The sequence below is a fragment of the Rheinheimera aquimaris genome (assembly GCF_020531985.1).
In the GTDB taxonomy this organism is placed as follows: Bacteria; Pseudomonadota; Gammaproteobacteria; order Enterobacterales; family Alteromonadaceae; genus Alishewanella; species Alishewanella aquimaris.
In genome coordinates, this window is record NZ_JAJAVQ010000003.1 from 634,386 (window position 1) to 692,056 (window position 57,671).

A 57,671-nucleotide genomic window follows, 5' to 3' on the forward strand; every position below is an offset into this window, starting at 1 on the left:
AGCGCCTTGACACTATCCAGATTATTAAATTCTGCATGTAGCACAGCACCGGGTTTAGGGCCAAAACCGTCTGAATACGCGGCTTGCCCGCCGACTGTGACGGTGAAAAATGTACGACCATGGAAACTTTTACCAAACGAAATGATCTGGTCTTTTTCTGCACTATATTGTTCCAGCGCCCAACGCCGGGCCAGTTTAAATGCAGCTTCATTGGCCTCTGCACCCGAGTTGGCGAAATAGACCTTTTCAGCAAACGTTGCATCAACCAGCTTTTTTGCCAGGCGAAGCGCTGGCTCATTCGTCATGACGTTACTTAAATGCCACAGCTTGCCGGCCTGAGACGTTAATGCACCGACAAGAGCCGGATGGCAATGCCCAAGGCTGCTCACTGCAATGCCACCGGCAAAATCAACATATTCACGGCCTTGCTGATCCCAAACACGGGAGCCTTTACCTTTAACCGGGATAACCCCTGCAGGGGCGTAATTAGGAACCATTACCTCATCAAATAAAGCGCGATTTACCTGTAACTCACCGGTCATTTTTCACTCCTTTTCCCTGCCTGGGATATTGTTCTGAACTGAATCATCAGCTGTTTATTAAACCTAAGTGAACAGCATTATTGCAGATTAAATTGATGTTGTCTTGCGGATACAAAGTGCCCAAAGCCTGAAAAAACAAGGGCTACAGATAGATTTGCATGTGAACTGAATAAGTACGCAGCAACAATACACTCCAGCTTTTTGCCAAGCCTCTCTGAAGTGATACCTCACCCGACATTTAGCCGTAAAATGATGATTAACTGGTTAACACTGACAGTTGCATGTTTATGGCACAGATTTTTTTATTAAATTTCAACGCCCAGCCGTTTAAGATTAGTCTGTCTGAGTATCTGAATACTGTCGGAACTAAGCTGCACACTCGCAAACCAGGCTTTAGCTTCATCCTCACTGACTTGCTGGCGCTGTTTTAACTCACGGCATTGCACGTAAACCTGAGCCTGTTGCACCAAGCGCGCCAGCGGACTACTACCGGCAAAACCAGCCCCTTCTGCAAGCTGGTCCAGGGTCTGGCAAAGCGGCAACGTGTCGAGCTGCCAACGCGAAGTGATGTCAGCGCTCAGTACCGCAGCAAACTCATTGAAGCTTTCAGACAAAAAGCTGCCATCCGGTTCGAGACTGTCAAGGGCATCGGTCAGCTGCACATCCCGACTTTCACGGGCTTGCAATAACTGCTGCTGCCTGACCTGCTGGTAGGTGCGTAGGTAATTACGCGTAACAACCGCATGCCCCAGCGTGTGAAATAACCCAACGCAAAACGCGTTGTAAGGATGCTCCGGGCTGTCTTCTGCCAGCCGCTTAGCAGCAATCGCTACCGCCAGTGAATAGTCCCATAACCGGCTTTTCAGGCCAGTAAAAGGGTCAGTAGAGTGCGGCATCATCCGTTTCATGGCATACACCGGTAGAATAAGCTGCAAACTTTCAACACCTAGAAACCGCAACGCCGTTTTAATATCCTTCACCATTGCGCCTGACGATGTGCGGTTACGGTACTGAGGCTGATTAACCAAGCGCAGCAAATCTTCAACTAACCATGGCACCCGGCTAACCAAAGGGTCCAGTTTATTTACTGTAACAGTTCTACCGCTTAGTACATCCAACACCCGATAATATGCGTCTGTGGGGTCAAACAACGATGCCATCACATGTTCAATATTATGTAAACGGCGCACCAGCTCGTCTGATACTTCATCGTGTAAATGCGCTTGCGCAAATTCAGTAAACTGTGCTTTTGCCTGAGCACCCGCCATTCGCTGCTTTTGCGCCTGAGCTTCAATGTCCAATAAGGTGCGCTCAGATTGCGGCTGGCCGGCCCGGATCTGATACCCCAGCCGTTTTTTATCAGGGTTCACGCCAATTAACTGATCAAAAAAGCGTTGCACAAGGCTATCAGTGACTGGCATCGAAGAAGTTATCACGTTCAGTTGGTTCCATTAGTTTATTGCCATATACAGCGTCATACTGCGGTGCCTTGTACACGCAGTCAACAACAGCGTGATGTCAGTTGGCACAGTGCAGGAAATTTGCCAGCAATTGCTTACCCTGTTGGCTGAGAATAGCTTCCGGGTGAAATTGCACACCATGCAACGCCATAGCCCGGTGCTGCAGCCCCATCACTTCGTCAGGGTTATCGTCCACAACCGTCCAGGCCGTTAGCTCTAGCTCCGCAGGTATAGAGTGTCGCTCGGCAACCAAAGAGTGATAACGAGTTACATCCAGCGGGTTGGCAAGCCCCTGAAACACCGAAGTATTATTGTGCTGTATCAGGCTATTCTTACCGTGCATAACCTGTCTGGCAGGCACAACTTTTGCGCCAAACACTTGTGCAATAGCCTGATGCCCCAGACAAACACCTAAAATAGGTAATTTACCGGCAAACTGTTCAATCGCATCTAGAGATATACCGGCGTCATCCGGCGTTTTGGGGCCCGGAGAAATAACCAGATATTGCGGTGCCAACGCTTTGATCTGCGTAATGCTGATATCGTCATTGCGCCGCACCATAACCTGCTGACCTAATGCAGCAAAGTACTGCATCAGGTTATAGGTAAAAGAATCATAATTATCAATCAATAACAACATGATATCTGATCAAGGCAGAACAAAACCCACGGCTTCATTAACACGTGCTAAAGTGACTGCCGCCCGGCTACGGGCTTTATCGGCTCCAGCGCGCATAACATTGGTTAAGGTCGTCTGATCGGCACGCAATTCTGCGAAGGTTTTTTGCACCGGCTCCAGTAAAGCAATTACTGCATCGGCGACATCACCTTTTAAATGGCCGTACATCTTTCCTTCGTACTCCGCTTCCAATGCCGCAATAGTTTTACCGGTCACACCGCTTAAAATGCTAAGCAGATTGGCTACACCCGGTTTAGCGTCCAGGTCAAAACGCACTCTTGGTGGATCTTCAGAATCTGTCATCGCCTTTTTAAACTTTTTACTGATCATCTTCGGATCTTCCAACAAGCCGACGAAGTTCCACGGGTTTTCGTCCGACTTTGACATTTTCTTGGTCGGATCCTGCAGGCTCATCACTCGCGCGGCTACTGGCGGAATAAACGGCTCAGGCACGGTGAAAATATCACCATGTAAAGCGTTAAACCGCATAGCAACGTCCCTCGCCAGCTCCAAATGCTGTTTCTGATCATGCCCCACAGGGATCTGATTAGCCTGATACAGTAAAATATCTGCCGCCATTAACACCGGATAAGTGAACAAACCCGCATTAACATTATGCGTATGACGCTCGGACTTATCTTTAAATTGGGTCATCCGGCTGAGTTCACCAAACTGGGTGTAGCAGTTAAGCACCCAGGCCAATTGGCTGTGTTCCGGCACATGAGACTGCATAAATACCGCCGAGCGGTTAGGATCGATACCACAAGCTAAATACAGTGCCAGACTGTCCAGCGACGCGTTGCGTAGTGCTGCAGGTTCTTGCCGGACAGTTATAGCGTGCAGATCAACAATACAATATAAGCAATCATAGTCGTCCTGCATTTTGTCCCACTGCCGCAAAGCGCCCAGATAATTTCCTATCGTCAGTTGGCCAGACGGCTGTGCGCCACTTAGTACAATTGGCTTATTGCTCATAGTTGTATCCATTTAAGACTGTATTTATAACGTTAACCGGCAACTACCGGAAAGAAGTGCTGCATTATAACCGTATCAACTTTTTGCAACAGTAAAAAAGCGGCTCAGCGCGCTACTTTTGCCAGTTGTTGCCGCATCGTTTCGATTGCGTCTTTATAATCTTCTGCATTGAATATGGCCGAACCTGCAACGAACATATCGGCGCCTGCTGTCGCAATATCTGCGATATTATCTGCAGTCACTCCACCATCGACTTCCAGCTTTATCGACAGACCGCTGTCGTCAATCAGTTTGCGGGCAGCTGCAATTTTATTAAGGGTCTGTGGAATAAATTTCTGACCACCGAACCCTGGGTTTACTGACATCAACAGCACAACATCAATTTTATCTAACACATAATCCAGATAGCTTAGTGGCGTAGCCGGGTTAAACACCAGACCAGCCTGACAGCCCTGCTGCCTGATAAGCTGTAAAGTTCGATCAATGTGGCGGGAAGCTTCCGGATGGAAGGTGATAATACTGGCCCCTGCTGCAGCAAACTGAGGCACCAAAGCATCTACCGGCTCCACCATCAAGTGCACATCTATTGGCGCTGATATGCCATAGTTTCGCAGTGCCTGACATACCATAGGTCCCATGGTCAGGTTAGGCACATAGTGGTTGTCCATAACATCGAAGTGCACTACATCGCCACCAGCCTGTATAACTGCGGCAACCTCTTCTCCCAGCCGGGCAAAATCAGCAGACAGAATCGAAGGGGCAATTAAATACGGTTGCATAGCGTTTTTCCTAAAGTTAGCCAGCTGCAGACTGTACTGAATTTGCCATAAAAAAGCACGAAGACACTAACAACCCACCCTGCACAAAAAACGAGCAAAACCGCACCAACTCAGCCCAAGCTATTTACAACAAGTGTAGTCAATAATCATAAGTAAATGATTAATCTATAGTATTTCAGCTGGCATATATCTTGGAACAAGATCGGCAGGGAACAGAGAAAAAGGCAAATAAAATGAAAACATCAACAAAAATGAAAACGTTAGTAAGTAGTATGTTTTTACTTGGACTGTCAGTCAGCAGTTTTACTGCTAGTGCCATTGAACTGGGCGGCGACATAACGATTACCTCAGATTATGCATTCCGCGGTATTTCTCAGACAGAAGAAGCACCTGCGCTGCAAGGCGGTTTGTCATTGACTGATGAGTCAGGCTTTTATCTGTCGGTATGGGGTTCTAACGTAGATTTTCTCGCAGAAGGTACACTGGAGCTGGATGTTCTGCTGGGTTGGAGCGGTTCTATCAATGAAGATTGGTCAACCGATGTCGGTATTATGCGTTATGGCTACCCCAACACGGAAATCGATGGCTCAAACTTCTGGGAAGTGTATGGTTCTTTATCATACAAAGACCTCACTTTCGGCCTGGCATACAGCGACGATTACTATGCCAACAGCGGAGATTTTTTTTACATTTATGCAAACTACAGCTATGCATTGATGGATAATCTGAGCCTTGATCTGCATGTCGGTCAGAATGAATATGATGACAGCAGCGCCAGTTATCTGGACTGGAGTGTAGGCGTCAGCACTGAAGTTCTGGGTGCCGGTTTAAGCCTTGCCTATGTAGACACCGATATCGACGGTTCTTATCTGGCAGATAGCCGCGTTATCTTTTCTATTTCAAAAAGTTTCTGATCTAAAGAGCTTTTGTACCGGCCAGAACATTTTTATCTGTTTAATAAACAATCAGCTTGTATCAACAGGCTGATTGTTTTACTATTTGAGCGTTTTAAAAAACAAATGGATTTAACATGAAATTTACCAAGCTATTAAAAGCAGTATTTATTTCAGCTGGCATCACCGCCAGTACCATTTGTTTTGTCATACCCTCTGCATTGCACGGCGGTCAGTGTCATGCAGAAGCGGCATCAATACAGGAATGTATAAGTTCTGGCCAGCAAAGTTGGTACAGTTGGTTCCAGGGCAAAAGCCGCTCTACCCAGTTCCATTTTATTGACCTGCTTGAATTACTAAGCAGACTCTCTCCAACACAAAAAAGCTAATGGCTGAACATAAGCCTGGTCTGATACAAATCATTAAGGCAGTGTTAGGTGCTATGGTGGGTGTGCAGTCAGAGCAACAACGTCAGCGCGACTTTTCTGCCACTTCGCCATTACCATTTATAATAGCCGGTGTAATATTTACCCTGCTTTTTGTGGCGTTACTGCTAGCTGTTGTAACCTGGGCACTGGCATAGCCTGGTATACCGCGAACAGCTCAGCAACCTTACCTCTGCTTGACCCTTTCTGGCTGATAGACCGGCCAACCTGCACGCTATGTAGTACCGCTTGCTGATATATTTTTCGGGTCCAGGTTGTATCATGATTACTAACAACGACGGCCACACCGCGGTTTTGTGCCTGCTCTGCCAGATTTGCCAACTGAGCCTGATCATTCAAATCAAACCCCTGGCTGGCATAACTGGTAAAACTAGCTGTTTTGCTAAGTGGCACATAAGGCGGATCGCAATAAATTACATCGCCTGCTTTCGCTTGCAACATAACGTCCTGGTAGCTAACACAACTAAACTCAGCTTTTTGTGCTTTTTCAGCAAAAAATAATAACTCCGCTTCCGGGAAATATGGCTTTTTATAACTGCCAAACGGAACATTAAATTTTCCCGACAGATTGTAGCGACACAGACCGTTATAGCCATGCCGATTCAAATACAGGAACAATAAAGCCCGTTCATAATTGTCGGAACTCTGGTTAAACTGCTGACGCAACTGCAGATACGCGTCACGTTGATTAGTCTGTGCCGAAAATAAACTTCTGGCGTCAGCAATAAAACGACTGTGCTCTGTTTTCAACAACTGATACAGGCCAATCAGATCTGCATTGATGTCGTTCAAATGATAACGGGGGTAATCAGTGTTTAGAAACACTGAGCCAGCGCCAACAAAAGGCTCTATTAATACAGAACTATCCGGCAGGTGAGCAGATATTGCTTGTACCAGATTATATTTGCCGCCTGCCCACTTCAAAAAGGCACGACACTTCTGTCCAGTTGCCATCCTAAGCAATCAATCCTGTTGACCTGATTGCAAACTTAACTGCCTGGCGTTAATTTCACTTTGAATAGCTTTAACTGTTTTCGTAAAAGGACCTGATGCACGCAGTGCAGCAGGCAACTCCGACATTGCGGCCTTGGCATCTGACGCATTATCAAAAGGCGCTAATACCAGTACAAGTTGCATCTTACCTTGCCAGCTACGCTGGTAACTTAATGCTTCCACTGTAGGATATGCACGTTTAAAGCGCGCTAATGCTGCATCACTGGACAGCACCGCTAATTGAACCGCAACTTGCGATTTTTGTAACAACAGTAATTTACTTTCATCGTATCCAAATGTTGTGCTGTCAGACTCGGCAGTGTCCGTTACAGCTGGCGAAGAAACCGCTTCTTCTGAGGCTATTGCTGTGTCCGTAGTCTCGCTCTGTACTGTATTGACCACAGGCTCCGGCAACGCTGATGCTTCAGAGTCACCTCCATGCTCAGTTGCAGTTTCAGCAGAAACTTCGGCTTCAGCTTGCTCTGTGCTTGGGTTAACAGTGCTATTTATAGCAGTATCTTCAATATTCGCTTCTGAATCGGGGACTTCAACCGGTAATGCTGGAGCCGGCGCACGTTCTACCGGTATCCGTACCGGCGGCGCAGGTTGCTTCTGCGATGGCCAGAAAACAATTAGCAGTAACACCAGCAACACGGCAATTGACGATGCCAAAAGGGCCGGCTTTTTAAGCAGTGCATGCTTTTCTGCCGCAACAGCCGTTGTTTCATCGCGATGGTCTGGCTCAACAGGCTGCAACAGCTGATGCATATCGCCGTCTGCTCTTGCCAGACGCTCAGCTATTTCAATGCTGTTTAACCCATCATGGCGCAATAACTGCTCAGCATCATCTGCGGTAATACGATTCAATGTTAACGTCAGCCCGGCGGCATCTAAACTCTGGGCAGAGAAACACAACACCAGGCTAGGTAATGAGCTTAGCTGCTGAATAAGTTCCGGTGGGAAACGCTCTGCATCGTCGATGATCACAGCCAGTGGCAATTGATCTTCAGTAACAGCAACCTGCTCAGTAATAGGAATTGAAGCATCACCAGGCTGCCCAAACCACTGTTGCATTAGCTGCTGAGTTGCTGACGCTTTATTAACCGAGGTATCGAGTAACGCAATGTTGTACTGTCCAGACAGTAGCTCAGCGATAGCGAGTGCTAAGGTTGACTTTCCACTGCCGGAAGCCCCCAGTATATTGATCTGCTGATTATCATTAAACGCCAGCTGGAACAGTAACCTATCCAACCATTCACGCTGTGACGGTAATAAATGATCCAATTGCGCCAGACGAGCCTGTAAATCAGTTATGTCCATCGGCAAACACCCTTATTAATTCAGCTTCAGATACATCATCTACTACCGCCGTGCTACCGAAAGCGGTTGGTAGCACAAATCGCATACTGCCGTTACGCACCTTTTTGTCTGTTTTCATAAAAGGCATAAAATCATCAATGTTCATATTGGCTGGCGGGGCTATCGGTAAATCAAATGCGGTTAATAAAGCACAGATTCTCTGCAGCTGCTGCTCACTAATGGCGTCGCGGGATAATGCTAATTTTGCAGCCATCACCATACCTGCCGATACGGCTTCTCCGTGTAGCCATTCACCGTAGCCCAGCCATGCTTCGATAGCATGGCCGAAAGTATGTCCGAGATTAAGCAGCGCCCTATCCCCCTGCTCAGTCTCATCCCGACTGACGATGTCAGCTTTCATCTGACAGCAATGCTGTATCATCTGTGCCAGCGTCTCTGGTTTCAATCCGACTATGTCTTTCTGATGTTGTTCCAGCCAGTCAAAAAAGGCTGCGTCACTGATTAGGGCATACTTAATGACTTCTGCCATGCCTGCTGCAAACTCGCGGGCTGGCAGCGTAGATAACGCTGCAGTATTAATCAGCACCTGTGCCGGCTGCTTGAATGCACCAATCATGTTCTTGCCAAGCGGATGGTTTACAGCGGTTTTGCCACCTACTGAAGAATCAACCTGAGACAGTAATGTCGTTGGAATTTGCAGAAAAGCTACGCCTCTCTGGTAACACGCAGCTACAAAGCCGGTCAGATCACCGATTACACCGCCACCCAGTGCAACCAACAGCACGTCACGTGACATCCGCTGTTCAAGCAGAAAACCTAACACCTGTTCAAAAGAACTTAGCGTTTTGTAAGCTTCGCCATCGGGCAGCAGAAAGTGTTGTACAGAACCAGACTGAAACAACGCCTCAACTTTGGATAAATAAAGAGGGGCGACAGTTGGGTTAGAAATAATGACAACTTGCTGCTTCGCTGCCAACGCAGGATCAAGGCCGAGAAAGTTGTCATCTATAGAGATGGTGTAGCTGCGTTCGCCAAGTTGTACTTCAACTTTTTGCATCGGCAGCCCCCTGTCGAAATGAAATTAAAAACCCAGTTGATCAATAATCTGGCTGGCTACCGCACGTGCACTTTGCTCATCAGTGCGTACAGTAAAATCAGCTATCTCAGCATACAGTGGGTTGCGCTCTGCAGCCAATCTTTCCAGTACTTCTTTCGGTGCTTCTTCAGTCTGCAACAAAGGCCGTCTTTTATCGCGCTGTGTACGTGCTACCTGTTTCTCTATCGGTGTTTCCAGGTAAACCACTATACCTCGGGCAGACAGACGATTTCTGGTTTCCTTGCTCAATACAGAACCACCACCTGTTGCCAGAACTATGCCCTGCAACTCAGTCAGATCCTGGATGACATTTTCTTCACGTACGCGAAAGCCTTCTTCACCTTCCAAATCAAACACCCAAGCAATATCTGCACCAGTGCGGCGTTCAATTTCCTGATCTGAATCGTAGAATTCAAGGTGAAGCATGTCTGCTAAGTGCCGGCCTATTGTGCTTTTACCAGCGCCCATAGGGCCGACGAGGAAGATATTACGTTTTTCTGCCATAAGTTGTATTACTAATCAGCTAACTCAGTGAAAAGTTAAATTCAAGGACCAAAAGGCTCCCACGAAAATTTGAAGCGCTGAATTATGTCAGGAATAGCCTTTTGTTGGCAAGCTAATTCTGAACCAGTGGTTGCTGCAGCCAAAGCAGCAACCACTGTGATAGATGTTAAAGCCCGTCAGAAATAATTCTCGGTGTGACAAAAATTAATAGTTCATTCTTTTCATTCACATCACGGGTAGTTCTGAATAGCGTTCCAACATAAGGAATATCGCCAAAGAAAGGTACTTTAGTCACCGTCGATAGTATCTGCTGCTGGTAAATACCACCAAGTACTATGGTTTCACCGTTATCAACCAGAACCTGAGTTTGGATTTGCTGGGTATCAATTGCTGTAGCTGGCCCCGTAGGGGTTTGCACCGTTTCGCCTTTGGTGTTCTGCGTAATCACCAAGTCCAGAATAATTTTGTTGTCAGGTGTAATCTGTGGCGTTACGGTCAGGCTCAGTACAGCTTTTTTAAACTCAACGGTTGTCGCGCCGCTTGATGCCGCCTGCACATATGGTATCTCTACACCTTGCTCGATACGGGCTTCTTTCTGGTTAGCGGTGGTAATACGCGGGCTGGCAATAATCTCGCCTTTGTTCTCTTGCTCCAATGCTGACAGCTCTAAATCCAGCAAGGTACCATCGGCTAAACGGGCTATATGAAAGGCAATGCTACCTGCTGCCGCACTTGTGGTTGGCAAATTAACATTCCAGCGATCATCCAAAGATGGTATTGAGCCATTAGCAATACTATTGGCGCCGCCAGCGGTACCTGATGTGCCCTGATTTGAGCTGCCGCTACTTTGCTGATCACTAAAGCCCCAGCGAATGCCTAATTCATCCGCAACGCTGTCGCGTACGGTCACCATGCGCGATTCTATAAGTACCTGACGTACAGGAATATCAAGTCTTTCAATCAGTTTACGGACGTTCTCAATATTCGCCGCAGTATCTTTTATCAAAATAGTATTGGTGCGGTCGTCTACGTTAACTGAGCCACGTGATGACAACAAAGTCGCATCTTTATTGCTCAGTAGCTTGGTAATATCGGCTGCCTTAGCATAATTTACCGCTAGGAAGTCTGAATACAGCGGCTCCAGATCAGCGACTGTTTGTTTTGCTTCTAACTCCCGGGCTTCTCTGGCTGCCAGTTCATCTGTTGGCGCGACCATCAGGATATTACCTTCCATCCGCTTATCCAGCCCTTTGACGCGCAGAACAATGTCCAGCGCCTGATCCCAAGGCGTGCCGTCTAACCGCAGAGTAATGTTTCCGGTTACTGAATCACTGGTCACCAGATTAAAACCATTGTAGTCAGCGATAATCTGCAACACTGTCCTGACAGGAATATCCTGGAAGTTCAGCGATATCGCGCGGCCTTTATACTCTTTACCACCGCCCAAAATGCTGCGATTCGTAGTATCGCGTTCTACGTTCAGCGTGAAAATATTATCAATTTGCTGATAGGTAAAAGTGAATTCAGCCGTTGTGTCTATTACAAGCCTGGTTGAAGCCCCCTCTTTAAAAGTTTCAATTCCTTTAACGACAGTACCGAAATCGACAACATCGAGTTGATACAACAACTCATCTAAAATGTCTGTGTTGTGAAACTCAACTTCCAGCTTGCCCAAACGCTCGCTCACATCAACCGCTGCGGTGTTGTCGCGCAGAAACACCAGCACCCGGCCTTCGCCTTTATCTCCGCGACGGAAATCTATCGCATTGACACGGTTGATGTAAGTCGGCTTAACGTCTGCAGCTTGACCTACTGCATCAGACGTAGGGTTATCTGATATGTGGATATAGAACACGTTACCACGAACCCGGGTACGGTAAATCTTCAGATAATCCAAATAAATCACAGTTTTAAAACCATCACCTTCAAACTCTGAAGTCACTCGTTTTACACCGGATTTATCAATCAGAACCTCGCTCAGCTTTTCTTCATAATCAGATTCGTTAAAGAACAGCTCAATCCTTGCAGGTTCATTAAATACCTGAATACTCGGGTCAGCATACAGCTCTTCATCAAAGATGAACTCTATTTCTGTCTCGCCGGTTAGTAGCGGGTTATACCGCACGTCATATAACAGTGGCACTGCTGACGCAGGTATTGAAAATAGCATTAAGGCTGCAAAGCACAGTACTGTGCGCTGGATTGTGCCAGACATTATTTTGATTATTTTATCCATGATTTACTCGCATACCTATCAATTACTTGCAGCAGAAGACGCATCGGCCATCTGCAACATTGTCGTCCGCTCTTTCCAGCAACCCGCGCCGTCCGGAATTAACTCAAGTAACTCTATATGAGTCGGCTCTACGTTAATAACACGGCCATGAAATAACCCAACGTGATTATTCAGCGTTACTCTGTGCAATGTCTTATCTGATGCTTCTATCAGTGCCCAGATATTACCTATATCGCCCAAAGTACCGCGCATCTTTAAATTATCGACGGCGTACTTTTCCAGCGGTTCCTTCCTGCGACGAGGATCAGGGTGTAAACAATCCTGCACCTGTAAAAATTTATCCTGTATCGCTTCTGGCCGCGGAGCTGAAAACGGGCTGCGGGCATCCTGAGAGCGATAAGGTATATGCTCAAACTCCTGAACCTCGGGTAAAGGTTCTACGCGGGCTCTTGTGTTTGCTTTGACTTCAGCGATGTAATTTTGCACATCACTTATATCGTTAAAACAACCGGTCAACATCAACGTCAGTGCAATTACTGTTAAACGCCTGTTCATGGCTGAACCTCCTTGTAGCGGTAGGTTTTGGCCACAACATTGAAACGAAGACGTTCGTCTTTTTCAGTTGTAATAGAAAAATCGTGCAAACTAACAATACGTGGAAGCTTGGCTACCTCACTAACAAAATTGCCGAACTGGTGGTAATCACCAATTACCTCAATTTTTATCGGCAGTTCGGTATAAAATTCCTTTTCGATCTCTGGCTCCCAGTTAATACGAATGAAAGTTAAACCGCTGGTTGTACCTACATAGGTAATATCATCCAGTAACCCCGGGGTTTCATGAGTCGTTGGCAGCTGTTTCAGTAAAAATGAGAACGTCTGCTCCATTTCGACCATTTGCTGCTTATACAAATCCAGATTTACTGCCTGGGCATACTTAGTACGATAAACTTGGCGCAATTCAACTTCTTTACTTTCAGCTACAGTCAGTTCATCAATTTTGCTATCGACCAGCAGAAAATAGCTTAAAACAGAAACCAAAATCGCCAGAATAACTGCGAATATAATCTTCGCGCCCGCCGGCCAAGACCCCATATTCTCGAGGTCAAGATCATTAATATCGATCTCGGACAAATTAATATTCAAGCTCATTTCGCACCTCCGTTTGCAGGTTTAGCCGGAGTATCAGCCCCCTGCACAGCCTCATAGCCTTTAACAGTCAGGTGCATTTTAAAATTACTGAGTAAACTGACAGAATCTTTACCCGCTTCAATAAACTCAAGGTAAGGTTCTGATAACAGTTCAGACTCCTCCGCTTCCCGAAGCATATTCGACAAACGGTTATTCGATTCGCTCTTACCGATTAGCAGCAAAGAAGTACCTTTTTTCTCAAGTTGAGTCAGATACACACCAGCTGGGACAGCACTGGCAATTTCATCCATTATCTGAGTCCCCAGATTCCGGCTGCCTTGTAACTGAGAAATCAGCGCCATGCGCTGTTGCAGACTCTTTTTCGTATCATTTAGCGTGCGGATCTCAGCAATGCGCTGATCGAGAATTTTGATCTCGTTTTGCAGAAAGTTATTACGCTGTAGCTGCCCTTCAACACGGGCGCTGTATACCATATTCACCAGAAAAACCAGTAAAAAGCTCAGCACCGCAGTGGCTGTCAGTATTGTCAGGTACTGTTTCTGCCGTTCTTTGCGCGCAGCATCACGCCACGGCAGTAAGTTTATATATGCCATGACGAAAAACTCCTTAACGCCAAACCACTGGCAACCATCAACTGTGAAGCGTGGCGGTTGAGTTGCTCACGGTCAACCGAGGTAGCCACCTCCATCGACTTGAAAGGATTGGCAACAACAGTGTGGATACCCAACTCGTCAATCAGTAATTTATCTATACCTTCAATCAGCGCAGTACCGCCGGAAATCACCAGATAATCAACTGCGTCTCTACCACTACTGGTCAGATACATCTGAATGCCACGGCGAACCTGTTGTAACAGCATCGTCTGAAAAGGCGCCAATACTTCAAAGGTGTAGTTAGGCGGTAAATCACCATTTACCTTAGCTAACTCCGCTTCTTCATAACTCTTGTTGTAATAAGACAGGATACTGCGGGTATATTGATCGCCACCAAACACCTGGTCACGTGTGTAGAGAGTTTTACCATTCTCGATAATACTAAGCAGCGTCATAGTGGCACCGATATCGACCATCGCTACGACTTTATTTGCTGCATCATCTGGTAACTGTTTCAGGCACAGCTCAGCTGCACGGCTTAATGCATAGCTTTCAATGTCAACGACCTTAGCCGTAAAACCACCATTATCCAACGCTGCGACTCTGGCCTCTATACTTTCAGTCCGGGCGGCACTGAGTAATACATTTACTTTTGAGGGATCAGCATCGTTAACATCGAGCTTCTCAAAATCGAGACTGACTTCATTCAGCGGGTACGGTATCAGCGTATCCGCTTCAACTTCAATCTGACTCTCAAGTTCAGCATCGGTTAAGGACACATCCATGAAAATGACTTTACTGATCACGGTAGATCCGGAAACAGCGGCGGCGGCAAATTTAACTGAGCGGGGGATCTTCTTACGGATCTTACTGAGCACATTACCAACGGCTTCAATGTCCTGGATCTCACGATCTGACATTGCACCTTTAACCATGGGCTCTACGGCGAATGCTTCAACTTTGCATACGCCGCTGTGCTGACTGAGTAATACAGCCTTCACAGAGTGTGCACCGACATCGATCCCCACCATCATCGGTGTTTGTTTACTGAACAGGCGATTTATCATAGCTTCCTGCGGCCATTTTATAGTTATGATTATTGTCTCATTGATAGCTTAGTCGCTAATTTTTGGCAAGAAAAAGCGTTTAATCTAAAGCTAATAAATATATACTAGCAGCGTTGTAAAGGAATTGGGAGTAAAAATTGGGGTTATTCAGTGTCTTGGGTTAAAAAACTTTTAATACTCTGTCTATCCATGATCCTTCTTGGTGTAGTAACGATCTCTGGGATCTATTTTTACCTGAAAGATGATCTCCCGGACGTTACAACCTTGCTGGATGTCAGATTGCAGACGCCAATGCAGGTTTTCACCGCTGATGGAGAGCTTATTTCTCAGTTTGGTGAAAAACGCCGTATTCCTCTAAAATTGGAAGAAATGCCTCCTTTATTAGTTCAGGCATTTTTAGCCGTTGAAGATACTAGATTTTATGAACACCCCGGGATCGATATTATTGGTATTTTCCGGGCGATGACGGTTGTTGCATCATCAGGCGATTTCAGTCAGGGTGCCAGCACCATTACGCAACAGCTGGCCCGTAATTTCTTCTTGAGCCGCGAGAAGAAAATTGTCAGAAAAATCAAAGAAATATTCCTAGCAATTCATATAGAGCAGCTGTTAACGAAAGATCAAATCCTTGAGCTTTATCTAAATAAAATAGAATTGGGGCAACGCTCTTTCGGGGTTGGCGCTGCAGCTCAGGTTTACTTTGGCAAAACAGTTCACGACCTGACAGTCGACGAAATAGCCATTATAGCTGGTTTACCTAAAGCCCCATCGACACTCAACCCTGTTCGCTCAGCAAGCAACGCCCGCGCCCGACGCAATGTCGTACTTGGCCGTATGCTGGATATCGGTGTAATTGATAAAGCGGCTTATCAACAGGCAATAGAAGCCCCTGTTACCAGCCGGTTGCACGGTGCTCAGATAACCGCATCTGCACCCTATATCGCAGAAATGGTGCGGCAGGAAGTTGTTAATCAGTTTGGCGAAGAAACAGCCTATTCAGCCGGGCTGAAAGTCTATACCACAATAAACAGCAAGCAGCAGGCTGCTGCTAAGCGGGCGTTACAGCAAAACCTGTACGATTATGATGAACGCCATGGCTATCGCGGACCGGTTGCACAATTGTGGCAGTCTCAACTCAACGAAGCAGAAGACGCAGAGCCGCTGTTTAACGAAACAGACCCCCTGTCACGTGAAGACATACTCGCCTATCTCGATACACAAAGCAGCCTGGAAGATTTGCGTCCGGCTGTTGTCACCGCTGTTCAGGCTCAAAGTGCCACCTTACTGATGGCAGGTGGTCAGGAAATAACACTGAACTGGGAGGGGCTAAAATGGGCGCGGCGCTTTATCAATGATGAACGTCAGGGTACGGCACCTAAAGCAGCATTTGCCATTTTAGCACCCGGCATGCATGTACTGATCCGTAAACAAGATGGTGACTGCCGCCTGTCCCAGATACCGGAAGCCAGCAGTGCCATTGTTGCTATCGATCCACATAATGGTGCACTACGCTCGCTGGTTGGTGGATACAGCTTCAGTCAGAGTCAGTTTAACCGGGTTACCCAGGCTAAACGTCAGGTTGGGTCTAACATAAAACCTTTTGTTTACTCAGCAGCGCTGGAAAACGGCTACACCCTGGCTTCAATCATGAACGATGCTCCTATCCATCAGTGGGACGACAACGCAGGTATTGCCTGGCGGCCAAAGAACTCACCCGCTGTTTACGATGGTCCGATTCGCATCAGAGAAGCGCTGGCTAAATCTAAAAACGTGGTGTCAATCAGATTGCTGCGCGGAGTTGGTATTGACAATACCATTCAGCATCTGCAGCGCTTCGGTTTTGCGGCCAGCGACTTGCCGCGCAATGAAACCTTAGCTTTAGGATCTGCATCACTGACGCCTCTGGAATTGGTAACAGGCTATGCCACTTTTGCTAACGGTGGCTTCCTGGTGACACCGTACGTGATAGAAAAAGTCGTCGATGACGAGCAAAATGTCCTGTATCAGCATAATCCGGCTACAGTGTGTCAGGATTGCACGCCTCCTGAGCAAACTACTGCTGAACCCGTTAAAGAAGACGCCGAAGCCCAGCTGGGGCAGCTGTTTAATGAGCTGGCACAGGATAAGACTGCTTCTGAGAACAGCATTTCGCTAGCGCAGACCGAACCCCGCCAGGCTGAACGGGTGATTTCACAGCAAAATAGTTTTCTCATAGCCGATGCACTTAAAAGCAGTGTTTGGGGTGGAGGCAGCTGGCAGCACGGTACAGGTTGGAACGGCACTGCATGGCGCCTTCAAAAACTGAAACGACGCGATCTGTCAGCAAAGACCGGTACAACTAATGATTCAAAAGATACCTGGTTTTCCGGCTTTACACCTGATTTAGCGGTAACTGTTTGGGTTGGTTTTGACGATGCTAACCGCAGCCTTGGCCGCGCTCAGTGGCATGCCAATATGGGCCAGCAACAGAGTGCCGGTGCTGAATCCGGTGCCCGCACCGCGTTGCCGGCGTGGCTCGATTATATGCAAACGGCGCTAGAGAGCATTCCAGAGCAGCCAGTGCCGCCACCAGTTGGTCTGGCATCGGTACGGATTGATCTGCAAAGTGGCTTGCTCAGCCGCCGTACTGATTACACCAGCACCTTTGAGTACTTCAAGCCAGGCACTGAGCCCACACAATATGCTGGCACTGATGTTCAGCAGATAAGTTTCGACAAAGCTCAGCAGAAAAAGCCTGAAGAGAAACAACAGGAAGTCGAATTATTCTGATAAAAAAGCCCGCTAAGCGGGCTTTTTTGTTTAAGCATACTCATTGTTTAAACAGATTCGAACCACTGTTTAGCCTGCTGCAACGCAGACAGAACCTGTTGTGGTGCGGTACCACCAAGTGCGGCACGTTTCAGTAAACCCGCATCAAGTTGTAACGCCGGGTAAACATCTTCGCTGATTAGCGAGCTAAACTGTGTAAACTCATCAAGCGTTAAGGCTTCGAGTGCCTGCTGTTGTTTTGCCGCATACACCACCAACTCACCTACCACTTCATGTGCGTCACGAAATGGCATGCCCTTGCTCACCAGATAGTCAGCCAAATCTGTTGCGTTGCTATAACCGAGTTCAGCGGCCTGACGACACTGCTGCACGTTAACACTTAAATGCGGCAGTACAGTTGCCAACACCAGCAACGATTGTTGCCAGGTCTGCATCAGATCGAAAAAGCCCTGTTTATCTTCCTGCATGTCTTTGTTGTACGCTAAGGGTAAGCCTTTCAATACGTGCAAAATCGCTACCAGATGGCCCAGCACACGGCCGGTTTTGCCTCGCAGCAGCTCAAACACATCCGGGTTCTTCTTCTGCGGCATCAGCGACGAGCCAGAGCTTATTGCATCACCCAGTTTGAAAAAGCCTGCCTCGCCGGAGCAGAAAAAAATCACATCTTCTGATAAGCGTGATAAATGTGTCATGCAGATACTGGCCGCAGCCGACAACTCTACTACGTAGTCACGGTCAGACACCGCATCCAGGCTGTTTAACGCCGCGCTGGCAAACCCCAAACTCTGTGCTAACGCCACACGGTCAACCGCGACACCTGTACCGGCTAAGGCACCGCACCCTAATGGACAAACATCCATACGTGCTAGCGCATCGTCCAGCCGACTCACATCGCGCTTAAACATTTCGACGTAAGCTAATGCCCAGTGCGCGACCAGCACCGGCTGCGCCCGCTGCAGGTGGGTATAACCCGGCATGACATCAGTGCCGGCACGTTCGGCAAAACTCAGTAACGCAGCGATAGCGCCAAGTAATGACTGGCGCACGGTTTGAGCATTCAGCTTGCTCCATAAGCGTAAATCTGTTGCAACCAGGTCATTACGGCTACGCCCGGTATGCAGTTTCTTGGCAACCGCCCCGAGCTTCGCTGTCAGCTGAGCCTCAACCCAGCTGTGAATGTCTTCTTCGCTGGTTTGCAGCGGTAGTTTAGGATCAGTATCTATTGCAACTGCTAAATCAGCCAGCGCCGAATCCAGCTGGTCAACTTCACTCTGAGTGATGATGCCGGCCTGTGCCAGTTGCTGCGCCCAGGCACGTGATGCTTGAATATCCTGCTGCGCCAACAGATAGTCAAAGCTAAGTGAGTCGTTAAAATCACGAAACTCTGCCAGTGTTGCTTCCTGAAAACGTCCGCCCCACATCGCCATAACATTAATCCTTTTGTTGCTGATGCAGCGCGCGGATCCGACTGGCCAGACTGTACAACCGGATAAAGCCTGCTGCATCTTTCTGGTTATACACTTCATCACCTTCGAAGGTTGCAAACGCCTCTGAGTACAGAGAGTTAGGTGAGCGACGCTTCGCTACCGTGACATTGCCTTTATACAGCTTGATCACTACATCACCGGTCAGCTGTTCTGCCAACGAGGTGGCAGCTGCCAATAAAGCGTCTTTCAGCGGTGTGAACCAGCGGCCGTCATAGACCAGCTGCGCAAACTCCAGACCGACTTCTTCACGGTATTTCAAAGAAGTGCGGTCATATACCAGCGCTTCCAGCCCTTTCAATGCAGCCATCAGAATAGTGCCGCCAGGTGTTTCATAACAGCCGCGTGATTTCATACCAACCAGACGGTTTTCGACGATATCAATACGGCCAACGCCATGCTCTGAGCCAATCTCATTCAGCAGCTCAATAGCAGCAACAGGCGCTATGGTATTGCCATTGATTTGAGTCAGTTCACCTTTAACAAAACTCAGTTCAACATAGGCCGCGTGATCCGGTGCCTGCTCAGGTGATTTAGTCCACATCCAAACCTGTTCAGATGGCTCGCACCATGGGTTTTCCAACTCGCCACCCTCGTGCGAAATGTGCCACAGGTTAGCATCACGGCTATAAATTTTGGTGGCAGATGCTGTCGTTGGCACTTTCTTCTCCGCCAGATAGTTCAGCAATGACTGACGGGAATTAAACTGCCACTCGCGCCACGGTGCGATCACTTTCAGCTGCGGGGCCAGCGCTGCAAAAGCGCCCTCAAACCGCACCTGATCGTTACCCTTACCAGTACAGCCATGACACAGCGCATCAGCACCTAATTCCAGCGCCAGCTTTACCTGAGCACGGGCAATAACAGGACGCGCCATTGAAGTACCCAGCAGGTACTGGCCTTCATACACAGCACCGGTTTTTAATGTCGGGTAAATAACCTCTTTGACAAACTCTTCGCGTAAATCGACGATATGGCAGCTACTGGCACCAGACTTAATGGCTTTTTCTTCTACCCCTGCCAGCTCTTCATCGCCCTGACCAACGTTGGCAACAAAGGCGATAACTTCACAGTTATAGTTATCTTTTAACCAAGGCACGATAGCCGAAGTATCCAGACCGCCGGAATAGGCTAAAACAACTTTTTTAATACTCATGATATCCTCACGCAAATAAACTGATTAATACGGCATTCTGGGCATGCATGCGGTTTTCCGCCTGCAGTAAAACAAGAGACGCGTCGCTGTCGAGCACTTCACTGGTCACTTCATGCTCACGGTGCGCGGGTAAACAATGCATAAAATACTTCACTGCCAGACGCTGCATAACGGCAGTGTTAATTTGGTATGGTTTGAATATACGTTCTATTTCGGCAGGATCAGCTTTATCGCCCATCGACAGCCAGGTGTCGGTATAAATAGCATCTGCACCGGCGGCTGCAGATAAGTGCGGGCTAAGTTCCAGCACAGCACCGGTCGTTGCCGCTATTTTTTGCACCTGCAGCAGCACCTGCGCATCCGGTGAGAACCCCTGCGGTGTCACCACTGTCATGCGCATACCGCTAAGCGCAGCGCCAATCATTAACGAGTGACATACGTTGTTGCCATCACCGACATAGGCCAGATGCACCTGATTTAACTCACCAAAGCGCTCTTTTAATGCCAGCAGGTCAGCCAGCGCCTGACACGGATGATATAAGTCGCTTAACGCGTTAATCACCGGTTTATGGCTGGCTTGTGTAAGTTGCTCCAGTGTTTGCTGAGAAAACACCCGCGCGACGATAGCGTCAGTCCAGCAGGCCAGATTACGGCCAAAATCAGCCACCGTTTCGCGTTTTCCCATGGCACCATTTTGCTGGTCCAGATAAACACTGTGCCCACCCAATTTATAGATCCCCACATCGAAACTGACACGGGTACGTAGCGAGGGCTTCTCAAAAATCAGCGCTATACTTTTACCCGCCAGGGCCTGAGTGTATTTTTCCGGGTGTTGTTTTACATCCAGCGCTAAATTCAGTAAATCACTCAGCGCTGCCGGGCTTAATTCAGCCAGACTCAATAATTGTTTCAGTTTACTCATTTTTTCGATCGACCTGCCGCCAGTGCGGCATCCTTGTTTAAGGGATTAACAGACGATGCGCGTGCCTACTGCTTGCTGTCGCATCAGATTTAACAAATCCTGCGGGTGTTGCCAGCCCGCTACGGTGATACTTCGTCGCAGCGCCTGTGCGGTGTCCAAAGCGGCATCAAGCTTTACCTTCATACCGCCTTTTATCACGCCTTGCTGCACTAATTCCGCAGCCTGGGCGCTATTTAATTCGTTAATCAGCTTACCTGCACCATCCAGAATGCCAGGAACATCTGTTAACAACACCAGCTGACCTTGCACCAACTGGCAAATCGCAGCGGCGGCTAAATCAGCGTTAACGTTAAGTAATTGCGCCGTTTCGCCATGCCCAATAGAGCAAAACACCGGCGTAAAACCATCTTGCAGCAAACCGTTAAGTAAAGTGCCGTCCTGTGGTTTGGCCACGCCGACAGAACCTAACTTTGTATTAAGTTCAAAACGGCAGCTGTTGCCAGCTGACAATGTCAGGCCAACAGGTTTCAGCGCCTGCAGTGAAGCTCTTGCCACCATATGTGCATTCACTGCACCGGCCAGTGCCCCGGCAATAACCGGCATTTGCTCAGCAGGAGACACGCGCTGGCCGTCAAGTTTTTCGGTATGAAAGCCAAACTTTGCCAGCCATTGATCAACCTGATCACCGCCGCCATGCACTAACACTAAAGGGTATTGCTGCTTAAGCTCGGCACACACTGCCAATAAAGCATCAAGTGCAGCGTCGTCCTGTAACAGACGCCCGCCCATTTTTAACACCAGTGGCGTCTTATTCATGTGCCACCCCACTAAATAAACCAGCCGTTTCAGGTTTGCCAAACCGCACATTGGCCGCTTGCATCGCCTGGGCAGCAGCGCCTTTTAACAGGTTATCAATCGCTGACACGACAACAAGCTGCTCACCATCCTGCTGCCAGTAAATATCACAATACGGTGTACCAGCCACATCAGCGACACTAGGCGAATGTGATACCAGTCTGATCAGGGCTTTGCCGGCATAGGCATCGTTGAAGGCCGCATTCACCTGAGCAGCGTCCACGCCGGCTTTTAACGTCACTACGCTGGTCGCCAGAATGCCGCGTTTAAAATTGCCCAGATGTGGCGTAAATACCACTTTGCGTCCGAGGTTCTGTTCAATTTCCGGCCGGTGGCGGTGCTTAAAAAAACCATAGGCATTTAAGCCAACTTCGCAAAATGAGGTGTTAAGTGCCGCTTTACGGCCTGCGCCTGATACACCGCTGGTGGCATTAATTACCGGAACACAGCAGTCTGCAATTAAGCCTGCTTTAATCAACGGCAGCAGTGCCAGTGAACATGCTGTGGGGTAACAACCTGGTACTGAAATCAACCGCGGCAATGACGTGTGTTGCCACTCCATCAACGAATAAACCGCCTCTTCCAGCAACTCTGGATGCTGATGCTCATAGCCGTAGTATTTTGGATAAAGCTGCGGTTGCTTCAGGCGAAAAGCACCGGATAAATCAACAACATCGATATTCTGCGCCAACAATAACGGCGTAACAGCCTCACTGGCCTCATGTGGCAACGCCAGAAAAGCAACATCTACTTTGTCTTTTAACCCTGATGCGAGCTCATCAGTCCAGGGTTGCACCAGCATATCCAACTGCTGCTTATACCGGGGATATAACGAAGAAAATGGCTCTGCGGCACGGCCAGCCGATGCATAAGCGCCAACCAGTTCAAAATAAGGGTTACGCGCTAAGATTACAGCCAACTCAGCCCCGCTGTAGCCAGCAGCGCCCAATACGATACTACGAACTAAAGATACAGATTTGTCAGTTGATAACATTGAATACGACTCTCAGGAACTAAATAACGTATAGGTATAGCACGAAACAGCCGCTAGTGTAGAACGGCCCTCATGCAGTTTCAAGAATTATTATTCTGTTTTTATGAATTTTTATACAAAATGACTTATTCACTCTGCGATATTTATCCTATTTCTGCCGTCTTGCTTCGCACAGTACAAAGCCGCATCGGAGCGCGACAATAATTTATCGTGATGAATCTCACCGGCGTAGCACGCAATGCCCATGCTGGCGGTAATACGTAAATCGACAGAAAACTCAGAGCAATCTATTTGCATGACTGCCAGCCTTATCCGTTCACAAATCTCAGCTGCCGCTTTTAGATCGGTGTCTGGCAACAAAATTGCGAACTCTTCTCCTCCCCACCTGGCAACAGTATCATTTGCCCGGCAAAGCCCGCATATAACCCGGGCTACCAGTTTTAAGATTTCATCACCAATGCTGTGGCTAAAGGTATCATTAACCAGCTTGAAGTGGTCTATATCCAGCAGCACCAGACACAAAGGCTGGTCGCTTCTGCGTGAGCGGGCACATTCTCTTGTCAGCGCTTCATCAAAAGCCCTGCGGTTTGCTAACCCCGTTAACGCATCCAATCGTGCCTGTTGTTCAAACTCCTCGGCCTGCTGCTTAATTTGCAGCATTAGTTCAGAACGTTGTTTGTCCACAGCGCGCAGATGATCAGTTTGCTGCTGCAGCTCTACAGTTTTTTCTGCCACTTGCCACAGTAGCCTCTGTTCACGCCTGCGCAGAGCCTGCAAGCGCCAGCGCACTAAAAGCCCGGTCAATAATATGACGGCCAGAATAGCAACAGTCCAAAAATCTGCCCGTTGCCAGAAGTGTGGCAGGATCACAAAGCTAAACCTGGCGTCATGTTCGCTCCAGCTGCCTTGTGGATATGCAGCCCTTACGGAAAACCGGTAGTGCCCCGGAGGCAAGTTGGTATACTCAGCTGTATTGTTACTGCCCCGTTCGACCCAGTTGTCATCGAAGCCATTTAGCTTAGTGCTGTATTGTATACGTTGCGGCATGATAAACCCGAGGCCGGCAAACTGCAGCTCAAGCCTGTGGGTACCCGCTGGCAATTGTATTTCCTGCTGCAGTGGTACCGGACTGCCATCGACTTTTATTCCTTCAACCACAACAGGAGGAACATTGACAGCAAAGCGCTTTAAATCATCTGGTTTTATAACGCTGACACCTTTTGATGTCGCGAACACAATGCTGCCATCGGCTGACAACGTAGCAGCCTGCATCGAACCGCCATTTGTTTGGGCACTTTGCATACCATCACTTTCGCCAAACAACTCGTAATCCACCGTCGGTCGCTCACCGGCAAGAAATTGGTCCACTTGCGCCCTTAACAGCCGTATCACGCCCCTATTGCTGCTAAGCCAGATGTTATTATCGCGGTCTACCACAGCCTGAAACACCTTATCAAAGGGTAAGCCTGCTTCACGTCCGATGATTTGCAGCCGTCCGGAGTTAAGATGATAAGCCACCAGCCCTCTGTCTGTTGTCATCCACAAAATATCGCTTAGCGGATCAGAGGCGAAGCCAAAAGCATACTCGGCACCGTCCAGTCCGCTAAAATCGAGCGCGCTGATCGTGCCAGAAGGTTGCATTATTGCGACGCCGCCGCCGGTACCGATAAACAATCTGCCATCGCTGTGTTTATAAAGCGCCATAACAAAAGGGGTGGGTAAGCCATCTTCTGTTGTGAAACTAAGCACCCCACTGTTACTGATGAAGTTTAACCCCTGCCCGGTGCCTACCCAGAGACTGCCATCTGCCTCAGGTAAAACTGCCCGCACCTCATTCGCCAGCAAGCCCGTGTTACGGTCATACTTGTGCGTTACAACACCGTTCTGGTAGCGCAACACACCATCCGTATAAGTACCAATCCAGACTGCTCCATCCTGAGCTTCTGTCAGACTCAGCACAGACTGTCCTTTGCTTGCAGCGGTCAAGTCCAGAGTGGTAAAACCCGTTTCATCACGTACCGTGAGCCCCTGACTAGTGCCAACCCATAAGGTGTTATCAGAGTGCGCCAGCACGGCCCTGACATAATCTCCGGCGAGGCCATTTTCCGCAGTGTAGGTAACAAAAGGGGCATCTCTGAGACGGAACAGACCACCATTGGTGCCAACCCAGATGCTTTTTTCACGATCGAGGAACAACGATAAAATACGATTATTAGGTAAACCACCAGTCATGCTTAACGTTTCAAGCCCCTGATCACCAAAACGTAACAGCCCGCGATCGGTGGTTCCTATCCAGATGAATTTATTTTGTACCAATAGCGCCGATACCGGCATATTTGCTAAAGCAGCAGAGAACAGCCGGGTCGCTCCCTGATTAAGGGTAAACAATCCGCGCTCAGTGCCAATCAACATACTGTCTTCGTATTGACGAAGTGCAAATACCGGTACTGCGGGCAAATCCGCAACTTTATGTATTTGAGGCTCTGCCAGATTAGTATCCAGCCAGAATAATCCCCGGCCGGTTCCTACCCACAGCCGGCCTTGCTCATCAAGCTGAAGGCTGTGTACAACATCACTGCCCAAACCTTGCACTTGAGTATATTGCTGGCGACTGCCATCGACCTGTTGCCGGAACAAGCCCAGGCCTTCACTGGCCAGCCATAAAGCACCGTGCTGATCTTCCGCTATCGCATTTAACAGCACGTTGTAGGGCGCCCAGCTCACCCAACCGGTTTCAGTGCGTTTACTTACGCCACCTCTTGCACCAGTGAGCAACACGTCGCCATGATTGTCGGTGCCAAGAAACCGGATACCAGAGTCAGGCAACCCGGTGACAGGGCCGCGGCCAAACACTTTGAACTCACGGCCATTAAAGCGGACAGCACCTTCCCAGGTTCCAAGCCACAAATAGCCGTCGTTACTTTGGGTAATACTATTGATAGTGTTGTGAGGTAAGCCGTCACGGGTTGTCCAGCTTTCCTGGAAATAATGGCTTAGTTTGGCTTGACCAGCGCCAGCGCTTGACGCCAACAATAATAGAAAAATGCTAAAAGCTGTAGATGTTCGCCTAAGCCTAAGCGCAAAGCTCACGTAACTATGCAGATAAAAGCAGCGTCCAAGCACTTCAAACATCGCAACGCATCCCTGTTGATTAAGCAATTGCTAAAGCAATACCATCGCCCAGATTACCCGAAATATGTTTAAGCGCCAAGTCGACGAAAGTCGCCTTGCTAACAAAAAAGCCCGCAATAAAGCGGGCATTTACTGTTCTGATAAGCCTTAAACGGCGATTTGTGGCCTGACACCAAGCAAATGACAGATAGCGTAGCTTAACTCACTGCGGTTTAACGTATAAAAATGAAAATTGCTTATTCCTTCCCGGCTTAACACTTTCACCATTTCCATCGCGATATTGGCCCCCACCAGATTTCGGGTGGCCGCATCGTTCTCTAACCCTTCATAGGCTTTGTGCATCCATTGCGGTACGGCCACATTGGTCAATGCAGCAAACTTCTGTAACTGCTGAAAATTCGTCACCGGCAAAATGCCCGGAATAATGTCGACATCAATACCAATTGCCGCACAGCGATCGCGATAACGTAAAAACTTTTCTGTGTCGAAGAAAAATTGCGTGATGGCACGTGACGCGCCGGCATCGACCTTGCGCTTTAGGTTAAGCAGATCGAACTGGGCATTCGGCGCTTCCGGATGTATTTCAGGGTAAGCTGCCACTGAGATATCAAAATCAGCGACAGAGCGCAGTATCTCCACCAGATCCGCAGCATAAAGCGCAGGCTTTTCGGTACTGCCCGGTGGCAAGTCGCCACGCAGCGCTACGATATGCCGGATACCGTTCTGCCAGTAATCTTTGGCTATATCGACCAGTGTCTGTTTCGTCGCATCAACGCAAGTTAAATGCGGCGCGGCAATTAAGCCGGTACGCTGCTTTATCGATTTGATAATGTCATGGGTTCTATCCCGCTCACCCGAGTTTGCACCATAGGTTACCGATACAAAAGACGGTGCTAACGGCGCTAAGCGCTCAATAGACTGCCACAATGTTTGTTCCATCTGTGCGGTCTTAGGCGGAAAAAACTCGAAACTGACGTTAACCTTGCCATCGATATCTTGCAGGTTGCGGTTAATTGCTTCTAAATATTGTGCATTTGCAAATGCCATAGTCATTCTCTTTTTACGTCAGTACAGCTGGCAGCTTAGTTTTGCCAGTAAGTTGATTAACCAGCACAGCAAGATCGGTGTGCAAACCGCCTGCTGTCACGACTTTGCCTGCTCCCGGTCCTTTCAGCACTAAAGGATTGTCGTTATACCAGTCAGAGCGGATAACAAAAACGTTGTCACAAGGCGCGATAGCGGCCAGTGCATGCCCGGCTGATACCTGCTGTAACGAAACATCAGCCCGGACGCTGCCGTTGCGGATTGATAAACAAGCTACATAACGCAGCACTTTTCCGCCTGCCTTAGCTTGGGTCAGCAACTGTGCCAGCTCAGCATCGAGTAAGCTGCGTCTGGCCCAAAAGTCCTGCCAGCTGCCGTTTTCAAGTCCTACCGGCAGTAAAGGCTGTAGCCGGATATCATCCAGTTCCAGCGAAATACCAAGCTCGCGGGCCAACACCAGCAATTTACGCTGCACATCTTTGCCGGATAAATCATCGCGCGGATCAGGTTCTGTCAGGCCAGCCTGACGGGCATCCAGCACGAAGTCAGAAAATGGCTTGCTACCATCAAACTGACACAGCAACCAGGACAGCGTACCGGAGAAAATACCACTGACCTCAGTAATGTTATCGCCGGCACTGATAAGTTCCTGCAGCGTGCGCTGCACCGGAATACCTGCACCACAGGTAGTATTGGTTAGCCATTGCTTGTTGTGGAACTGTCCGGCTCGCTTGATTTGCAGGTATTCAGTCTCAGGCAAAGTAACTCCCTGCTTGTTAGCGCTGATAATGTCGCAGCCGGCAGCGATAAAGTCTGGATATAACCTGGCAAAAGCCTGGCTAGGGGTAATATCAACCAGCACTTTGGGTTCTGGCAATGCAGTCAGGTAGGCAGATAGTTGCTGCGGGCAGCAACTATCGCTTTGCGCCAGCAAAAGCTGCCACTGACTGATGTCTAAATTATCTGCCAACAGTGCTTGTCTGGAATTCAGTACACCAGCCAGTTGCAGCTGTACTTTAGTACTCAGACGCTTTTGTTGCACCATCAGCATTGACAGGAACTCTGTGCCGACATTGCCGGTACCTGCTACCACTACCCTCAACGAGGGGGTGTGTGGGATCAGTTGTTGATGTACTTGCTGCAATACGTCGCTGCTTAGTGGTCGTGCCAATAACCAAATCACTTGCTGTTCATTTTCATAGCGGTGCAACACGGCATGTGGCTGCAACACGCTATCAGCCTGAGCAGGTAACACTGGATCGGCACCTTTTAACCATGCTAAAGCGCAGTAGCGCTGCGTATCCCACACCGCATGAATATCAGCGTCGGCTAAGCAAGCAAGCGCTTGCTCGGCACATGCAGTCGGCAGCAGCCAGCACAGGTTATCACCTTGCTGCGGCAGCGAAATCACCGGCTGTTGTAGCTCCAGTGCCAGCCGCTCGGCACTAAGTGCAATATCAGAGTGCAGTGTCAGTAGGGTGACATCGTTGAGTTCAGTTATAAAACTTTGTCTACCAGCAACTTGCTGTACAACACGGCAACCTGGCAATTGTGGCTCGTAACTGCTGCGAACCCTCAAAGCTGTTTGCGTGCCGCTAAGCGGTGCCAAGGTACGGGCATGCAACACCGGATTGCCCAGTTGGGCCAACTGACACGCCTGATGCCAGCTCACCTGTTGGTAGGGTATGGCTGCAACGACTTTACGTGGGTCGGCACTGTAAATTGCCTTCACATCTGTCCAGATGGTGACTTCAGTAGCATTTACCAAAGCACCAACCAGCGTGGCCGAATAATCGCTGCCATTGCGGCCTAGGGTAATACTGCGGCCTTTTTCGTCACGCGCAATATAGCCGGTCACAACATGTATATGCCCAGGCAAAGTTAATGTGCTCAGCAAAGCTGTTGATTGTGTTAAGTCTGGCTGATGTCGCTTTAAACGCAAAAAATCACGAGCATCCAGTGCAGTAGCACTAAGCTGCCGTTGCCGTAAAATAGCACTTAATAACGTGGTAGATACCAGCTCGCCGATCGCCAGTACATCGTTAAAGCGCTTCTGTGTTAGCGCATCCGGTACCTCTGCCAACCAGTGTTTCAGTTTAACGCTGACTTCAGTGGCATCAGCTGCAGGCAATGCCGCAGTAATAAGTTGCTGCAATTGTTTTTGTAAAGCAGTAAGTGCCTGATCACGTGAGACAGTATCATCCGCACAGGCAATAATATGCAGTAAAGTATCTGTCGTATCACCCGGCGCGGAGACAACAACCCACAGTTGGTGTTGCGGATCTTGCTGCTGAATAATATCAGCCACCGCACTAAACCGGGCGGCACTGGCTAAGCTGCTGCCGCCAAATTTATGAACCTGCGTAGTATTTAGCTGCGTTTGCGTTGCATTTTTAAGCATCGTTTTTTACCAGAAAGCACTGAGTGCCGGGTTTAACCGGAACTGCTGTTGTTCATTGGACGTGTTTGCTGTAACGGGTGCTGCCTGGTTAACCGTGTTTTCGACAGCGCCGGCTACTGCATTGAACGCCTGCTGTAGATCCGCCAACAGATCATCGACATTCTCAATACCAACTGACAGGCGGATTAACGTCGGGCCGATACCAGCAGTTTGCTGGGCGGCTGCGTCCATAGAAGCATGCGTCATACTGCCTGGGTGACAAATCAGGCTTTCAATACCGCCCAATGACTGCGCAAGCGTAAAAAGACGTAACGCAGAAAAAAATACCGGCAGTACACTGGCATTCGCAGCAAGATCAAAACTGCACATAGCGCCAAAGCCACGTTGCTGTGATTTAGCAATAGCATGGCCGGGATGATCTTCCAGCCCCGGGTAATACACTTTTGCAACCAGCGGTTGTTTAGTCAAAAAGGCGACGACTTTGGTAGTATTTTCCTGCTGCAAGCGCAAACGCGGCTCCAGCGTGCGCAAACCACGTAACGTCATATAGCAGTCAAACGGCGCTCCGGTGATACCCAGGCAATTGGCCCACCACTTTAGTTCATCCCCCTGTTGCTGGTCTTTGCATATCAGTACCCCGCCAACAATGTCGCTATGGCCATTGATATACTTGGTAGTTGAATGCACAACAATATCCGCACCTAATGCCAGGGGTTGCTGCAGTACCGGAGATAAAAAGGTGTTATCAACCACCACCAGTGCAGCTAGGCTTTTCGCCAGCTCACAGACAGCTTTAATATCGGTAATTTGCAGCAGAGGGTTTGATGGCGTTTCCAGCCAAATCATCTTTGCCCCTGTCGACCGGATTTGCTCTGCCCAGCCAGGCTGCTGAAAGTTAACAATAACTAATTTGAAAGCGTGTTTGCGCTGCGCCAGATTAGTAAACAGGCGATAGCTGCCGCCGTAGCAATCATGCGGGATAACCAGAGTATCGTCCGGTGTCAGCAACTGCAGCGCAAGTAAGCAGGCAGACATACCGGTACTGGTAACAATTGCTTTAGCGCCGCCTTCAAGTTCAGCCAGGGTTTCGGCCAGTAAATCTCTGGTAGGATTATTTGAGCGCGAATAATCGTATTGGCCCGGCTGCTTAAAAGCTTTTAATTCATAGGTTGAGGTTAAATACAGTGGCGGCGTCACTGCGCCAAAGGCAGTGTCCTGAGCTATACCGGCACGGGCAGCAATGGTCGCGGCTTGACGCTTTGACATGGGAAACCTCATTTAGATGTTTAGACGTCTAAAAGTATAATGATAGAAATAAAGATGTCAAACCATTTAGCCGTCTATAATGATTATTTACTGCACACTATTTGACTGAGCGGCATAACAAGATAGAATTTCGGCACTTGCGCAAGCAATACAACATAATGACTAAATACAAGGTAACCATATGGCTAAGTGGAATGGGGAATATATTCACCCGTACGCGGAACACGGTAAAAAATCAGAACTGGTAAAAAAAATCACCGTATCTATTCCGCTGAACGTATTAAAGGTACTGACCGATGAACGTACACGCCGCCAGGTAAATAACCTGCGACACGCGACTAACAGCGAATTGCTGTGTGAGGCTTTTTTACACGCTTTTACCGGCCAGCCACTGCCTGCCGATGAAGATTTACGCAAAGACAACCCACATCAAATCCCGACAGAAGTGCGGCAGATCCTGACCAGTATGGGCAAACCTATTCCGGTCATTATTGAAGCTGACAGCGACGAAGAATAAGCTGAGAAGTAAGCATAAAAAAACCGCCTGCTGGCGGTTTTTTTATTTTGTGAATACGTTTCAGCTCATTGCAGCCTGTAACTTCTTCATGGCATTTTTCTCAAGCTGACGCACACGTTCTGCAGACACATTATAGCGATCTGCCAGCTCTTGCAGAGTCAGCTTGTTGTGATCCAACCAGCGGGCGCGGATAATATCCTGACTGCGGTCATCAAGGGTACGCATAGCCGCCTGTAGTCTGTCTGTGGCAGCGTTGTCCCACTGATCTTCCTCTACCCGGTGTGCCAGGTCTGAGGCTTTGTCTTCTAAATAATATACCGGTGCAGTGTAGGCGGCTTCGTCATCTTCATCCGGCGCATCAAACGGCATATCATAGTTACTCATACGTGCTTCCATCTCACGTACTTCATGCTCTGCCACGCCCAGTGATTCAGCGACGTTTTTCACTTCTTCCTGATTAAACCAGCCTAAATGCTTTTTCGCCTTACGCAGGTTAAAGAACAGTTTGCGCTGCGCTTTGGTCGTCGCAATTTTAACAATGCGCCAGTTCTTCAACACATATTCATGAATTTCAGCTTTGATCCAGTGCACAGCAAACGATACCAGACGCACACCCACGCTGGGGTCGAAGCGTTTAACCGCTTTCATCAGACCGATGTTACCTTCCTGAATCAAATCACTGACCGGCAAACCATAACCAGAATAACTGCGGGCAATATGTACGACAAAACGCAGGTGCGACATAATCAACTGACGGGCGGCCTCTAAGTCACCATTCTGATGCAGGCGTTCGGCCAGGCTACGCTCTTCTTCTGCGCTGAGCATAGCAATGGAACTGACAGCATGAGTGTAAGCTTCCAGACTGCTGCTGGCGGCTACCGGTAACGACATCATTTCTGCTGAATCGCTCATTTTTGTGTCCTGTCCTAAACTAAGTGAACCGATATTAGCACTCTTTGACAGAGAGTGCTAATTTTAGTTGCGGCAGTTTTTAGATCTGCTTATTCTAAAAATTCAGATGTAATAATTAAATGCTATTAAGGGCCGGTAGGTTCAATGGCACTGATATGCCGCCGGACAGAAAGGTAAGAACCGCTAAGGCCAAGCAGTACCGCCAGTAACATCAGGCTGAAAAACTCGCCCATGCTCAGCGACATTAGATTAAACTCACTGTCATACAGCGATGTAACACTGGCGATAGCGCCCTGCAACCACCACAGCATGGCTTCAACAATCAGAAACGCCAGTAAACCGCCAAATACGCCATACCAGATACCGCTGTACAAAAAAGGCCGCTGAATAAAAGCATCGGTTGCACCTACCAGCTTCATCACCTCTATTTCGTCTTTCTTATTCATAATAGATAAGCGAATGGTGTTGCCGATGATTAACAGCACTGCACCTAACAGCAACACTGCTATGACTAATACAGCCTGCCGTAACAGGCTGACAATCGCATCAAGCCTCGTCAGCCAGTCAATATCAAGTTTGCCAAATTCTACAATACGCTCTTTTGATAACCGCTCCAGCAACTGACGTGCGCTGTCTGCACTGGTATTTTTTGGCAGTACCAATAGCACATCAGGTAAAGGGTTTTCAGTCAGGTAATTAAGTGCCGCGCCAAAACCACTGACTGCACCAAATTCCGCCAGTGCTTGCTGCTTACTGATATGAGTTACGCGGGCAATATCACTGTCAGCCTGCAGAATTTTTTGCAGGCTGCTGATTTGAGTAGCATTGGTACCCTCACGGATAAACAGGCTGATTTCAGCTGCCTGCGTAAAACTGTCACTGACCTGCTGCACATTTTTTACCAGCAAATGCAACGTAGCCGGCAAGGTCAGGCTAACACCCAGCACACCTATAGTCAGTATTGACGCCGAGGGCGTACGCCATAGCTCGCCTAAACTGAAGAGTGCCTGGCGCACATGGTTAACCCAGAACATCACAAAACGCCGGCCTAACCCCAGCTTATGATCAGACGCACCACTGCTGACACGGCCGGAAAACAGAATACTCATAGCGGGGCTTCCTCATACTGCAGCAAACCATCATTGATCATTTTTCCCTGCCGCAGTGTCAGCGTACGGTACTTCATGCGGGCAACCAGTCCTAAATCGTGCGTCGCTACCAATACCGACACCCCAACCTGATTAAAGGCTTCAAATACCTGCATAATGTCTTTGGATAAATCCGGGTCCAGGTTACCGGTAGGCTCATCGGCCAGTAATAGTGGTGGTTTATTTACTACTGCACGGGCAATACCAACACGCTGTTGCTCCCCGCCCGATAAAGTATGCGGCAGGCAACGGACTTTATCCAACAGCCCCACTTTATCCAGCGCAGCATGTACCCTTTTCACCATATCCTTACCGCTGAAGCCTTCAATCACCAGCGGCAGTGCAACATTATCAAATACGGTGTGGTTCATTAATAAGCGGTGATTCTGGAAAATAATGCCAATATCCCGACGCACATAAGGGATATGCGCACGGCGGATACGGCTAAGGTCCACATCATTGATTAACACTTTGCCGACACTGGGCCGTTCAATCAGGCTAATCAGTTTAAGTAAGGTACTTTTACCGGCGCCAGAGTGCCCGGTCAGAAAAGCCATTTCGCCTTTCTCCAGCTTGAAACTCACTCTGTCCAGTGCAACAAAGCCACCCGGATAACTTTTACTGACCTGATCGAACTCCAGCATCTTTATACTTCCCTGCTAAACAACGCGCGGATAAAGTCCTGACTGTTGAATACGCGTAAATCATCAATACCTTCGCCCACGCCGATATAGCGCAGTGGCAATTTAAACTGATCGGCTATCGCGAAAATCACACCGCCTTTTGCCGTACCATCCAGCTTGGTTAAACTGATACCGGTCAGTTGCACAGCTTCATTAAACACCTTCGCTTGGTTTAACGCGTTCTGGCCGGTTCCGGCATCTAATGTCAGCATCACCTCATGTGGTGCTGCCGGGTCAATTTTCTGCAGTACCCGGACAATTTTCTTCAGCTCTTCCATCAAATGCGCTTTGTTCTGCAAACGGCCCGCCGTATCAGCAATTAACACATCTACCTTACGCGCTTTAGCCGCCTGATAAGCATCAAAAATCACCGATGCACTGTCAGCTCCAGTGTGCTGGGCAATCACCGGAATATGGTTGCGCTCGCCCCATACCTGCAGTTGCTCGACTGCTGCCGCGCGAAAAGTGTCTCCGGCTGCCAACATGACCGATTTACCCTGCTGCTTAAACTGCTGAGCCATCTTACCGATAGTGGTGGTTTTACCGACGCCATTAACGCCAACCATCAGAATAACAAAGGGGCCAGCCGGGTTCACCGGAGTAAGCGGTTGTTCAACATCTTGCAGCAATGCAGCCATGTCATGCTGCAACTTATCAAACAACAGCGCAGAATCTTTCAGTGCTTTGCGATCAGCATGCTGCTCCAACTGACGGATCAATTTCTGCGTAGTATCGACACCAACGTCAGCCAACAGCAACTGGGTTTCCAGCTCTTCATACAGTTCATCATCTATTTTGCGGCCGCTAAACAAACCAGCCAAACCGGCGCCCAGGCTCTGGCTGGTTTTTGCCAGGCCCTGCTTTAAGCGGGAAAAAAATCCGGCTTTTTTAACCGGTTCAGCCACGGGCATTATTTGCTCTATCGGCTCAGTGGTGACAATCGGGCTTTCAGACGCAGTGACTTCAGGTTCAGCAGCATGCTGCGCGACTTCATCAACCGGGTTGACAACATGCTCATTTTGCTCAGGCGCAGGCGTTTGCTCTGGCTGTTCGTCTTTACCCAGACCAAGCCAGGAAAACAGTTTATTTTTTTTGCTCATAAGTCCAAGTGTATGCAGATAAAAACTCAGGTAAACTTGGCCGTTATACTAACACCTTTGTGTTAAAGGCAAAACGGATTAGATGAAACAGCTAAAATCAGCAGCAAAACGCCCAGGCAAGCGCCAGGCCGCTGTGTCAGGCGCGCCTGGCGAAGTCAGAATTATTAGCGGGCAATGGCGTGGACGAAAGTTAACAGTGTTGGACGCAGAAGGGCTAAGGCCCACAACTGACCGGGTGAAAGAAACCCTGTTTAACTGGTTGATGCATGATATCGACGGCGCAGCGGTACTTGACTGCTTTGCCGGCAGCGGTAGCCTGGCATTTGAAGCACTATCGCGCCATGCAATTAGTGCAACCCTGATTGAACGTGAAGCGGCACAAGCCAGACAACTGCAGCACAACATCAGCAAACTCAATTGCAATAATGCCAGCGTCATTCAGCAGGACAGTTTAAGCTACTTAAACACTGAGGCCTCTGCCCGGTTTGACGTGGTTTTTATCGACCCACCCTTTCGTAAGGATCTGGCCCTGCCGTGCTGCCAGTTACTGGAGCAATATAACTGGCTGGCAGACAATGCGCTGATTTATCTGGAAACAGAAAAAGAACTGCCAATAGCGCAACTGCCTGCTAATTGGCGGTTATTGAAGGAAAAAGTTGCAGGGCAGCTGGCGTACAGGTTGTATCAGCGCGGCTAGCTACCGCGCCGTTTGGGTTAATCCTGCTCGAGCTCCATACCCAAATTAGTCAGTCCCTGCTCTTTTACCCAACCTTGCAGTAATTGTCGTTCTTCACGGCCGAATTGCTTAAGTGGTTTCACCAAGTCTATCAGCTCAGCCAGGCACTCCATTTCGTATTGCATTAGCGGATGCTCACGCACAATTTTCTTTAGCTCTGCCTCGGTTGTAATATCATCATCGATACTTTCGTGCTCGATAAGCCGGGCTACAGAGGCCTGGGAGATTTTTGCCACATTAATAAACTCGCCTGCATCCTGCTGCGAAATGCCACTTAACATCATATCCAGCGCAGTGGCGCAATCAACAGCCGGGTAAACCCCAAAAATATCGTAGTGGCTAATTTCCGGCGTAATAACCTCAAGCTCTTCTGACAACTTGGCAAAGTTTATTTTCGCCTTCTTTACGGTTAACCACTCCCAGATCAACGTCAGAATATGCCGCGGCAGTTCAGCATCACCGCTTTGCGTCACCTCAGCAAACAATTGATAATTAGGCAGCATACGCTCCAGCAAGGTTGCAGCAATCGCGGCCTGTTGATAAAAGCTCAGCTCGCGCATCGTCTGGAAGTTATTCGCTTTTGATTTCATCTTTTTCCTGAAGACATGACCAGCAAATATCAAAACTCTGGTAGTTCACTTCGCCACAACGACAAAGCCACTGCGCAGGTTCATGCTGTAATTGTTGTAGATATTGCGCGATTATACGCTGTGCAGCGCTAAATTGCTGCTGCGGTACCCAAAGTTGTACACCGATATCATTTAACGGTAGTTCGCCGGCGGCACCAGCCAGGTACTCGCCCCGCGTATCAACCAGAATGATTGCGCTTTGCAGTAAACCCCGTACCAAACCGGCTTCAAAACTGTTGGCAGCAAGATACACCCGCTGCCATTGTTGAACGTCAGACGGGTGTAGCAATTCCAATTTAGCTGGTAACCTTCAGTTGCTTTTGCGCATATTCAAACTTCAGTTTGAACTCCATCATACGCTCTTCCATGCTCTGCAACTGCAGCTGATGCGCTTCCTGCTGTTGCTGCAACTCGGTGCGCAGGGTGCGGATTAGCTCCCGGCTGCTGTCAGCTTCCTGTTGTTGCTTCTGCTCGGCAGCAAACTGCCGGTTCTGTGCGTGCTCAAGTTGGGCTTCAAGCTTTTGCTGCCGGCTTTGGCTTTGCTGATACTGCTCGTTCAGATTGACATAATCTGCCTGCAGTTTGGTCAGCTCTGAACCCAAGCCGCCGGTTTCATCCTGCATCGCAGCTAATTGTTGCTGTGCTTCAGTAAGTTGCTGCTCTGATGCAGCAATCTGCTCCTGCCACTGTTGTTGCTGCTCAGCCTGGGCTGCGAGCTCTTGTTGCAGTTGCTGAATTTTTTGCTGCTGTAACTCGTGTGTTTTTTTACGGTCCTGCAATTCCTGCTGTAACTGGGCGATAATTTGCAGTTTTTCCTGCTGTGCTGATTCAACTGCCTGCGTCTGTTGCTGTGCGTCTGTCAGCGCCTGTGTTTGTGCGTCCAGTTGTTGCTGCAGCTGTGTTAATTGTTGTTCGTGGTCGGCTTGCACACCGTTAACTTGCTGTAACAACTTCTGTTGTTGCTCAGTAGCCAGTTTCAGCTCAGTTTTACTTTGCTGCAGCAGCAGTTTCATTTCGTGTACTGCGGCTTTCGCCTGCTCGGCATCGGCTTCAGCTTCAGCTAATTTTTGCTGTAACTGATTAATAGTCTGCGTGGCCTGTTGCAGCTTTGCCTCTGCATCAGGATCTGTGCCTGCGCTTTGCTGAAGCTCAGCCAGTTGCTGCTGCACTTTTGTTAACTGTTCGGATTGCACGCTGGCGTTTTGCTGTGCAGCATTGAGTTTCGCGTTAGCATTTTCCAGCTCAGCACTTATTACACTGTGCTGCTGGCGAAGCTTAGATAACTCCTGGTTATCAGCAGTAGCGACAGGTATTGCCAAATCCAGTTGCTGTTTAGTTTGCTGCCAATCCTTAAACAGCTTCTGATAAGCCTGCTCTTGCTCTATTAAACGCTGCTGCCATTGCTTCTGCGAATCAGACAGCACACTGGTTGCAAACTGTTGCAATTGTTGTTGTTGTAAATTTAATAATTGGCTGGAAAAGTCTACCAGACTCGCTTCCAGTTGCTGCTGTGCCGCCTGTGTTAGATCGGCAATAACTTGCTGCTCGTTTTTATTATTGTTTTTCTTCACTGCATTCATTATCAGCTCTCGCTATACTGCGGCAGCGGCTCTGCTTCGTATACACAGGCGCTACATCGTGATCAGATTAGTACGTCAACAGCCTTACCTTAGCAGTTATTCAGGCTGTCGCATACTATGCCGATGTTTAGTGTAATATGAGTTGTCACTGATAGCTAACGCTATTGATACTTTTGAGCTTTTCGCAATTTAATTTCTCATAACAGGAACTTAAACATGATGAACCTGACCACCCCAGCACTGTTGTTCCCGGCAATATCGTTGCTTCTGCTGGCGTACACCAACCGCTTTCTGGTGTTGGCACAGCTGATTCGTGAATTAAATCAACGCGAAGGCGAAAACGTACGTGAGATGGCCAAAAGGCAGATCTCCAATCTGCGCAAACGTATCGTACTGATAAAAACCATGCAGGCTTTTGGTGTGTTTAGCTTTGTATTGTGTACCGCAGCAATGTTTTGCCTGTTTATGTTATGGCAGACTGCAGGTCAGTTGCTGTTTGTCATCAGCCTGATTAGCTTATTGGTCAGTCTGCTCTATTCTTTATATGAAATTCAGATATCCTGTGATGCGATAAATATAGAACTTGAATCACTACAAAACGGCTGACAGAGTGGCGGGCGGAAGTATGAGTAGTAATGACTTTTTATTCAATGACGAAGCCGCTGACACCAGCAGTCTGCGCCCTAATGATAACGCTGTGCCGTGGCAGGTATTGGTGGTAGATGATGACGAGAGCATTCATCAGATCACCAGCCTGGTACTGAATAACTTTGAGTTTGAACAGCGGCCCTTGCAACTATTGCATGCCAAAAGTGCCCGCGAAGCTCAGCAACTGATAGAGCAACACCCTGACATAGCACTGGCCATTATCGACGTCGTGATGGAAACCCAACATGCCGGCTTAGAATTGGTTAAAACTATTCGCCAACATATTAAAAATCAGCGTATGCGGCTTATTCTGCGCACCGGACAACCCGGAGAAGCGCCGGAAGAACATGTGATCCGCGACTACGATATTAACGACTATAAGAACAAAACTGAAGTTACCGCAATCAAGCTCAAAACCATGCTGTATGCCGGGCTAAGATCGTACCGCGATATTTGTTTTATTGAGCGGCACAGAGCCGGCCTGGAAAAAATCATTGGCTGTACGACCAGTTTTTTGCGCTGCAGCACCTTACGGGAATTTGCGTCATTGATCCTCGGGCAAGTGGCTTTTTTGCTTGGGCTGGAACGGGAACAAATATACTGCTGTGCCGCGATAAATAATGCCCAGCAAGACCAGTTGATGCTGGATATCATCGCCAGCAGTAATCCGGTAAAAGGTGGCACCCTACCAGATGACATAGTGGCAAAAATGCAGCAGGTACAACGGGATAAACAGTCTTACTACGCTGATGATTGTTTTATTGGCTACTTCAGCACCCAAAACGGCAGTGAAAACTTTCTCTATGTCAGCAAAGGCAGCAAACTGGAGCAAACCGATCACCAACTGCTGAGCTACTTCTCGCACAACATCGCCATTGCCTATGAAAACATCCGGTTGCGTGAATTGATGCGGGAGTCTCAGCGCGAACTGGCTTATATACTCGGTGAAGCCGTAGAAAAAAGATCCAAAGAGACCGGCAGCCACGTAAAACGGGTGGCAAACTACAGTTACTTACTAGCGATACATTATGGTTTAACCGAGTATGAAGCCGAGAAAATCAAGCTGGCGTCACCACTGCATGACCTGGGCAAAATTGCTATTCCGGATCATATATTGAATAAACCGGGCAAACATGACGCAGCGGAATGGGCCATCATGCAGCAACATGCTGAGCTGGGTTACCAGATTTTACAACATTCCACTAACGAAATTATGCAGATGGGTGCCATCATTGCACACCAACATCATGAAAAGTGGAATGGCAAAGGCTACCCACAAGGGCTAGCTAAAGACGACATTCATATTGCCGGACGCATTACAGCGCTGGCGGATGTATTTGATGCGCTGGGCAGTGACCGCTGCTACAAAAAAGCCTGGCCTTTGCCAGACATTATCGAACTTATTCGCCAGGAACGTGGTCAACAGTTTGACCCGGCTCTGGCGGATATATTGTTAAACAATCTGGATGATTTTCTCGCTATTCGCGATGCCTATCCGGATTAAACACAGGAAAATCTGTATGTTACGCAAAAATATCAAACAAATACTAATGGTCTGTACTGCTGCTGCGACATTGCTGTTAGCAGGTTGTGCAACAGGGCCTAAAGTACGTTCTGACGCTGCAGCCAATACCAATTTTTCAGCCTATAAAACCTTTTCTTTTATGGCAGAACCAGCAACGGACAAAGCCGGTTATGCCACTTTGGTTACACAGCATTTTAAAGATGCGATTAGTGCAGAGATGACCGCACTGGGGTATCAGTACAGCGAGAATAACGCTGATTTACTGATCAATTTTAATTCTAACGTTGAAACAAGAACGGATGTCCGTACAACCCCCAGTGCTACTTTCCAGTATGGTTATTATGGCTACCGCCGTGGTATTTACGCGGGTTTCCCTTTGTATACCAGTGATGTAGATACCATTCGCTATAAATATGGCACAGTCAATATTGATGTCGTAGATGCCGGTAAAAAACAGCTGATCTGGGAAGGGATTTCTGAGGGTACACTGAAAAAGTCAGATCTGGATAACCCTAAGCAGGCTATCTCAGAAGTGGTCGGGCTGATTTTCCAGCAATACCCTACCCGTAAAGCAACAACTCAGCCCTGATATTAAACGCGTATTGCCTCAGTTTTATTAAGACTGAGGCACCTGCTGCTGAATTTTCTGCTGTAACGCCACACAGCTGGCATTTGTGTCCTGCCGCTGAATTGATAATGTCAGTTCAGCCACCTGCAGGCCAAACTTGTGTAACGTACTGCGGTTAATCAGATTGTCGTCGTCTATAAGGTACATCCAATCCTTTACCGCAACATCAAGCGTATCTCCGTCATAGGGTAGACGTAATGTGTACTGCCAGTACAGCGCATTACCTGCTAACTGGCCTGTTGCCTGCCCAACCACATCACCGGCAGTACCGCTGACACTGCCATCGGATTGCTGCTGCAGCTGCCAGTGGCGCTGCTCTATGCGGCCATCGCTAAAATAAAACAGCTCATATAAATTGCCTTGCCCCCCCTGCCATTCGCCACAAAGTTCAGCACTGAAACGGACACTTTGTTTGCCTTGCCAGTTATGTAATACACCCCAGGCTTTAGCTGTCCCCTGAAAGAACTGATTCAGTTTAAGCTCCGGGGTTTCATTCTGGTATTCTGAGACTGACTGGCTGCAGCCGCTGAGCAGCAATGTCAATAACGCCGCTAAACTGGTTTTTTTCCACATAAATCCTCCGCTTTTCATCAACACTACGCATTTATGTGGTGACCGGCTCAAATAAAATAAAAAATATTCAAATCTGGCAAACTAATTTCTCTACCACTACGACTTAACAGACAAATACCACAGAGAACAACAATATCGTGTTTAAACGAAGTGATGAAAACCTGATAGCCAAAGCGCTACAAGGCGACCAGCACGCCTGGCAACAGTTGGTTAGCCGCCACCAGAGCAGCCTGTACTATTTTGGTTTGCGACTGCTGGGCTCCAAAGAAGATGCCAATGACCTGCTACAGGATGTGCTGATGGTGCTCTGCCGTAACCTTGGCCAGTACCGGGGCGACAGCAGCTTTAAAAGCTGGCTGTTTGGTATCGCCAATTACCGCGCCATGGATATGTTGCGCCGCAGAAAGTACAGCGACGGCGACGAAGCACTGGCAGAAGTCGCAGACGAAACCCCTGCTCTGGCAGAGCAGCTGGTTAATCAGCAGCAACAGCGTCAGGTACAGCTGCAGTTACGCAGCCTGCCGCCGGAGCAACGTCTGGTGCTGGAGCTGAAATTTTATCAGCAGTTTACATTTGACGAAATTGCCAGCCAACTGGCCGTTTCCAGCAATACCGTCAAATCCCGTTTTTATGCCGCGCTGGATAAAATGCGCCTGCAGTTGGAGGTTGACCATGTCGAACAATCAGCAAATTTTTGAAGACTGGCTCGCTGGTAAGATCAGTACCGGTGAATGTGCAGAATTATTACAACACGATGCCACCTGGCTGGCCCGGATGCATAACGCCAGTGCATTGCGTGCAGATGCCGCCAGGCCAGAGTTTGATGCTGTGCCCCAAGTGGATACCAGCAGCATTTTTGCCAACCAGTGGCAAAGATCAAAACCACAGCGTAGCTGGTGGCCACAAATCAGTCTGGCACTGTCTTGCGCAGCGATGTTGATAAGCCTGTCACCCGCGCAACTGCAACTGAAAGATGGCAGCCTGACACTGAGCTGGCATAACAGCCAGCAGGAGATAGACTCGGCAGTCAACAAAGCGTTGGTCAGTTATCAGCAGGAACAACAGCAGTGGCTGGCACAGCAACTGGATTTTCAGCAACAGAACACCAGCTCGCAATTAATATTGCTAAAAGACTATCTGCAGGATGAACTGCAACGCGATCAGCGCAGCGACATGCTGCAGCTGGTGGAATATCTAAACCAGCAACGTCAGGCTGACTGGCAATACTGGCAGGAAAACTATCAACCGATGCAGGCGGGCTATCGCCCAACTGACAGCTATTACTTAAGCCCAACTAATACCGGAGCGGTAAAACCATGAAAGCATTACGTCGTACCTCATTTTATCTGACAGCCCTCACGGCAGCTTTGACTATATTGCCGGCCCAGGCGGCGGATATCAGCCCGACATTGAAGAAAAATGCCGATATCCTGCAAACAATATTGCAAACCGCGTTTAAAGAAGATGAAAACAGCCGTCTGTCATCCATGCAGTACAGCTACCTGACCGGCCAGGGCTTACTGTTTCAGGCAAATGCCGTCAGAAGCGGCCGCCATGTATTTCATTTTAGCGGCTCCGGTATACCACCGGTAGCACCCGTTCCGCCGGTACCGCCACAACCAGACAGCGAGTTTGATTTTGAATTTGATATTGATCACGAAGACATTGAACGGCTGACTGAAGCGGCTCAGGAGATGGCCGAGCAGGTAAAACAACAACACCGCTACACATACCGCATTGCTGAGAAACAACGCGCGATTGAACGTGAGCTACGCGATGTTGAGCGCGACCTGCGGGATATCGAGTTTAATAAATCGATGAGTAAGCTCGACAAAGAGCAGCAACAGGAACTGGCCACGCTGCAACAAAAAGCGAAGGTATTAAAAGAGAAGCAAGCCGAAGTTGAAAAAGAAGCAGCTACAAGCCGCAAGCAATTGGAAGAACAGCGCAGTAAACAGCTGGCTGAGCAGCAAAAGCAAACCGCTGCGATGGTAAAAACGGTCGGCGAGAAATTCAGCCAGATCTTATGCGACTACGGCGCCAGCCTGCGCGACATGCCGGACACAGAATATGTCAGCCTGCAGGTGAACAACCGCGGTAGCGACGGCCGTTATTACTGGGTGGTGAGAAAGTCTGATATTAACCAATGCATGACCGGCAAAATTAAAGCCAAAGACCTGCTGACCAAAGCCAGCACCTACCAGTTCTGATATATCGCTGACATCATGCTACGCGGTTGGGTTCAACCAGCCGCGTAGTGAAATTCTACTTTGTTGCTATCAGCTTTTCGGCGACAATAGCGCGGTTCCAGTTCGGAACCTTTACCCGGACATCTTTATGCCAGCTTCTGTGCAAACCTCTGACCTGCTGAATTTCGATACTATTATCGACGCCTTTTACACACAGGGCTGGGTTTGGCTGCCTGAATTCCTGCGCCCTGAGCTCAACAGTGCCCTGTTACATGAAGCTCAGTATGAAGCTGAGCTGACTCCTGCGGGTATAGGCCGTCAAAACGATTTTCAGCTTAATCAGCAGATCCGCCGCGATGCCACACAATGGTTTGATGGCCAAAGCACAGCCCAACAGCAATATCTGGCATTAATGGCACAGTTGCAGCAAGTCTTTAACCGGCGCTGCTTTCTTGGCTTATTTGATTTTGAATGTCATTTTGCCCGCTACCGCAGTGGCGATTACTATCAGAAGCATGTCGATGCATTCAGCGGCCGCTCGAACCGGGTGCTGACCACGGTCAGCTATCTGAACAGCGTTAATCAGGGTGGCGAACTTGAGCTGTATAATGAGCACGACCAACTGATAGATCGTTTTTTGCCAACCGCCGGCAGTCTTATCATCTTTGAAAGCGAACGCTTCCCGCATGCAGTGCTACCTGCCGTTGACACCCGGTATAGCATAGCCGGCTGGTTTCGCAGAAACGCCAGTATCAACGGCGTGCTGGATCCGGCCAGTTAAAACGCTTATGATAGCCGCTATGCGTAGCGTACTGTGTTATTTATTACTGTTAACTCTGACACTATCTGGCCTGGCCGGATCGGTGCAGCAAGCGCATGCTTACAACCTGGCAGATGCGATTGTCATGCAAAGTATGCAGCATCAACACGATATCTCAGCTGAAAACAGTGATATGCCATGCCATGGCAGCGCCGCGAAAATCGCTGACGACAGTAGCGATAACTGCTGTAAGCAGATGCAACACCAGTGCGGTGCGGACTGCTGTGCCAAACACTGCGCGACATCCGGTGCTTTACTCGCCGCCGAGCTGTTCCGCTATATCCGTCCTGACAATGTCATTAGCCGCCACACTGCAGATTTACCGCTGTGGTTGTTTGCCGAAGAGTCCCCTCCCCCTATAAACGCCTGATCCGGTTAAGTTCTGTTTCGCTGTGCAGTCTGCACAGTCGTTTTAACGTGTTTCAGGAAACATTATGCGCGCACATTACTTTGCATGGCTGTTGTCAGTGTCAGCCATTGGTCTGTCTGCACAGCAACATGACAGCCATCAACATGATACACACCCCGATACTGCACAGGATATCGAGTCTACAAAACTTGCTCCAAAGCAGAGTGCAGTAACACAGAGTGCAATAACAGAAAGTGTATTACCGCAAACGGTACAGTTATATAGCTGCCCAATGCATCCCCACATTCAGCAACATGAACCCGGCAACTGTCCGATATGTGGTATGACACTGGTAGCAAAGTCAGCACCTATGAATGCACAGGTACAGGTGAACGGCGCCATGCAACAGGCGCTGGCTATCCGCACAGCAACAGCCGAATCAAGAACCTTATGGCGTTTTATTGAAACCTTCGCTCAGGTGCAGTACCCGGAAGATGCTATTCACCACAGCCATATACGCGCTGAAGGCTGGATAGAACAGCTGTATGTACGCAGCCTTGGCCAGCGCGTTCAGGCCGGGGAAAAGCTGTTTAGCTACTATGCGCCGGACTTACTGGTGGCACAGGATGACTACCTGCAAGCGTTATCTGTCAGCCAGCAAAATGGCAGCCGCAGCGCTAACCTGCTGCAGCGGGCAGAAACCCGCTTACGTTTGCTGGGCCTGACCGACAAGGACATCAAACAATTGCAGCAAAGCCGCCAGAGCCAGTACCAAATCACCGTTTACGCACATCAGGACGGAGTTGTCACCATGCTGAATGTGCGCGACGGCATGTATATCCGCCCGGGCGATACCCTGATGGAAATCACCAGCCTGCAGCAAGTCTGGCTCACAGCCGATGTACCGGAGGCACAGCAAAGCTGGCTTAGGCAGGGTATGGCGGCTGAAGTGGATATTCCATCGCAGCATATCTCAGGTATTGAGACCCGGGTCGATTTTATCTACCCGGCGCTTGATGCGCAAAGCCGCACCAGCAAAGTCAGAATGACGCTGGACAACCCGCAGCAACAGCTGCAGCCGAATATGTTGCTGCCGGTAAGACTGTATGGCGGCGAATTGAAAGATGTACTGGCCGTGCCGCGTGACGCAGTGCTGCTGTCCGGTACTGGCAGCCGGGTGATTGTGCAAGAAGGCGACAACTTCAGCGTACGCAAGATCACTACAGGCAACAGTGCACAGGGCTATGTGCAGGTGTTATCCGGCCTGGCTGCGGGTGAGCAGGTAGTGGTTTCCGGTCAGTTCCTGCTGGATGCTGAAGCTGGCTTAAGCCAGCTCCCCGTCAGCACCGCTGCGCATCAGCATTAGGAGCAGCATCAATGATTAAAGCTATTATCCGCTGGTCGGTGCAAAACCCGTTGCTGGTGCTGATAAGCACGCTGGCACTGACACTGTTCGGCTATCAGGCCAGCCAGCAGCTGAAACTCGATGCGCTGCCAGATTTGTCTGATGTGCAGGTTATTATCAAAACCAGTTTCCCCGGCCAGACGCCACAAACAATAGAAGAACAGGTGAGCTATCCGCTATCGACAGCCTTATTAGCGGTGCCCAAAGCCAAAGCCGTACGCAGCTTTTCTATGCCTAATGACAGCTACCTGTATGTTATTTTCGAAGATGGTACAGATCCATACTGGGCACGTTCGCGGGTACTGGAATACCTGCAAACCGTGACACTGCCGGCAGGTGCCAACGCTACGCTTGGCCCGGACGCCAGCGGTGTTGGCTGGATATTCCAGTATGCGCTGACCGACAGCAGCGGCAGTCAGTCATTGGAACAGCTCACCAGTCTGCAGCAGTTTTATCTGACACCAGAGCTACAAAGCGTGGCGGGCGTGGCAGAGGTTGCCAGTATAGGCGGTATGAAAAAAACCTATCAATTGCAGCTGGATCCTCGACTGATGCGCTCATTCAACGTCACGCTACAACAGGTCATTACTGCCATTAACAGCCACAACCAGCAGCGGGGCGGCAGCGTGGTAGAAGTCGCAGAAACAGAGCTGCTGGTGCAGTCTTCTGGCTATATTCAATCGCTACAACAGCTGGCGGCGGTACCGCTGGGGGTGCGCAACAGCGCCGATTACCCGCTGACACTGGCAGATGTTGGTACAGTGCAAACTGTACCGGCGGCCCGGCGCGGCATAGCAGAGCTAAACGGTGAAGGCGAAGTTGTTGGCGGCATCATAGTCATGCGTCAGGGCGAAAATGCGTTAAGCACCATAGCGGCAGTAAAACAAAAAATGGCACAGTTACAAAGTGGCCTGCCAGCAGGTGTGGCTATGGTTACCGTTTATGATCGCGCCACTCTGATTGAAAACACTGTCAGCAATCTTAGCGACAAGTTACTGGAAGAAATGGCCGTCGTCGCGCTGGTGTGTCTGGCATTCTTACTGCACGTACGCTCGGCTCTGGTTGCTGTCATCAGCCTGCCGCTGGCCCTGCTGGCCAGCATCTTACTGATGAACCTTTTAAATATCAGCGCCAACGTCATGAGCCTGGGCGGTATCGCTATCGCCATTGGTGCTCTGGTGGACGCCGCCATTGTGATGGTAGAGCATGGCCATAAAAAGCTGGAGCAGGCACGCGCGGGTAATGTCACGCTTAGCCGCAGTGAGTTTCGTCAGGTGATCCTTGATGCCTGTACTGAAGTCGGGCCAGCATTATTTTTCTCCTTATTGGTGATCACCGTCAGTTTTATGCCGGTGTTTTTGCTCGAGGCGCAGGAAGGCCGGCTATTTGCGCCACTGGCCTACACAAAAACCTTCGCCATGGCCGCCGCGGCAGTACTGGCAGTCACGCTGATCCCAGTGCTGATGCTGTACTTACTGCGCGGCAAAATCCCATCAGAGCATAGTAATCCGCTTAACCGCACGCTGGTCGCACTATACCGGCCGGTGCTCAGCCTGTGTTTACGCTTTCCCAAAACGCTGGTGTTGCTGTCGTTGCTGGCGCTGGCCTCTGCTACCCTGCCCTGGCAACGGTTATCCAGCGAGTTTATGCCAGCTTTCGCTGAAGGTGATTTGCTGTATATGCCAACCACAGTGCCGGGGCTAAGCCCGGCCACGGCAGCCAAACTGCTGCAGCAGACTGACCGGCTGATCAAAACCGTGCCTGAAGTTGACACAGTGCTGGGTAAAAGTGGCCGCGCCGATTCGGCAACGGATCCGGCACCGCTGACAATGTTCGAAACCAGCGTGAAGTTAAAACCGCAAAGCGAGTGGCGCGATGGTTTCACTCTGGCTGACATTATTGCTGAACTTGATGCAGTAGTGCAGGTGCCGGGCCTGACCAATGCCTGGCTACCACCGATTAAAACCCGCATTGATATGTTGTCTACCGGTATCAGAACGCCGGTGGGCATTCGTGTCAGCGGGCCGGATCTGGATGTTTTGTCCGAGGTTGCAACGCAGCTGGAGCAAAAAGTAAAAGCGCTGCCCGGCAGCCGTTCCGTATTTGCCGAGCGCGCCGAATCCGGGCTTTATCTGAACATTACACCCAATATCGCTCAGTTAGCACGCTATGGCATAACACTGACTGAACTGCAGCAGTATGTTGCCAATGCGATTGGCGGCGCGCCGGTGGCGCAAAGCATTCAGGGCCGTGAACGCTTTGATATCAGCCTGCGTTTCCCACGTGAACTGCGCAGTCACCCGGATGACATCGCCAAACTGCCACTGCAAAGCCGGGATGGGGCTTTTGTACTGCTGGAGCAGGTTGCTGATATCAGCGTAGATAATGGCCCGGTCATGATCCGGGCAGAAAATGCCCGCCTGACCAGTTGGGTATTTATCGACCTGCAGACCGATACCCAACTTGGCCGTTACCTCAACGATCTGCAACAATTGCTGGCTACGCAGCAGTTCCCGCCCCAGGTGACTGTCAGCATTGGCGGCCAGTATGAATATCTGCAGCGCGTCAGTGCGCGCTTACAGCAGCTGGTGCCAGTGACCTTGTTACTGATCGTCGTGTTGCTGTATCTGACGTTCCGCCGTTTCAGTGATGTGGTCCTGGTACTGGTATCATTGCCGTTTGCCTTAAGTGGCAGCCTATGGCTATTGTATCTGCTGGACTACCAGCTGTCGGTCGCGGTCGCCGTAGGGTTAATCGCACTCAGTGGTGTGGCGGCTGAGTTTGCGGTGGTGATGTTATTGTACTTAAAGCGGGCGGTTGAAGAGCTACAACCGGCGAACCGCGATCAGCTGTGGCAGGCCATTATGCATGGCGCTGTGCAGCGGGTGCGTCCCAAAGCCATGACGGTGCTGACCATCATTGTCAGCCTGTTGCCCATCATGCTCGGCGCCGGAGCCGGTAACGAAGTGATGCAACGCATCGCCGCACCAATGCTGGGCGGTATGGTTGCCGCACCTTTGGTATCTATGCTGCTGATGCCAGTGTTGTACTTTCTGTTGTTGCGTCGCCGTTTGCCGGCTTAACCAAGAAACGCAGGCGTACTGCTTAGTCAGTACGCTTATTTTGCGCCGTCAGTCGCTTTTTTATCCGGCATAGACACTTTAGCACCAACTTTTATGCCGTGGCTGGCAAACCAGCCACGTGGCATTTCCAGTGCAGCTATTACCGGCCCCGGTGACGGCACCGGCGTCTGGTCAAAAGGTTCCAACTGCACCAGTTGGGCGATGGTCCAGTCGGGTGCGATATAAGCGACATCCAGCGCCATGCTGGTATTGGCCATCCACAGCGAAATAGCCGTCGGTTTTTGATACAGCAAAAACATGCCGGGCTCAGCACTTTGTTGAAACATCAGGCCCTGTGCCCGCTTCTGTGGTGTGTCAGCCAGTTGTACCTGTACCGTCTGCTGTGCTAACTGCAGCGGCACCAGTTCAAACTGCTCCAGCTCAAACTGCTCAGGTTGCTGCTGTGCCATCACCGGCTGACTGACAGAGAACAATAGCAGCAGACTCAATACCAGTGACAAGCCACGTTTGTGCAACGGGTTAAAGTTGATCATCGTTTATCCTTAGAGCAAGTAACTTAGGGCAATACCGGCAAACACCAGCATGCCAACGTAATGATTATGCAAAAATGCCGCAAAACAGCCCTCGCGGCTGCGTCTGGCAATCCTATGCTGATATACGAAGCAGCCAGCACTTAAGGCTAAACTCAGATAAAATACCGGGTGCAGCTCTGCCAGTACGCCAACCAACAGCAATAACACTAAGCTGGCAAATTGCAGCAAAGCAATAATGGGCAAGGCATAACGGCCAAATAAAATGGCGGTAGATTTAATGCCTACTTTCAAATCATCCGGCCGGTCTACCAGCGCATAATAGGTATCGTAAGCCACTGTCCAAAGCAAATTAGCAAAATACAACAGCCATAATATTGATGGCAGCTGTAGTTGAATGGCCATAAACGCCATCGGCATGCCCCAGCTAAACGCTGCGCCCAGCACCACCTGTGGTAACTGGGTATAGCGTTTCATAAAGGGGTAAACCGACGCCAGCACCAGCGCGACTAATGACAGCAACACCGTTTGCCAGTTTAAAAACAGCAGCAGACTGGCACTTAACAACAGCAACAGCACAAACAACTGCAGGGCTTCTGTGCCACTAACAGCCCCACTGGCAAGCGGCCGGTGTTTAGTGCGCTCAACAGCGCCATCCCAATGCCTGTCAGCGTAGTCATTAATCACACAACCGGCCGCCCGCATCAGCACAACGCCGGCAGTAAATACCAACAATAAGTGCAGTGGTGGTACACCCTCAGCCGCCAGCCACAGCGCCCACCAGGTTGGCCACAACAGTAAGTAGGTACCTATCGGTTTTTCCAGCCGCATAAGCTGCAGATAGTAACGCCAGTGTGCGTGTTTCAGTGCCAGCATCAGGCAAACGCCTTAAGCTCAGCCATCGCCGGCAAAAAAGCCTCGGCGACCAGCAGCGGTAAATCATTCAGCCTGAACACAGAACGGCGGGTATAACATAGTGCGCTGCCAGCGTCAGGCAATGTCAGTTGTAACTGCGTTACCTCAATACTGCCGCGCTGCAAACCGCTTTGCTGAAAGATGTAATCGCCTAAGGGTCGCTCCCCCATATCCGCCAGAGGCCGTAAAGCGTTAACCGTTTTTTCAGGCAACCAGCTCTGGCCATAAACACAGGGTTTATCATCACACCAGAGGATCACTTCGCGCAGTTGCGCCTGCAAGGTGTTGGGCAATAACGGCTGCAGAAATACCGGCAAGGCTGTGCGCTGCTCATTTAATACCTGAACACGAAAATGGCCACAGTGACGCTTTAACCTTGCGGTCAGAGAAGCCGGCTCAAGGATCCAGGGCGCCAGCTCTGATGGTAACGAACAGTTTTGAGCCTGATGCCAGTCTGTATCAAGCGAAATAACAGGAATACTCACAACGAAAATTCTGCCTGCAGGGAGTCTGGCGGCATCATAACAAGTTACGGCCGGATTTTCAGCAGCAATCCGCTGAGAAAAACGGCTTACTGCAGAGCACGTTAGCTGGTAAAATAGCAGCCATAACGCTATGGTTAGTGTCCTTGCTGGCCTATTTTTACCAACCAAAAGTGATAGTTATGATAAAACGCCTGCTGCTTCCGCTATTGTTGTCTGCCCCGTTATTACTGGTCTCCACGCATACAACTGCGCAGGACCAGCCTAAGGAAGTAGTGTATTACGGCTTCGACCCGGATATTGTTACCAACTATATTTCCGGCAACCGCCGCAGCCTTGGCTATATCCGGGTAACCGTAGAGCTGATGCTGGAAGACAAAGCGTTTCTGCCTGCGATAGAACATCATGAACCGCTGATCCTAGACATCATTATCGGCATTTTTACCAAACAGCCGGAAGACAAAATCAAATCGCTGACTGGTCGCGAAGAAATCCGCCTGGCAATTCTGGAAAAGCTGCAACAAACGATGAAAAAAGAAGCCGGCGAAACCATGATCCGCGATATTCTGTTTACCAAATACCTGTATCAGTGAGACGCCGGTATACTGCGTGCGCTCTGGTGACGCAACAGCCACGCCCAGAGCAAACCGGTAACTAATCCGCCTAAATGTGCCCAGTTCGCCATACTGACCCACAACAGGTCAAAAAAGCCCAGCAGCAACCATAACAACATAAAGCCAGCCAGGCCATTGCTGATATGCAAACCTTGCCCAGGATTTAACCGCCCCGCCAGCCAGAAATAACCAAACAGGCCATACACTACACCGGACAAGCCGCCAAAATGCGGACCCACAATAAAATACTGTGCCGCGTTCGACACCAACGCCACGGTCAAGGCAATATTCAACAACAGAACACTGCCAAGGCGCTGCTCAAGCTGACGACCGAGATACAGCCACCAGGCCAGATTAAACACCAGATGAGTCAGTGAGAAATGCATTAACATCGGGCTGAACCAGCGCCATAACTGCGCGGGCTCTGTCAGTTGCAGTGCCGCACTGCTACTGCGCCAGTCCAGTTGTTGCCAGACATATACCAGCAAACACAGTAGTAAAATCACACAGGTAAACGGCGCCTGCTGCCACCACTGCAGTATATTCATTTGTGGCAAAGCGGCAGAGCTTTCGGTTGCCGCCGGTTGGCTCAGTTGCCAGGCCGCCGCCTGATAACGCGGATGCTCCGGCTGCTGAACAAAGCGGCCAAATTCCTGCTCAATAGCGCCAAGCTGCTCGGTATCGCCATAAAGTTCGGCAAAATCAGGCCGCTGCACCACAGCACTGACATTCAGCCCCTGCGCCGCACAGTAGCCGGCAAACAGCTGCGCCGCCTGCGCTGAATTAAGTTCGGCAAACTTATGCACTGTCGCCGCTCACAAAAGGCAGCTGAGTACGCCAGCTTTCAAAGCCGCCATCCATGCTGTATACCTGCTCAAACCCTTGCTGTACCAGATACTGTGCTGCGCCCTGGCTTGAGTTGCCGTGATAGCATACGACAACCACCGGCTGGTCAAATTCGAACTGCTGCATAAAGCTATTCAGGCTGCCGTTGGTAAGATGGTAGGCACCATCAATGTGTCCGGCGGCAAAACTGCCCTCATCACGGATATCAGCAATCACGACCTTGTTATCGGCCAGCAACTTAGCGGTATCTGCTACGGAAATATGTTGAAAATCACTCATACAAACCTCGTTTAATGCTGCAGGCTATGATACCTCAGCACGCGGGAATTACCAGCCGGACCATACAGCCTTCAGGCCAGCGTACTTTAGTGTGAGTTCAGCGAATAAACGCTGGACAGTGTTTAAACTATTGTTAACAATGACAACCAAATATATCGTTTTGTCGGAGCTACTATGACCAGCCTGATTATTCTGGCTATTCTTGTTGTACTTGTATTCTGGGTTATCAGCATTTTTAACCAATTGGTTAAACTGAAAAACCGCTTTCAGAATGCCTTTGCGCAAATAGAAGTGCAGCTGAAACGTCGTTACGATCTGATCCCGAACCTGGTAGAAACCGCTAAAGCCTACATGGCACACGAGCGCGACACACTGGAGGCGGTGATTAGCGCACGTAACGCCGCACTGGCCGGTCTGAAAGTGGCGGCAAACAACCCGGGCGATGCAGGTGCTATCAGCCAGCTGGCCGGTGCCGAAAGCGCGCTGCAAAGCGCCATGAGCCGGATGAATGTGGTGATGGAAGCGTACCCTGACTTAAAAGCGAATCAGAACATGATGCAATTGTCAGAGGAGCTTACCAGTACTGAAAACCGGGTTGCCTTTGCGCGTCAAGCGTTTAATGATGCGGTAACAGACTACAACAGCTATAAGCAAAGTTTCCCACCGGTCATTTTCGCTGCCAGTTTTGGCCACGCCGCCGATGCCAAACTGCTGGAGTTTTCCGACAGTGCGGCCATTCAGGCGGCACCCAAAGTCAGTTTCTGATTAACACCAGATGAGCAGTAACTTCTTCTCGCAGCAGGATTTGGCCCGGCGCAACACCCGCATTCTGGTGCTGTTGTTTTCACTGGCGGTACTGTTGTTGTTACTGCTGACTAACGTTATCGCCTTAATCAGCCTGGGTTTTGTTGACCCGCAACAGCTGTCCGGCCCCTGGCATTGGCAAGCCCTGCCCTGGGACCTTGTTGTTGCGGTCAGCGCAGTCGTACTCAGTGCGGTGGGTATTGCAGTACTGATAAAATGGCTGCAATTACGTGCCGGTGGCAAAGTGGTGGCCGAATCCCTCGGTGGAGTCAGACTATCACCCGACAGCCAAGATCCACTGCAGCGTAGGCTGCTAAACGTTGTTGAAGAAATGGCGTTAGCTGCCAACACCCCTGTACCACCGGTTTACCTGCTACCAGAGACGGGTATCAATGCGTTTGCTGCAGGCTACAGCCCATCAGATGCGGTGATAGGTGTTACTCAGGGCTGTATTGAGCAATTAAACCGCGATGAATTACAAGGTGTGGTCGCGCATGAATTCAGCCATATTCTGAACGGTGATATGCGGATGAATATCCGCCTGATTGCGATACTAAACGGTATACTGTTTCTTGGCCATATCGGCTATTACATACTGCGCGGCAGCCGGGGCAGTAGCGCCGTGCGCATCGGTTCAGGCCGCTCCGGCAACAATAAAAACAGCGGCGGCGGTATTTTATTGCTGGCACTGGGGCTGGTCATCGTCGGATATCTTGGCTCGTTTTTCGGTAACTTAATCAAAGCCGCCGTCAGCCGCCAGCGTGAATTTTTGGCCGATGCCAGTGCCGTGCAATTTACCCGCAACCCGCGCGGTATCGCCGGTGCGCTAAAAGTTATTGGCAGCCATAGCCAGCGCAGTAAAGTCGGCAACAGCAATGCTGATGAAAACAGTCACTTGTTTTTTGCTGAAGCCATTAGCCGCTGGGCAGCTATTTTCGCCACCCACCCACCTTTAGCCACCCGAATTAAACGGCTTGAGCCACACTGGAACGGCAAGTTCCCTACCCCACGCACAGCTCAGTCAGTCACAGATACGGCAGAGCAGCCTGATACCGGCTCTAAAACGACTGGCACTACAGAGCGCTTGCAACAGGCATTGCCATTGTTACTGCTACACAGCAGCCGCCAGAGTGAACCTGCAATTGCGCTGATTTGCTGTCTGTTATTACGCCAACACGACGACACCCGTACGCGGCAACTGCACCTGATCAAAGAAATGGGCTCAGCAGCGCTGCTGCAACAGGTTGATCAGCTATGCGACAGTGTCGACAACCTTAATGCTCTACAGCAAGTGCAATTACTACAACGGGTAATGCCGGCACTAAAAACTCTGTCGGAGCAACGTTTTGTCCAGTTTCAGCAGCTTATTCATGCTCTGCGTGATGCCACTGCCACGCCCGGCCTTACGCAGTGGCTATGTTGCCAGTTTGTTGAACACAGCGTAGCAGTGCATTATCAGACAAGCCGGATCACCCATCGCCATTCCAACCAGAACCTGGCACAACAGGCTGCGGCTGTCAGCGCCCTGCTGGCATTAGTGAGCAGTGCCGCCGGCGACGATAAGGCACAGCAACAAGCCTGGTATTCTGCGTTGCAACAATTACCTTTCGCTGCAGCGACAGAACGGCCCGATGTAAACTTTACGGTGCTGACACAGCAACTGCCGCAGCTTCTGGCGCTGGCGCCGCTGCAAAAGCAGCAATTGTGGCAAGCAATTGATGCCTGCGTGCGTGCCGATAATCTGCTGCAAATTCCTGAGCAGGCGCTACTGCTTGCGCTGGCGCTGCTATTAGAAATTCCATATCAACCTGAATGATAACCGGTAATATTGTTTACCTGACGATAATCTGCAGAAGCTGCCCTTTGACGCTTTAGCATCGGTGGAATTTCAGGTAGAATTAGCGCCCATTTTTTCAGCAGGAAAACGTCATGACTGATAATCGCTTGTTTCTGATGTACGATACATCGTTTGACGAAATGGATGCTGAAGGCAGCCCTGGTTTTGGTTATGTGCTGGTATTTAACAGCGAGGATGCCGAACAGTTTCAGCCAGGTGAGAACCCTAGCTGCCCTGCAGTGTCGATGCTGTTCACCGATCATGCTGATGGTAGTATCAGTGGTGATTTGCTGGGGTGGGCACATCTGGACGCCGACATTTTTCAGCAGTTCCCGCTTGGCCATTTTCTGTCGCTGATGGAGCAGGCAGCGCAGGTTGCCATTAATGCTTATCGTCAGGTCAGCCAGGTGCCGGACCGCCTGATAGCGCAACATCTGGACGATGAAGAGTTAATCCAGTTTGATGTGCAATTCAATGATTTACAGCTCAATGAACAGCAAAATGAGCAACAGCTTGCGCAGCAACTGATGTCTGGCCGGCCCTATCTGGATTCATAACCGGCGCTTGGCTGGCCATTTTATTCAGTAAAACTGTTTTACTTTTCACGCTGGCGCCCTTTACTATTAGCGGGCAGTTGTGCAGTTTATTCCGGAGATAGCCTTATGGCGCAGGCCATTGACATGTCAGCAATAGAACAGGCGCTTAATGGTTTCACCATTCCGCCACAGCCGGAAATTCTGCAGCATATCCAACAGCAGCTTGATGCCCCTCAGCCCAATATTAAACGCATCGCCGCGTTAATTAATCTCGATATCGGCATTGCCGGTTTTACCCTGAAAGTCGTTAATTCAGCGTTTTTTGGTCTGCGGCAAAAAATTACCTCGGTTGAACACGCGTGCAAGTTTCTTGGTGTGAACCGGGTATTGAAACTGGTACGCAGCGTATTGCTGCGCTTCACGCTGGCCGAAGGCCGCGATGACAAGTTCAGTTTAAAGTTATGGTCAAGCGCGCTGCAAACAGCCAATATTGCGATGACACTGGCGAAGCACTTTAACTTTGCACAAGCGGTGCAGGATGACTGTTACAGCCTGGGCCTGTTTCATAACGCCGGTATCGCGCTAATTCACCAGCAGGCGCCAAACTACGAGCAGATCATGCAGCAGGGCTTACTGGCACAGTATGGTTACAGCGAAATTGAAGAGCAGCATTTTCAAACCTGTCATGAAGTGCTCGGCTACCTGATTGCCGAGTCGTGGGGCTTAACCGCCGAGTTATGCAATGTTATTGCCTATCACCACAGCCCGGCCTTAATGCTGGAGTCTGACAGCGATGCAGAAAAACAGCTGTTTGCGTTGCTGAAACTGGCCGAGCATTTCAGCGGCGAAAGCCGTCAGCTGTTTGAGCTGAGCCTGGATCCGGAGTGGGAGCAACATAAAAGCGCCATTCTGGAAGTGCTGGACATTGAGCCTTTGCAGCTGCCAGAGCTGGCCGAGCTGTTACATCGCCAACAAATCAGTACCATATACTCTGTCTGATCATGGCACACCAAAAGCTACATTTGCCGGAAAAACGCTGTCCGGTATGTGGTCTGATGTTTAGCTGGCGGAAAAAATGGCAACGCAACTGGCACAGCGTGCTGTACTGCTCTGAGCGCTGCCGCCGCAATAAAAACGCTGAGTAACTCCCGGATGAAAATTATTCTGGCACCGATGGAAGGTGTCGTCGATCACTTGATGCGCGATATGCTAACCCGGATTGGCGGTTACGATTTATGTATTACCGAATTTGTCCGGGTGGTGGATCAAAAGCTGCCGGCACGGGTGTTTACCCGCATTTGCCCCGAACTGTTAAACGCCGGAAAAACACCGGCAGGCACGCCGGTACGGGTACAGCTCCTTGGACAGGAACCACACTGGCTGGCTGAAAATGCTGTACGCGCCGTTGAGCTTGGCTCGCCGGGCGTCGACTTAAACTTTGGCTGTCCGGCTAAAGCGGTCAATAAAAGCCGCGGCGGCGCCGTATTACTAAAAGAAACCGAGCAGCTGTACCGTATTGTTAAAGCGGTGCGTGACGCTGTGCCCG

Annotated in this window: 59 protein-coding genes (2 of these 59 cut by a window edge); 23 read left to right on the forward strand and 36 right to left on the reverse strand. The window is 49.5% G+C overall.

Translation table 11 applies throughout. From position 1 onward, the window contains the following. The 5 genes from LHL18_RS12135 to rpe form a co-directional block, all read right to left on the reverse strand. Positions 1-542, reverse strand: the 5' end (the start) of a protein-coding gene (locus tag LHL18_RS12135; protein ID WP_226767277.1) for an aspartate aminotransferase family protein. It extends 676 nt beyond the left edge of the window; only the first 542 of its 1,218 coding nucleotides appear in the window; it begins with the start codon at positions 540-542; its stop codon lies beyond the left edge, outside the window. 305 nt (positions 543-847) lie between these two features. Next, positions 848-1,942, reverse strand: coding sequence for an HDOD domain-containing protein (locus tag LHL18_RS12140; RefSeq protein ID WP_226767278.1), 1,095 nt, complete (start codon positions 1,940-1,942; stop codon positions 848-850). Positions 1,943-2,060: 118 nt separating this feature from the next. Beyond that, positions 2,061-2,642 carry an anthranilate synthase component II gene (locus LHL18_RS12145; protein WP_134051995.1) on the reverse strand — a complete coding sequence of 194 codons (582 nt, stop codon included), beginning with the start codon at positions 2,640-2,642 and terminating at the stop codon, positions 2,061-2,063. A gap of 9 nt (positions 2,643-2,651) precedes the next feature. Next, positions 2,652-3,656: a tryptophan--tRNA ligase gene (trpS, locus tag LHL18_RS12150; RefSeq protein ID WP_226767279.1), complete on the reverse strand. Its 1,005-nt coding sequence runs from the start codon at positions 3,654-3,656 to the stop codon at positions 2,652-2,654. 104 nt (positions 3,657-3,760) lie between these two features. Next, complete coding sequence (rpe, locus tag LHL18_RS12155) at positions 3,761-4,435, reverse strand: ribulose-phosphate 3-epimerase (protein ID WP_226767280.1); 675 nt, start codon at positions 4,433-4,435, stop codon at positions 3,761-3,763. A 233-nt stretch (positions 4,436-4,668) separates the two neighbouring features. Here rpe and LHL18_RS12160 point away from each other — a divergent pair, with 233 nt between their 5' ends. From LHL18_RS12160 to LHL18_RS12170, 3 genes are all read left to right on the forward strand, one after another. After that, positions 4,669-5,349, forward strand: a complete 681-nt coding sequence (locus LHL18_RS12160) for a TorF family putative porin (RefSeq protein ID WP_134052001.1) — start codon at positions 4,669-4,671, stop codon at positions 5,347-5,349. Positions 5,350-5,465: 116 nt separating this feature from the next. Then, complete coding sequence (locus LHL18_RS12165; protein ID WP_226767281.1) at positions 5,466-5,717, forward strand: hypothetical protein; 252 nt, start codon at positions 5,466-5,468, stop codon at positions 5,715-5,717. A gap of 53 nt (positions 5,718-5,770) precedes the next feature. After that, entirely contained in the window at positions 5,771-5,911 is a 141-nt protein-coding gene (locus tag LHL18_RS12170; protein ID WP_230819260.1) for a DUF2970 domain-containing protein, read from the forward strand. On the opposite strand, the gene LHL18_RS12175 is transcribed toward LHL18_RS12170, so the two are convergent. The 9 genes from LHL18_RS12175 to LHL18_RS12215 form a co-directional block, all read right to left on the reverse strand. Continuing rightward, entirely contained in the window at positions 5,856-6,728 is an 873-nt protein-coding gene (locus tag LHL18_RS12175; protein WP_134052007.1) for a Dam family site-specific DNA-(adenine-N6)-methyltransferase, read from the reverse strand. The two genes, LHL18_RS12170 and LHL18_RS12175, sit on opposite strands and share 56 nt — an antisense overlap. 9 nt (positions 6,729-6,737) lie before the next feature. Then, positions 6,738-8,087 (reverse strand): SPOR domain-containing protein, encoded by a 1,350-nt coding sequence (locus tag LHL18_RS12180; RefSeq protein ID WP_226767282.1) that lies wholly within the window; start codon positions 8,085-8,087, stop codon positions 6,738-6,740. Continuing rightward, positions 8,074-9,144 (reverse strand): 3-dehydroquinate synthase, encoded by a 1,071-nt coding sequence (gene aroB / locus LHL18_RS12185; protein WP_226767283.1) that lies wholly within the window; start codon positions 9,142-9,144, stop codon positions 8,074-8,076. Before aroB ends, LHL18_RS12180 begins: the two co-directional genes overlap by 14 nt. Before the next feature lie 24 nt (positions 9,145-9,168). Then, entirely contained in the window at positions 9,169-9,687 is a 519-nt protein-coding gene (gene aroK, locus LHL18_RS12190) for a shikimate kinase AroK (RefSeq protein ID WP_134052014.1), read from the reverse strand. A gap of 166 nt (positions 9,688-9,853) precedes the next feature. After that, positions 9,854-11,857 (reverse strand): type IV pilus secretin PilQ, encoded by a 2,004-nt coding sequence (locus tag LHL18_RS12195; protein ID WP_226767284.1) that lies wholly within the window; start codon positions 11,855-11,857, stop codon positions 9,854-9,856. Positions 11,858-11,941: 84 nt separating this feature from the next. Further along, the gene (locus tag LHL18_RS12200) at positions 11,942-12,478 is read right to left on the reverse strand and encodes a pilus assembly protein PilP (RefSeq protein WP_134052018.1); all 537 of its coding nucleotides are present in this window, start codon (positions 12,476-12,478) and stop codon (positions 11,942-11,944) included. Further along, complete coding sequence (locus tag LHL18_RS12205; protein WP_134052020.1) at positions 12,475-13,074, reverse strand: type IV pilus inner membrane component PilO; 600 nt, start codon at positions 13,072-13,074, stop codon at positions 12,475-12,477. The genes LHL18_RS12200 and LHL18_RS12205 overlap by 4 nt, the downstream gene beginning before the upstream one ends. Next, positions 13,071-13,667 carry a PilN domain-containing protein gene (locus LHL18_RS12210; RefSeq protein WP_134052022.1) on the reverse strand — a complete coding sequence of 199 codons (597 nt, stop codon included), beginning with the start codon at positions 13,665-13,667 and terminating at the stop codon, positions 13,071-13,073. Before LHL18_RS12210 ends, LHL18_RS12205 begins: the two co-directional genes overlap by 4 nt. After that, on the reverse strand, positions 13,655-14,734 hold the full coding sequence (locus LHL18_RS12215) for a pilus assembly protein PilM (protein WP_134052024.1): 1,080 nt from the start codon (positions 14,732-14,734) through the stop codon (positions 13,655-13,657). Before LHL18_RS12215 ends, LHL18_RS12210 begins: the two co-directional genes overlap by 13 nt. Positions 14,735-14,923: 189 nt before the next feature. Here LHL18_RS12215 and LHL18_RS12220 point away from each other — a divergent pair, with 189 nt between their 5' ends. After that, on the forward strand, positions 14,924-17,503 hold the full coding sequence (locus LHL18_RS12220; RefSeq protein WP_226767285.1) for a penicillin-binding protein 1A: 2,580 nt from the start codon (positions 14,924-14,926) through the stop codon (positions 17,501-17,503). A 47-nt stretch (positions 17,504-17,550) separates the two neighbouring features. Here LHL18_RS12220 and argH read toward each other — a convergent pair whose 3' ends face one another. The 9 genes from argH to metB all read right to left on the reverse strand — a co-directional run bounded on the left by argH (position 17,551) and on the right by metB (position 30,757). Then, on the reverse strand, positions 17,551-18,930 hold the full coding sequence (gene argH, locus LHL18_RS12225; protein ID WP_226767286.1) for an argininosuccinate lyase: 1,380 nt from the start codon (positions 18,928-18,930) through the stop codon (positions 17,551-17,553). 4 nt (positions 18,931-18,934) lie between these two features. Further along, positions 18,935-20,143 (reverse strand): argininosuccinate synthase, encoded by a 1,209-nt coding sequence (locus LHL18_RS12230; protein ID WP_226767287.1) that lies wholly within the window; start codon positions 20,141-20,143, stop codon positions 18,935-18,937. 7 nt (positions 20,144-20,150) lie between these two features. Further along, the gene (locus tag LHL18_RS12235; RefSeq protein ID WP_134052032.1) at positions 20,151-21,065 is read right to left on the reverse strand and encodes an ornithine carbamoyltransferase; all 915 of its coding nucleotides are present in this window, start codon (positions 21,063-21,065) and stop codon (positions 20,151-20,153) included. A gap of 45 nt (positions 21,066-21,110) precedes the next feature. Continuing rightward, on the reverse strand, positions 21,111-21,881 hold the full coding sequence (argB, locus tag LHL18_RS12240; RefSeq protein WP_226767288.1) for an acetylglutamate kinase: 771 nt from the start codon (positions 21,879-21,881) through the stop codon (positions 21,111-21,113). Then, the gene (gene argC / locus LHL18_RS12245) at positions 21,874-22,914 is read right to left on the reverse strand and encodes an N-acetyl-gamma-glutamyl-phosphate reductase (RefSeq protein ID WP_226767289.1); all 1,041 of its coding nucleotides are present in this window, start codon (positions 22,912-22,914) and stop codon (positions 21,874-21,876) included. Before argC ends, argB begins: the two co-directional genes overlap by 8 nt. A 129-nt stretch (positions 22,915-23,043) precedes the next feature. Continuing rightward, on the reverse strand, positions 23,044-25,947 hold the full coding sequence (locus LHL18_RS12250; protein WP_226767290.1) for a diguanylate cyclase: 2,904 nt from the start codon (positions 25,945-25,947) through the stop codon (positions 23,044-23,046). A 246-nt stretch (positions 25,948-26,193) separates the two neighbouring features. Further along, entirely contained in the window at positions 26,194-27,093 is a 900-nt protein-coding gene (metF, locus tag LHL18_RS12255; RefSeq protein ID WP_226767291.1) for a methylenetetrahydrofolate reductase, read from the reverse strand. Positions 27,094-27,106: 13 nt separating this feature from the next. Further along, positions 27,107-29,491 (reverse strand): bifunctional aspartate kinase/homoserine dehydrogenase II, encoded by a 2,385-nt coding sequence (gene metL / locus LHL18_RS12260; protein WP_226767292.1) that lies wholly within the window; start codon positions 29,489-29,491, stop codon positions 27,107-27,109. A gap of 6 nt (positions 29,492-29,497) precedes the next feature. Continuing rightward, positions 29,498-30,757, reverse strand: coding sequence for a cystathionine gamma-synthase (gene metB / locus LHL18_RS12265; protein ID WP_226767293.1), 1,260 nt, complete (start codon positions 30,755-30,757; stop codon positions 29,498-29,500). Between the two features lie 181 nt (positions 30,758-30,938). Between metB and metJ the strand changes: the two genes are divergently transcribed. Further along, positions 30,939-31,274 (forward strand): met regulon transcriptional regulator MetJ, encoded by a 336-nt coding sequence (metJ, locus tag LHL18_RS12270; RefSeq protein ID WP_027670223.1) that lies wholly within the window; start codon positions 30,939-30,941, stop codon positions 31,272-31,274. Between the two features lie 60 nt (positions 31,275-31,334). On the opposite strand, the gene rpoH is transcribed toward metJ, so the two are convergent. The 4 genes from rpoH to ftsY form a co-directional block, all read right to left on the reverse strand. Then, positions 31,335-32,186 carry an RNA polymerase sigma factor RpoH gene (rpoH, locus tag LHL18_RS12275; protein WP_134052044.1) on the reverse strand — a complete coding sequence of 284 codons (852 nt, stop codon included), beginning with the start codon at positions 32,184-32,186 and terminating at the stop codon, positions 31,335-31,337. 125 nt (positions 32,187-32,311) lie between these two features. Then, on the reverse strand, positions 32,312-33,295 hold the full coding sequence (gene ftsX, locus LHL18_RS12280; RefSeq protein WP_226767294.1) for a permease-like cell division protein FtsX: 984 nt from the start codon (positions 33,293-33,295) through the stop codon (positions 32,312-32,314). Next, complete coding sequence (gene ftsE / locus LHL18_RS12285) at positions 33,292-33,978, reverse strand: cell division ATP-binding protein FtsE (protein WP_134052048.1); 687 nt, start codon at positions 33,976-33,978, stop codon at positions 33,292-33,294. Before ftsE ends, ftsX begins: the two co-directional genes overlap by 4 nt. Before the next feature lie 2 nt (positions 33,979-33,980). Beyond that, positions 33,981-34,928, reverse strand: a complete 948-nt coding sequence (ftsY, locus tag LHL18_RS12290; protein ID WP_404817936.1) for a signal recognition particle-docking protein FtsY — start codon at positions 34,926-34,928, stop codon at positions 33,981-33,983. Positions 34,929-35,199: 271 nt separating this feature from the next. On the opposite strand from ftsY, the gene rsmD reads away from it, so the two are divergent. Further along, the gene (rsmD, locus tag LHL18_RS12295; RefSeq protein WP_226767296.1) at positions 35,200-35,814 is read left to right on the forward strand and encodes a 16S rRNA (guanine(966)-N(2))-methyltransferase RsmD; all 615 of its coding nucleotides are present in this window, start codon (positions 35,200-35,202) and stop codon (positions 35,812-35,814) included. Between the two features lie 17 nt (positions 35,815-35,831). On the opposite strand, the gene LHL18_RS12300 is transcribed toward rsmD, so the two are convergent. Genes LHL18_RS12300 through LHL18_RS12310 form a run of 3 tightly spaced genes read right to left on the reverse strand, consistent with a single transcriptional unit; the run spans position 35,832 to position 38,062 of the window. Continuing rightward, positions 35,832-36,443, reverse strand: coding sequence for a YjaG family protein (locus tag LHL18_RS12300; protein WP_134052054.1), 612 nt, complete (start codon positions 36,441-36,443; stop codon positions 35,832-35,834). Continuing rightward, positions 36,424-36,777: a putative signal transducing protein gene (locus LHL18_RS12305; protein ID WP_134052056.1), complete on the reverse strand. Its 354-nt coding sequence runs from the start codon at positions 36,775-36,777 to the stop codon at positions 36,424-36,426. Before LHL18_RS12305 ends, LHL18_RS12300 begins: the two co-directional genes overlap by 20 nt. 1 nt (position 36,778) lies before the next feature. Beyond that, positions 36,779-38,062 carry a coiled-coil domain-containing protein gene (locus tag LHL18_RS12310; RefSeq protein WP_226767297.1) on the reverse strand — a complete coding sequence of 428 codons (1,284 nt, stop codon included), beginning with the start codon at positions 38,060-38,062 and terminating at the stop codon, positions 36,779-36,781. 216 nt (positions 38,063-38,278) lie between these two features. Between LHL18_RS12310 and LHL18_RS12315 the strand changes: the two genes are divergently transcribed. The 3 genes from LHL18_RS12315 to LHL18_RS12325 are packed head-to-tail and all read left to right on the forward strand — an operon-like array spanning position 38,279 to position 40,824. After that, positions 38,279-38,668: a DUF2721 domain-containing protein gene (locus tag LHL18_RS12315; protein ID WP_319004171.1), complete on the forward strand. Its 390-nt coding sequence runs from the start codon at positions 38,279-38,281 to the stop codon at positions 38,666-38,668. A gap of 19 nt (positions 38,669-38,687) precedes the next feature. Next, entirely contained in the window at positions 38,688-40,214 is a 1,527-nt protein-coding gene (locus tag LHL18_RS12320) for a response regulator (protein ID WP_226767298.1), read from the forward strand. Positions 40,215-40,230: 16 nt separating this feature from the next. Then, positions 40,231-40,824, forward strand: coding sequence for a DUF4136 domain-containing protein (locus tag LHL18_RS12325; RefSeq protein WP_226767299.1), 594 nt, complete (start codon positions 40,231-40,233; stop codon positions 40,822-40,824). Between the two features lie 27 nt (positions 40,825-40,851). On the opposite strand, the gene LHL18_RS12330 is transcribed toward LHL18_RS12325, so the two are convergent. Further along, positions 40,852-41,436: a DUF3833 domain-containing protein gene (locus LHL18_RS12330; protein ID WP_134052064.1), complete on the reverse strand. Its 585-nt coding sequence runs from the start codon at positions 41,434-41,436 to the stop codon at positions 40,852-40,854. Positions 41,437-41,573: 137 nt separating this feature from the next. On the opposite strand from LHL18_RS12330, the gene LHL18_RS12335 reads away from it, so the two are divergent. The 7 genes from LHL18_RS12335 (at position 41,574) to LHL18_RS12365 (ending at position 49,282) form a co-directional block, all read left to right on the forward strand. After that, on the forward strand, positions 41,574-42,134 hold the full coding sequence (locus tag LHL18_RS12335) for an RNA polymerase sigma factor (RefSeq protein WP_134052066.1): 561 nt from the start codon (positions 41,574-41,576) through the stop codon (positions 42,132-42,134). Next, positions 42,109-42,756 carry a hypothetical protein gene (locus LHL18_RS12340; RefSeq protein ID WP_134052068.1) on the forward strand — a complete coding sequence of 216 codons (648 nt, stop codon included), beginning with the start codon at positions 42,109-42,111 and terminating at the stop codon, positions 42,754-42,756. Before LHL18_RS12335 ends, LHL18_RS12340 begins: the two co-directional genes overlap by 26 nt. Further along, positions 42,753-43,646: a hypothetical protein gene (locus tag LHL18_RS12345; protein WP_226767300.1), complete on the forward strand. Its 894-nt coding sequence runs from the start codon at positions 42,753-42,755 to the stop codon at positions 43,644-43,646. Before LHL18_RS12340 ends, LHL18_RS12345 begins: the two co-directional genes overlap by 4 nt. Before the next feature lie 127 nt (positions 43,647-43,773). Beyond that, entirely contained in the window at positions 43,774-44,406 is a 633-nt protein-coding gene (locus LHL18_RS12350) for a 2OG-Fe(II) oxygenase (RefSeq protein ID WP_226767301.1), read from the forward strand. A 19-nt stretch (positions 44,407-44,425) separates the two neighbouring features. Then, on the forward strand, positions 44,426-44,815 hold the full coding sequence (locus LHL18_RS12355) for a hypothetical protein (protein WP_226767302.1): 390 nt from the start codon (positions 44,426-44,428) through the stop codon (positions 44,813-44,815). A gap of 64 nt (positions 44,816-44,879) precedes the next feature. Continuing rightward, on the forward strand, positions 44,880-46,160 hold the full coding sequence (locus tag LHL18_RS12360; RefSeq protein WP_226767303.1) for an efflux RND transporter periplasmic adaptor subunit: 1,281 nt from the start codon (positions 44,880-44,882) through the stop codon (positions 46,158-46,160). Positions 46,161-46,171: 11 nt separating this feature from the next. Then, entirely contained in the window at positions 46,172-49,282 is a 3,111-nt protein-coding gene (locus LHL18_RS12365; protein ID WP_226767304.1) for an efflux RND transporter permease subunit, read from the forward strand. Between the two features lie 35 nt (positions 49,283-49,317). On the opposite strand, the gene LHL18_RS12370 is transcribed toward LHL18_RS12365, so the two are convergent. The 3 genes from LHL18_RS12370 to LHL18_RS12380 are packed head-to-tail and all read right to left on the reverse strand — an operon-like array spanning position 49,318 to position 51,212. After that, the gene (locus tag LHL18_RS12370) at positions 49,318-49,815 is read right to left on the reverse strand and encodes a DUF192 domain-containing protein (RefSeq protein ID WP_226767305.1); all 498 of its coding nucleotides are present in this window, start codon (positions 49,813-49,815) and stop codon (positions 49,318-49,320) included. 9 nt (positions 49,816-49,824) lie between these two features. Continuing rightward, a complete protein-coding gene (gene ubiA / locus LHL18_RS12375) occupies positions 49,825-50,688 on the reverse strand; it encodes a 4-hydroxybenzoate octaprenyltransferase (protein ID WP_226767306.1) in 864 nt (287 codons plus the stop codon). After that, complete coding sequence (locus LHL18_RS12380) at positions 50,688-51,212, reverse strand: chorismate--pyruvate lyase family protein (protein ID WP_226767307.1); 525 nt, start codon at positions 51,210-51,212, stop codon at positions 50,688-50,690. The genes ubiA and LHL18_RS12380 overlap by 1 nt, the downstream gene beginning before the upstream one ends. Positions 51,213-51,391: 179 nt before the next feature. Between LHL18_RS12380 and LHL18_RS12385 the strand changes: the two genes are divergently transcribed. After that, entirely contained in the window at positions 51,392-51,802 is a 411-nt protein-coding gene (locus LHL18_RS12385) for a flagellar basal body-associated protein FliL (RefSeq protein WP_134052084.1), read from the forward strand. On the opposite strand, the gene glpG is transcribed toward LHL18_RS12385, so the two are convergent. Both glpG and glpE read right to left on the reverse strand, forming a co-directional pair. Then, positions 51,796-52,629, reverse strand: a complete 834-nt coding sequence (gene glpG / locus LHL18_RS12390; RefSeq protein ID WP_226767308.1) for a rhomboid family intramembrane serine protease GlpG — start codon at positions 52,627-52,629, stop codon at positions 51,796-51,798. The two genes, LHL18_RS12385 and glpG, sit on opposite strands and share 7 nt — an antisense overlap. Continuing rightward, positions 52,622-52,948: a thiosulfate sulfurtransferase GlpE gene (glpE, locus tag LHL18_RS12395; protein WP_226767309.1), complete on the reverse strand. Its 327-nt coding sequence runs from the start codon at positions 52,946-52,948 to the stop codon at positions 52,622-52,624. The genes glpG and glpE overlap by 8 nt, the downstream gene beginning before the upstream one ends. Before the next feature lie 174 nt (positions 52,949-53,122). On the opposite strand from glpE, the gene LHL18_RS12400 reads away from it, so the two are divergent. The 6 genes from LHL18_RS12400 to dusC form a co-directional block, all read left to right on the forward strand. Further along, a complete protein-coding gene (locus tag LHL18_RS12400; RefSeq protein ID WP_134052091.1) occupies positions 53,123-53,713 on the forward strand; it encodes a LemA family protein in 591 nt (196 codons plus the stop codon). A 10-nt stretch (positions 53,714-53,723) separates the two neighbouring features. Beyond that, positions 53,724-55,568, forward strand: a complete 1,845-nt coding sequence (locus LHL18_RS12405) for a M48 family metallopeptidase (protein WP_226767310.1) — start codon at positions 53,724-53,726, stop codon at positions 55,566-55,568. A gap of 113 nt (positions 55,569-55,681) precedes the next feature. Then, the gene (locus LHL18_RS12410) at positions 55,682-56,146 is read left to right on the forward strand and encodes a hypothetical protein (RefSeq protein ID WP_134052095.1); all 465 of its coding nucleotides are present in this window, start codon (positions 55,682-55,684) and stop codon (positions 56,144-56,146) included. 105 nt (positions 56,147-56,251) lie between these two features. After that, entirely contained in the window at positions 56,252-57,124 is an 873-nt protein-coding gene (locus LHL18_RS12415) for an HDOD domain-containing protein (RefSeq protein ID WP_226767311.1), read from the forward strand. A gap of 2 nt (positions 57,125-57,126) precedes the next feature. Then, positions 57,127-57,270, forward strand: a complete 144-nt coding sequence (locus LHL18_RS12420; protein ID WP_134052099.1) for a DUF2256 domain-containing protein — start codon at positions 57,127-57,129, stop codon at positions 57,268-57,270. 7 nt (positions 57,271-57,277) lie between these two features. Then, a protein-coding gene (gene dusC / locus LHL18_RS12425) for a tRNA dihydrouridine(16) synthase DusC (RefSeq protein WP_226767312.1) crosses the window boundary here: on the forward strand, positions 57,278-57,671 show its start. Its footprint extends 560 nt past the window's final position; 394 of the gene's 954 nt are visible here — the first part of the coding sequence; it begins with the start codon at positions 57,278-57,280; its stop codon lies beyond the right edge, outside the window.

Coding starts and splice junctions, on each gene's coding strand:
- LHL18_RS12170 (WP_230819260.1), top strand. CDS start 5,771: ATGGTGGGTGTGCAGTCAGAGCAACAACGTCAGCGCGACTTTTCTGCC.
- LHL18_RS12230 (WP_226767287.1), bottom strand. CDS start 20,143: ATGAGTATTAAAAAAGTTGTTTTAGCCTATTCCGGCGGTCTGGATACT.
- LHL18_RS12220 (WP_226767285.1), top strand. CDS start 14,924: ATGATCCTTCTTGGTGTAGTAACGATCTCTGGGATCTATTTTTACCTG.
- metB (WP_226767293.1), bottom strand. CDS start 30,757: ATGTCAAAGCGTCAAGCCGCGACCATTGCTGCCCGTGCCGGTATAGCT.
- ftsY (WP_404817936.1), bottom strand. CDS start 34,928: ATGCCCGTGGCTGAACCGGTTAAAAAAGCCGGATTTTTTTCCCGCTTA.
- LHL18_RS12340 (WP_134052068.1), top strand. CDS start 42,109: ATGTCGAACAATCAGCAAATTTTTGAAGACTGGCTCGCTGGTAAGATC.
- LHL18_RS12160 (WP_134052001.1), top strand. CDS start 4,669: ATGAAAACATCAACAAAAATGAAAACGTTAGTAAGTAGTATGTTTTTA.
- argB (WP_226767288.1), bottom strand. CDS start 21,881: ATGAATAAGACGCCACTGGTGTTAAAAATGGGCGGGCGTCTGTTACAG.
- rpoH (WP_134052044.1), bottom strand. CDS start 32,186: ATGAGCGATTCAGCAGAAATGATGTCGTTACCGGTAGCCGCCAGCAGC.
- LHL18_RS12180 (WP_226767282.1), bottom strand. CDS start 8,087: ATGGACATAACTGATTTACAGGCTCGTCTGGCGCAATTGGATCATTTA.
- metF (WP_226767291.1), bottom strand. CDS start 27,093: ATGGCATTTGCAAATGCACAATATTTAGAAGCAATTAACCGCAACCTG.
- rpe (WP_226767280.1), bottom strand. CDS start 4,435: ATGCAACCGTATTTAATTGCCCCTTCGATTCTGTCTGCTGATTTTGCC.
- LHL18_RS12420 (WP_134052099.1), top strand. CDS start 57,127: ATGGCACACCAAAAGCTACATTTGCCGGAAAAACGCTGTCCGGTATGT.
- LHL18_RS12320 (WP_226767298.1), top strand. CDS start 38,688: ATGAGTAGTAATGACTTTTTATTCAATGACGAAGCCGCTGACACCAGC.
- ftsX (WP_226767294.1), bottom strand. CDS start 33,295: ATGAGTATTCTGTTTTCCGGCCGTGTCAGCAGTGGTGCGTCTGATCAT.
- argC (WP_226767289.1), bottom strand. CDS start 22,914: ATGTTATCAACTGACAAATCTGTATCTTTAGTTCGTAGTATCGTATTG.
- LHL18_RS12210 (WP_134052022.1), bottom strand. CDS start 13,667: ATGGCATATATAAACTTACTGCCGTGGCGTGATGCTGCGCGCAAAGAA.
- LHL18_RS12195 (WP_226767284.1), bottom strand. CDS start 11,857: ATGCTATTTTCAATACCTGCGTCAGCAGTGCCACTGTTATATGACGTG.
- LHL18_RS12385 (WP_134052084.1), top strand. CDS start 51,392: ATGATAAAACGCCTGCTGCTTCCGCTATTGTTGTCTGCCCCGTTATTA.
- LHL18_RS12205 (WP_134052020.1), bottom strand. CDS start 13,074: ATGAGCTTGAATATTAATTTGTCCGAGATCGATATTAATGATCTTGAC.
- argH (WP_226767286.1), bottom strand. CDS start 18,930: ATGGCGATGTGGGGCGGACGTTTTCAGGAAGCAACACTGGCAGAGTTT.
- LHL18_RS12175 (WP_134052007.1), bottom strand. CDS start 6,728: ATGGCAACTGGACAGAAGTGTCGTGCCTTTTTGAAGTGGGCAGGCGGC.
- LHL18_RS12235 (WP_134052032.1), bottom strand. CDS start 21,065: ATGAGTAAACTGAAACAATTATTGAGTCTGGCTGAATTAAGCCCGGCA.
- LHL18_RS12410 (WP_134052095.1), top strand. CDS start 55,682: ATGACTGATAATCGCTTGTTTCTGATGTACGATACATCGTTTGACGAA.
- LHL18_RS12345 (WP_226767300.1), top strand. CDS start 42,753: ATGAAAGCATTACGTCGTACCTCATTTTATCTGACAGCCCTCACGGCA.
- LHL18_RS12370 (WP_226767305.1), bottom strand. CDS start 49,815: ATGATCAACTTTAACCCGTTGCACAAACGTGGCTTGTCACTGGTATTG.
- LHL18_RS12215 (WP_134052024.1), bottom strand. CDS start 14,734: ATGATAAATCGCCTGTTCAGTAAACAAACACCGATGATGGTGGGGATC.
- metL (WP_226767292.1), bottom strand. CDS start 29,491: ATGCTTAAAAATGCAACGCAAACGCAGCTAAATACTACGCAGGTTCAT.
- aroB (WP_226767283.1), bottom strand. CDS start 9,144: ATGCAAAAAGTTGAAGTACAACTTGGCGAACGCAGCTACACCATCTCT.
- LHL18_RS12330 (WP_134052064.1), bottom strand. CDS start 41,436: ATGTGGAAAAAAACCAGTTTAGCGGCGTTATTGACATTGCTGCTCAGC.
- aroK (WP_134052014.1), bottom strand. CDS start 9,687: ATGGCAGAAAAACGTAATATCTTCCTCGTCGGCCCTATGGGCGCTGGT.
- LHL18_RS12200 (WP_134052018.1), bottom strand. CDS start 12,478: ATGAACAGGCGTTTAACAGTAATTGCACTGACGTTGATGTTGACCGGT.
- LHL18_RS12325 (WP_226767299.1), top strand. CDS start 40,231: ATGTTACGCAAAAATATCAAACAAATACTAATGGTCTGTACTGCTGCT.
- LHL18_RS12400 (WP_134052091.1), top strand. CDS start 53,123: ATGACCAGCCTGATTATTCTGGCTATTCTTGTTGTACTTGTATTCTGG.
- ftsE (WP_134052048.1), bottom strand. CDS start 33,978: ATGCTGGAGTTCGATCAGGTCAGTAAAAGTTATCCGGGTGGCTTTGTT.
- LHL18_RS12300 (WP_134052054.1), bottom strand. CDS start 36,443: ATGAAATCAAAAGCGAATAACTTCCAGACGATGCGCGAGCTGAGCTTT.
- LHL18_RS12415 (WP_226767311.1), top strand. CDS start 56,252: ATGGCGCAGGCCATTGACATGTCAGCAATAGAACAGGCGCTTAATGGT.
- LHL18_RS12315 (WP_319004171.1), top strand. CDS start 38,279: ATGATGAACCTGACCACCCCAGCACTGTTGTTCCCGGCAATATCGTTG.
- LHL18_RS12360 (WP_226767303.1), top strand. CDS start 44,880: ATGCGCGCACATTACTTTGCATGGCTGTTGTCAGTGTCAGCCATTGGT.
- LHL18_RS12350 (WP_226767301.1), top strand. CDS start 43,774: ATGCCAGCTTCTGTGCAAACCTCTGACCTGCTGAATTTCGATACTATT.
- LHL18_RS12405 (WP_226767310.1), top strand. CDS start 53,724: ATGAGCAGTAACTTCTTCTCGCAGCAGGATTTGGCCCGGCGCAACACC.
- LHL18_RS12145 (WP_134051995.1), bottom strand. CDS start 2,642: ATGTTGTTATTGATTGATAATTATGATTCTTTTACCTATAACCTGATG.
- LHL18_RS12310 (WP_226767297.1), bottom strand. CDS start 38,062: ATGAATGCAGTGAAGAAAAACAATAATAAAAACGAGCAGCAAGTTATT.
- trpS (WP_226767279.1), bottom strand. CDS start 3,656: ATGAGCAATAAGCCAATTGTACTAAGTGGCGCACAGCCGTCTGGCCAA.
- rsmD (WP_226767296.1), top strand. CDS start 35,200: ATGAAACAGCTAAAATCAGCAGCAAAACGCCCAGGCAAGCGCCAGGCC.
- ubiA (WP_226767306.1), bottom strand. CDS start 50,688: ATGCTGGCACTGAAACACGCACACTGGCGTTACTATCTGCAGCTTATG.
- LHL18_RS12165 (WP_226767281.1), top strand. CDS start 5,466: ATGAAATTTACCAAGCTATTAAAAGCAGTATTTATTTCAGCTGGCATC.
- LHL18_RS12365 (WP_226767304.1), top strand. CDS start 46,172: ATGATTAAAGCTATTATCCGCTGGTCGGTGCAAAACCCGTTGCTGGTG.
- metJ (WP_027670223.1), top strand. CDS start 30,939: ATGGCTAAGTGGAATGGGGAATATATTCACCCGTACGCGGAACACGGT.
- LHL18_RS12355 (WP_226767302.1), top strand. CDS start 44,426: ATGCGTAGCGTACTGTGTTATTTATTACTGTTAACTCTGACACTATCT.
- glpE (WP_226767309.1), bottom strand. CDS start 52,948: ATGAGTGATTTTCAACATATTTCCGTAGCAGATACCGCTAAGTTGCTG.